The organism is Ensifer sp. (assembly GCF_035999135.1).
GTDB lineage: Bacteria > Pseudomonadota > Alphaproteobacteria > Rhizobiales > Rhizobiaceae > Ensifer.
The window spans coordinates 57,672-115,342 of record NZ_DASYGZ010000148.1 but is presented as its reverse complement, the minus strand read 5'-3'; the positions used below and the strand labels follow the sequence as shown (position 1 = coordinate 115,342).

46 protein-coding genes and 1 pseudogene (1 of these 47 only partly in view) are annotated in these 57,671 nt (G+C 63.3%); 14 read left to right on the top strand and 33 right to left on the bottom strand.

The window, feature by feature from the left end; translation table 11 throughout:
- Window positions 1-5: 5 nt before the first annotated feature.
- The 7 genes from VGO12_RS19865 to VGO12_RS19835 all read right to left on the bottom strand — a co-directional run bounded on the left by VGO12_RS19865 (window position 6) and on the right by VGO12_RS19835 (window position 8,864).
- Window positions 6-1,988 (bottom strand): amidohydrolase, encoded by a 1,983-nt coding sequence (locus tag VGO12_RS19865; protein ID WP_327514481.1) that lies wholly within the window; start codon window positions 1,986-1,988, stop codon window positions 6-8.
- A 2-nt stretch (window positions 1,989-1,990) separates the two neighbouring features.
- Complete coding sequence (locus VGO12_RS19860) at window positions 1,991-2,278, bottom strand: XapX domain-containing protein (protein WP_327514480.1); 288 nt, start codon at window positions 2,276-2,278, stop codon at window positions 1,991-1,993.
- An 84-nt stretch (window positions 2,279-2,362) separates the two neighbouring features.
- Entirely contained in the window at window positions 2,363-3,013 is a 651-nt protein-coding gene (locus VGO12_RS19855) for a hydrolase (RefSeq protein ID WP_327514479.1), read from the bottom strand.
- Window positions 3,014-3,188: 175 nt separating this feature from the next.
- Entirely contained in the window at window positions 3,189-4,100 is a 912-nt protein-coding gene (locus VGO12_RS19850) for an AraC family transcriptional regulator (RefSeq protein WP_414650751.1), read from the bottom strand.
- A 240-nt stretch (window positions 4,101-4,340) separates the two neighbouring features.
- A complete protein-coding gene (locus VGO12_RS19845) occupies window positions 4,341-5,243 on the bottom strand; it encodes an AraC family transcriptional regulator (RefSeq protein WP_327514477.1) in 903 nt (300 codons plus the stop codon).
- Window positions 5,244-5,378: 135 nt separating this feature from the next.
- Window positions 5,379-6,266 carry an AraC family transcriptional regulator gene (locus VGO12_RS19840; protein ID WP_327514476.1) on the bottom strand — a complete coding sequence of 296 codons (888 nt, stop codon included), beginning with the start codon at window positions 6,264-6,266 and terminating at the stop codon, window positions 5,379-5,381.
- 303 nt (window positions 6,267-6,569) lie between these two features.
- Window positions 6,570-8,864 carry a hypothetical protein gene (locus VGO12_RS19835; RefSeq protein WP_327514475.1) on the bottom strand — a complete coding sequence of 765 codons (2,295 nt, stop codon included), beginning with the start codon at window positions 8,862-8,864 and terminating at the stop codon, window positions 6,570-6,572.
- A gap of 433 nt (window positions 8,865-9,297) precedes the next feature.
- On the opposite strand from VGO12_RS19835, the gene katG reads away from it, so the two are divergent.
- The 3 genes from katG to VGO12_RS19820 all read left to right on the top strand — a co-directional run bounded on the left by katG (window position 9,298) and on the right by VGO12_RS19820 (window position 16,250).
- Window positions 9,298-11,505, top strand: a complete 2,208-nt coding sequence (gene katG / locus VGO12_RS19830; protein WP_327514474.1) for a catalase/peroxidase HPI — start codon at window positions 9,298-9,300, stop codon at window positions 11,503-11,505.
- 425 nt (window positions 11,506-11,930) lie between these two features.
- Window positions 11,931-13,058, top strand: coding sequence for an efflux RND transporter periplasmic adaptor subunit (locus VGO12_RS19825; protein ID WP_327514473.1), 1,128 nt, complete (start codon window positions 11,931-11,933; stop codon window positions 13,056-13,058).
- A 3-nt stretch (window positions 13,059-13,061) separates the two neighbouring features.
- A complete protein-coding gene (locus tag VGO12_RS19820; protein ID WP_327514472.1) occupies window positions 13,062-16,250 on the top strand; it encodes a multidrug efflux RND transporter permease subunit in 3,189 nt (1,062 codons plus the stop codon).
- A gap of 197 nt (window positions 16,251-16,447) precedes the next feature.
- On the opposite strand, the gene VGO12_RS19815 is transcribed toward VGO12_RS19820, so the two are convergent.
- The 7 genes from VGO12_RS19815 to VGO12_RS19785 all read right to left on the bottom strand — a co-directional run bounded on the left by VGO12_RS19815 (window position 16,448) and on the right by VGO12_RS19785 (window position 25,210).
- Window positions 16,448-17,977, bottom strand: coding sequence for an FAD-dependent monooxygenase (locus VGO12_RS19815; RefSeq protein WP_327514471.1), 1,530 nt, complete (start codon window positions 17,975-17,977; stop codon window positions 16,448-16,450).
- A 141-nt stretch (window positions 17,978-18,118) separates the two neighbouring features.
- Entirely contained in the window at window positions 18,119-18,853 is a 735-nt protein-coding gene (locus VGO12_RS19810; protein WP_327514470.1) for a FadR/GntR family transcriptional regulator, read from the bottom strand.
- A gap of 19 nt (window positions 18,854-18,872) precedes the next feature.
- A complete protein-coding gene (yjfF, locus tag VGO12_RS19805) occupies window positions 18,873-19,841 on the bottom strand; it encodes a galactofuranose ABC transporter, permease protein YjfF (RefSeq protein ID WP_327514469.1) in 969 nt (322 codons plus the stop codon).
- Window positions 19,838-20,863: an ABC transporter permease gene (locus tag VGO12_RS19800; protein WP_327514468.1), complete on the bottom strand. Its 1,026-nt coding sequence runs from the start codon at window positions 20,861-20,863 to the stop codon at window positions 19,838-19,840. The genes yjfF and VGO12_RS19800 overlap by 4 nt, the downstream gene beginning before the upstream one ends.
- Window positions 20,860-22,377 (bottom strand): galactofuranose ABC transporter, ATP-binding protein YtfR, encoded by a 1,518-nt coding sequence (ytfR, locus tag VGO12_RS19795; protein WP_327514467.1) that lies wholly within the window; start codon window positions 22,375-22,377, stop codon window positions 20,860-20,862. The genes VGO12_RS19800 and ytfR overlap by 4 nt, the downstream gene beginning before the upstream one ends.
- 183 nt (window positions 22,378-22,560) lie before the next feature.
- A complete protein-coding gene (gene ytfQ / locus VGO12_RS19790; protein ID WP_327514466.1) occupies window positions 22,561-23,523 on the bottom strand; it encodes a galactofuranose ABC transporter, galactofuranose-binding protein YtfQ in 963 nt (320 codons plus the stop codon).
- 202 nt (window positions 23,524-23,725) lie between these two features.
- Entirely contained in the window at window positions 23,726-25,210 is a 1,485-nt protein-coding gene (locus VGO12_RS19785) for a hypothetical protein (RefSeq protein WP_327514465.1), read from the bottom strand.
- Between the two features lie 368 nt (window positions 25,211-25,578).
- Here VGO12_RS19785 and VGO12_RS19780 point away from each other — a divergent pair, with 368 nt between their 5' ends.
- Entirely contained in the window at window positions 25,579-26,217 is a 639-nt protein-coding gene (locus tag VGO12_RS19780) for a hypothetical protein (RefSeq protein ID WP_327514464.1), read from the top strand.
- 182 nt (window positions 26,218-26,399) lie between these two features.
- Here VGO12_RS19780 and VGO12_RS19775 read toward each other — a convergent pair whose 3' ends face one another.
- Window positions 26,400-27,299: an EamA family transporter gene (locus tag VGO12_RS19775; protein WP_327514463.1), complete on the bottom strand. Its 900-nt coding sequence runs from the start codon at window positions 27,297-27,299 to the stop codon at window positions 26,400-26,402.
- Window positions 27,300-27,388: 89 nt separating this feature from the next.
- On the opposite strand from VGO12_RS19775, the gene VGO12_RS19770 reads away from it, so the two are divergent.
- The 7 genes from VGO12_RS19770 (at window position 27,389) to VGO12_RS19740 (ending at window position 35,958) form a co-directional block, all read left to right on the top strand.
- Entirely contained in the window at window positions 27,389-28,279 is an 891-nt protein-coding gene (locus VGO12_RS19770) for a LysR family transcriptional regulator (protein ID WP_327514462.1), read from the top strand.
- Window positions 28,280-28,420: 141 nt separating this feature from the next.
- Window positions 28,421-29,449, top strand: a complete 1,029-nt coding sequence (locus tag VGO12_RS19765) for a LacI family DNA-binding transcriptional regulator (RefSeq protein WP_327514461.1) — start codon at window positions 28,421-28,423, stop codon at window positions 29,447-29,449.
- 111 nt (window positions 29,450-29,560) lie between these two features.
- On the top strand, window positions 29,561-30,829 hold the full coding sequence (locus VGO12_RS19760) for an ABC transporter substrate-binding protein (RefSeq protein ID WP_327514460.1): 1,269 nt from the start codon (window positions 29,561-29,563) through the stop codon (window positions 30,827-30,829).
- A gap of 77 nt (window positions 30,830-30,906) precedes the next feature.
- Entirely contained in the window at window positions 30,907-31,806 is a 900-nt protein-coding gene (locus VGO12_RS19755) for a sugar ABC transporter permease (protein ID WP_327514459.1), read from the top strand.
- Window positions 31,803-32,621 carry a carbohydrate ABC transporter permease gene (locus tag VGO12_RS19750; RefSeq protein ID WP_327514458.1) on the top strand — a complete coding sequence of 273 codons (819 nt, stop codon included), beginning with the start codon at window positions 31,803-31,805 and terminating at the stop codon, window positions 32,619-32,621. The genes VGO12_RS19755 and VGO12_RS19750 overlap by 4 nt, the downstream gene beginning before the upstream one ends.
- Before the next feature lie 8 nt (window positions 32,622-32,629).
- Window positions 32,630-34,894 (top strand): glycoside hydrolase family 2 protein, encoded by a 2,265-nt coding sequence (locus tag VGO12_RS19745; RefSeq protein WP_327514457.1) that lies wholly within the window; start codon window positions 32,630-32,632, stop codon window positions 34,892-34,894.
- Window positions 34,891-35,958, top strand: a complete 1,068-nt coding sequence (locus VGO12_RS19740) for a sn-glycerol-3-phosphate ABC transporter ATP-binding protein UgpC (RefSeq protein WP_327514456.1) — start codon at window positions 34,891-34,893, stop codon at window positions 35,956-35,958. Before VGO12_RS19745 ends, VGO12_RS19740 begins: the two co-directional genes overlap by 4 nt.
- A 54-nt stretch (window positions 35,959-36,012) precedes the next feature.
- On the opposite strand, the gene VGO12_RS19735 is transcribed toward VGO12_RS19740, so the two are convergent.
- From VGO12_RS19735 to VGO12_RS19725, 3 genes are all read right to left on the bottom strand, one after another.
- Window positions 36,013-36,864, bottom strand: a complete 852-nt coding sequence (locus VGO12_RS19735) for an alpha/beta hydrolase (protein ID WP_327514455.1) — start codon at window positions 36,862-36,864, stop codon at window positions 36,013-36,015.
- A 146-nt stretch (window positions 36,865-37,010) separates the two neighbouring features.
- Complete coding sequence (locus tag VGO12_RS19730) at window positions 37,011-37,952, bottom strand: LysR family transcriptional regulator (protein WP_327514454.1); 942 nt, start codon at window positions 37,950-37,952, stop codon at window positions 37,011-37,013.
- Complete coding sequence (locus VGO12_RS19725; RefSeq protein ID WP_327514453.1) at window positions 37,912-38,727, bottom strand: SDR family NAD(P)-dependent oxidoreductase; 816 nt, start codon at window positions 38,725-38,727, stop codon at window positions 37,912-37,914. Before VGO12_RS19725 ends, VGO12_RS19730 begins: the two co-directional genes overlap by 41 nt.
- Window positions 38,728-38,924: 197 nt before the next feature.
- Between VGO12_RS19725 and VGO12_RS19720 the strand changes: the two genes are divergently transcribed.
- Window positions 38,925-40,097 (top strand): serine hydrolase domain-containing protein, encoded by a 1,173-nt coding sequence (locus VGO12_RS19720; RefSeq protein WP_327514452.1) that lies wholly within the window; start codon window positions 38,925-38,927, stop codon window positions 40,095-40,097.
- Between the two features lie 2 nt (window positions 40,098-40,099).
- A pseudogene (locus VGO12_RS32240) lies at window positions 40,100-40,947 on the top strand (arylamine N-acetyltransferase family protein).
- Window positions 40,948-40,958: 11 nt separating this feature from the next.
- Here VGO12_RS32240 and VGO12_RS19705 read toward each other — a convergent pair.
- The 5 genes from VGO12_RS19705 to VGO12_RS19685 form a co-directional block, all read right to left on the bottom strand.
- Entirely contained in the window at window positions 40,959-41,309 is a 351-nt protein-coding gene (locus VGO12_RS19705) for a DUF488 domain-containing protein (protein WP_327514449.1), read from the bottom strand.
- A 98-nt stretch (window positions 41,310-41,407) separates the two neighbouring features.
- Complete coding sequence (gene queE / locus VGO12_RS19700; protein ID WP_327514448.1) at window positions 41,408-42,145, bottom strand: 7-carboxy-7-deazaguanine synthase QueE; 738 nt, start codon at window positions 42,143-42,145, stop codon at window positions 41,408-41,410.
- The gene (gene queD / locus VGO12_RS19695) at window positions 42,142-42,498 is read right to left on the bottom strand and encodes a 6-carboxytetrahydropterin synthase QueD (protein ID WP_327514447.1); all 357 of its coding nucleotides are present in this window, start codon (window positions 42,496-42,498) and stop codon (window positions 42,142-42,144) included. The genes queE and queD overlap by 4 nt, the downstream gene beginning before the upstream one ends.
- Window positions 42,498-43,208, bottom strand: a complete 711-nt coding sequence (gene queC / locus VGO12_RS19690; protein WP_327514446.1) for a 7-cyano-7-deazaguanine synthase QueC — start codon at window positions 43,206-43,208, stop codon at window positions 42,498-42,500. Before queC ends, queD begins: the two co-directional genes overlap by 1 nt.
- Window positions 43,209-43,341: 133 nt before the next feature.
- Window positions 43,342-43,947: a TetR/AcrR family transcriptional regulator gene (locus VGO12_RS19685; protein ID WP_327514445.1), complete on the bottom strand. Its 606-nt coding sequence runs from the start codon at window positions 43,945-43,947 to the stop codon at window positions 43,342-43,344.
- 59 nt (window positions 43,948-44,006) lie between these two features.
- Here VGO12_RS19685 and VGO12_RS19680 point away from each other — a divergent pair, with 59 nt between their 5' ends.
- Complete coding sequence (locus VGO12_RS19680) at window positions 44,007-44,870, top strand: N-acyl homoserine lactonase family protein (protein WP_327514444.1); 864 nt, start codon at window positions 44,007-44,009, stop codon at window positions 44,868-44,870.
- A 120-nt stretch (window positions 44,871-44,990) separates the two neighbouring features.
- Here the strand turns inward: VGO12_RS19680 and VGO12_RS19675 are convergent, their stop codons facing one another.
- The 10 genes from VGO12_RS19675 to VGO12_RS19630 all read right to left on the bottom strand — a co-directional run.
- On the bottom strand, window positions 44,991-46,127 hold the full coding sequence (locus tag VGO12_RS19675; RefSeq protein ID WP_327514443.1) for a YdcF family protein: 1,137 nt from the start codon (window positions 46,125-46,127) through the stop codon (window positions 44,991-44,993).
- 329 nt (window positions 46,128-46,456) lie between these two features.
- The gene (locus tag VGO12_RS19670; RefSeq protein WP_327514442.1) at window positions 46,457-47,860 is read right to left on the bottom strand and encodes a HAMP domain-containing sensor histidine kinase; all 1,404 of its coding nucleotides are present in this window, start codon (window positions 47,858-47,860) and stop codon (window positions 46,457-46,459) included.
- 233 nt (window positions 47,861-48,093) lie between these two features.
- Window positions 48,094-48,450 carry an SPW repeat protein gene (locus VGO12_RS19665; RefSeq protein WP_327514441.1) on the bottom strand — a complete coding sequence of 119 codons (357 nt, stop codon included), beginning with the start codon at window positions 48,448-48,450 and terminating at the stop codon, window positions 48,094-48,096.
- Window positions 48,451-48,630: 180 nt separating this feature from the next.
- On the bottom strand, window positions 48,631-50,370 hold the full coding sequence (gene ggt / locus VGO12_RS19660; protein ID WP_327514440.1) for a gamma-glutamyltransferase: 1,740 nt from the start codon (window positions 50,368-50,370) through the stop codon (window positions 48,631-48,633).
- Window positions 50,371-50,596: 226 nt separating this feature from the next.
- Window positions 50,597-52,210 (bottom strand): GMC family oxidoreductase, encoded by a 1,614-nt coding sequence (locus VGO12_RS19655; RefSeq protein WP_327514439.1) that lies wholly within the window; start codon window positions 52,208-52,210, stop codon window positions 50,597-50,599.
- Window positions 52,211-52,231: 21 nt separating this feature from the next.
- Complete coding sequence (locus tag VGO12_RS19650; RefSeq protein ID WP_327514511.1) at window positions 52,232-53,449, bottom strand: mandelate racemase/muconate lactonizing enzyme family protein; 1,218 nt, start codon at window positions 53,447-53,449, stop codon at window positions 52,232-52,234.
- 5 nt (window positions 53,450-53,454) lie between these two features.
- Complete coding sequence (locus VGO12_RS19645; protein WP_327514438.1) at window positions 53,455-54,732, bottom strand: MFS transporter; 1,278 nt, start codon at window positions 54,730-54,732, stop codon at window positions 53,455-53,457.
- A gap of 109 nt (window positions 54,733-54,841) precedes the next feature.
- Window positions 54,842-56,266, bottom strand: a complete 1,425-nt coding sequence (gene aldA, locus VGO12_RS19640) for an aldehyde dehydrogenase (protein WP_327514437.1) — start codon at window positions 56,264-56,266, stop codon at window positions 54,842-54,844.
- Between the two features lie 195 nt (window positions 56,267-56,461).
- Entirely contained in the window at window positions 56,462-57,367 is a 906-nt protein-coding gene (locus VGO12_RS19635; RefSeq protein WP_327514436.1) for a LysR substrate-binding domain-containing protein, read from the bottom strand.
- A 229-nt stretch (window positions 57,368-57,596) separates the two neighbouring features.
- Window positions 57,597-57,671 carry the 3' portion of a beta-N-acetylhexosaminidase gene (locus tag VGO12_RS19630; RefSeq protein ID WP_327514435.1) on the bottom strand. Its footprint extends 1,950 nt past the window's final position, so only the last 75 of its 2,025 coding nucleotides appear in the window; the start codon falls outside the window, past its right edge — the gene reads right to left on this strand; its stop codon occupies window positions 57,597-57,599.

Sequence of the window (57,671 nt, the reverse complement as noted above, 5' to 3'; positions counted from 1 at the left end):
TCCCCTCACACCGCCCAGCATGAGCATCCGAGTGCGCCGAAGAAGCCCTTGAGGTCGGTGATCGGCAGTTTCGAGGTCCAGGCGCCGGCATGGTCGTGGCCGTGCACGCCGCAATTGCTGGCGCAGCCGCACGAAGTGATTGCCGTGCCCCGGAGCGAGTTCCTGCCGGCGCCATCGGGTTCGCCCCAGGCGGCATAGCCGCCGAAGGTCCTGACCGGCGACCAGTCGGGCATCGCCGGCGGCACCTGGTTCTCGTCATGTGCGGTAAAATCGCCGGCCGCATAGACCACCTTGCCGCCGACCACCGTCAGGTCCGACGTCAGGAACGAGATCTCGTCCTCGGGGCAGGCGAAGTAGTCCTTGTTCGGCACGATCAGGTCGGCAAACTGCCCCTTCTCGATCCGGCCCTTCTTGCCTTCCTCGTTGGAGAACCACTGCACCTTCTCGGTCCACATCCGAAGCGCCGTCTCGCGGTCGAGGCAATTGGCGCGCGGATAAAGCTGCAGGCCGCCGACGGTCTTGCCGGTCACCATCCACGACAACGAAACCCAAGGGTTGTAGGAGGCCACGCGCGTCGCATCGGTACCGGCCGACACGTTGACGCCCTTCTCCAGCATGCGCTTGATCGGGGGCGTCGCTTCGGCCACCCCATGGCCGTAGCGCTCGACGAAATATTCGCCCTGGTAGGCCATGCGGTGCTGGGTGGCGATGCCGCCGCCAAGCGCGGCGATCCGGTCGATCGAGCGCTCCGAGATCGTCTCGGCGTGGTCGAAGAACCAGTTGAGCCCTTCGAGCGGGATATCCTTGTTGACCTTCTCGAACACGTCGAGTGCACGGCTGATCGTCTCGTCATAGGTCGCGTGCAGCCGCCAGGGCCAGCGGTTCTCGGCCAGAACCCTGACCACCTCCTCAAGCTCGCCCTCCATCTCCGGCGCCATTTCGGGGCGCGGCTGACGGAAGTCCTCGAAGTCGGCGGCCGAAAACACCAGCATCTCGCCGGCGCCGTTGTGGCGGAAGTAGTCGTTGCCCTGCTTGTATTTGACCGACGAGGTCCAGTTGAGGAAGTCCTCTTTCTCTTCCTTCGGTTTCTGGGTGAAGAGGTTGTAGGCAAGGCGGACGGTCAGCTGATCGTCGTCCGAGAGCTTCTGGATGACGGCATAGTCGTCCGGATAGTTCTGGAAGCCGCCGCCGGCGTCGATGACGCTGGTGATCCCCAGCCGATTGAGCTCGCGCATGAAATGGCGGGTGGAGTTGACCTGGTAGTCGAAGGGCAGCTTCGGGCCCTTGGCGAGCGTCGAATAGAGGATGCCGGCATTGGGTTTGGCGAGCAGCAGCCCGGTCGGGTTGCCGTTGGCGTCGCGGGTGATCTCGCCGCCCGGCGGGTTCGGCGTGTCGCGACCATAACCGACAGCGCGCAATGCGGCGCCGTTCAGCAGCGCCCGGTCATAGAGATGCAACAGGAACACCGGCGTATCGGGGGCGATCGCATTGATCTCGTCGATGGTCGGCAGGCGCTTTTCGACGAACTGGTGTTCGGTGAAGCCGCCGACGACCCGCACCCATTGCGGCGCCGGCGTGATCGCCACCTGCCGCTTCAGCATCGCCATCGCATCGGCAAGCGAGCGCACCCCATCCCAGCGCAGTTCCATGTTGAAGTTGAGACCGCCGCGCACGACGTGGGTGTGGTTGTCGTTGAGGCCCGGCAGCACGCGCTTGCCCTTGAGGTCGATCACCTTCGTCGCCGATCCGACAAGCGCCATGATCGTCCTGTCGTCGCCGACAGCAAGGATCCGGCCGTCCTTGACGGCAATCGCCGTCGCTGCCGGATTGGCGCGGTCGAGCGTCGTCACAAGGCCGTTGTGAAGAATGAGGTCAGGCGTCATCGAGGTATCTCCGGTCGATTGGGCGCCGGCTGGACGGGCCGGCGAGAAGAGAGCGGGCAGCGCCAGCGACGAGGCCGCGCCGAGAAACGAACGTCGGGTCGGCATTGTCAGGCCCTTTCATCTTTCACAATTTCGTCCGCAAGCTTGCCCGAAGCCGTCGCTGCGCCGGGCAGATGCCCGAACACATGCGGCATGCATTGGCGGTTGAACCAGCTGACATTGATCGGCTGGCCGGAAAGCATCCGCTTGACCAGCGGCACCGACTGTTCGCCGATCAGGATCCCGAGCAGGCCGACAAGCGCGATCACCGGCGGCGCCGGCGAGCGGACGTTGAGGAGAGAATAGATGACCCCGACGAGCAGTCCGGCGCCGAGCGAGAGAAGATACATCTTCATCGCCACCTCCTTTGCGGATGACATGGTCGCCCCGGTCGCTGCGTGAGCGACCGGGGCGCTTTCGAGAGATGGCCAGGGCTCGCGTCAGTGCCCTTCGGACGCCCCGAACATCGACTTGGCGTAGATGATGCCGAGGCCGTAGGCCCCGCCGTATTTCTTGGCGATGCCGGTGGTCATCTCGTAGGTTTCGGTGCGCGCCCAGTCGCGCTGCAGCTCGAGCATGTATTGCAGCGACGTCATCGGCCGCACTCCGGCCTGCACCATGCGGTCCATGGCGCGCTCGTGCGCCTCGTCGGAGACATCGCCACAGGCATCGGCAATCACATAGACTTCGAAACCCTGGTCGAGCGCCGAAAGCGTCGGTCCGACGATGCAGACCGATGTCCAAAGTCCGCACATGACGAGACGCTTCTTGCCGATGCGATTGATCTCCTCGATCACGGCCGCGTCTTCCCAGGTGTTCATCGAGGTGCGGTCGAGCAGCTTCTGGCCCGGAAAGGCTTCGGTGATCTCGGAGAACATCGGGCCGGAGAAGGTCTTTTCGGCAACGGTCGTCAGGATCGTCGATACCCCGAAGCCGGCAGCCGCGTGGGCGACGAGTGCCGCGTTGTTGCGCAGGAGAACCGCGTCGATCGACTTGGTCGCAAACGACATCTGCGACTGGAAATCGATCATGATCAGGGTGTGATCCCTTGGCGATACAAGGAGCTTGCCGGGGGTCGCTGTCGCAGACATGGTCGTGGCCTCTTTCTGTTGAAACTGAACTCCGACTGGAGAGCTTCGACTATGCCGGCGACCGGCAACCTGTTCTTGTCGCCGAAGGCGGATTTTTGAAAATTTCGCGCGCCATGCCGGAGACGGTCAATCTGATCCGAGCCGCATGGCCGCACAACCATACTGACTGGTAGGCCTATGATTGCCGGCTGCGGCGCCACAGGCGGGGCGTTGCTCCTGCGGCCTGCACGAAGGCGCGGGTAAAATGACTCTGGTCCGAAAAGCCGCAGGTCGTGGCGATTTCACTGAGCGGCGTCTGGGTGAACTGCAACAGATCCTTGGCCTTCTCGATCCTCTGGTTCAGCAGCCAGCGATAGGGTGTGCTCCCGAGCGTTTCGCGGAACGCCCTGAGGAACGTCGCCTGCGACAGGTTGCAGGTCGCAGCCAGTTCCTCGACGGTCAGCTCGCCGTCCAGGCGATCGCGCACGAGATCGCGGATCCTAGCCTGGCAGCGCGACGACAGCCGCCGGCCCCCGGCCGCGGTTTCACCGCGACCATTGCCGTATTGCCGCACCACATGCGCGCCGATGGCGACGGAAAGCTGGTCGACGAAGAGGGCGCTGCGCTCCCTGTGTCCGTCCACGGTGGCAAACAGGGCGCCGAGCAGGCCGGCAAGAACCGGATCGTGCGCGCCGGCGAGCGACCGCAATTCGCTGACGCCTGCCGCATCTGACGCATCGGCGATGCGGTCGAGCGCGCCCTGGCCGATTTCGAGCAGGGTGAAATCGAACGTGCCGCTCAGATCCGCCTTATAGTCGTCGGCAAAATTCCTGATGTAGATGCTGTTGTCGCCGAAGTCCTGGACAGCGCAATGGTGTTCGTGAAAGACGCGGCGCCGATGGCCGCCGGCGAGAGAAAGGCCGATCAGGTAACCTCGGCCGTTGGCCGGCGTCGCCACCCTTTCCGGAGGCCCGGCTGCCGACCGCTTGCGGTGAAACACCAGATCGCGGCCCTCGATCGTCCGGTCGTCGTCAAGCCTGTCGAGCGAGCATCCAAGGCTGTCACGCGGTGGCGCAACGGCTGGGGTAGCGGAGGACCCGTCCATCACCGCTCCTCCCGCGTGCACCAGCGGCCGGCGGTTGGCAGCCACCACGACGCATCAGAAAACTGCCCCGCAGCGGCGGCCGGACGCAGATCGCGACGTGGGTGGCAAGCGTCCATTCCATCCATCTCAGGCTTGGCGTCTCGCGCCGGGGAAACGCCGATAATCGGCTCGACCGCCGGATCGTTCTTGCACGTTTGTCATGCGTTTTGAACAATCCGCATGAGGGCGCGCCCTCTTTTCGTCCTATTGTGTCCTGCGCACCACGGCGACGGGCCGGTTCTTCTTGCGGTAGCGCGCCGGGGCCTCGCCGACCTCGGCCGTGAAAACGCGGGTCATGTGGCTCTGGTCGGCGAAACCGCACTGGATCGCGATTTCGGCAAGCGGCATGTCCTTTGCGAGGAGGTCCCTGACGCGCGCGATGCGGTACTCGGTCAGCCACCTCGATGGCGTGCACCCGAAGCTTTCCTTGAATGCCTTGTTGAAATAGCTGCGCGACAGCTCGCATTGCGTCGCCAGATCACCCACCGAAAACGTCTTGTTGAAATGCGCGACGAGGAACTCCGTTGCGAGGCGCTCCTGCCATGGGGCCAGCGTGCCTTTCTTGTCGACCGGGAAATGCAGGCCGCCATAGGCCTGGCTGAGATGAGCCAGCGCTGCGAGGCTGATCTGCTCGACGAAAAGCGCATTGGCGTGACCGGGCTCGTCAAGCGATGGCAACAGCGCCTGCGCAAGGCCGAACATCACCGGATCGGCACGCCCCTGCACCGACGCGAGCGAAACATATTCGCCGCGCCCCGCCTCTTCGGCAAAGGCCCGCATGCTGGCAAAGGGGATATGGAAGCGGACGTTATCGAAGGGAGAGAGGTGGTGGCACTGCCACTGCTCGCGCAGATCGGTAATGGCAAGCGAGGCCTTGATGTGACCGCCCTCGAAGACAAGTTCGCCGCGACGCCACAGCCGGTGCGCATCGAAATCGCGCATCTGGACGATGACGTTGAAGGCGTCGGAGGTCGGCGCCGCGGGCGCCGGCTGCAGATCGAAGCGGTCGGAAAACGTGCGCGTGATGGTGATTTCGCCAGCGCAGATCGATTTGACCGTGGGCCGTGGCGCCTGATCGTCCACGTTTGCTGCCTCATTCAAGGCCATCGGTCAGCACCTCCCGATTTCCAGATCGACGGACCATTGCGACGCCGCGACGGGTCGAGCGACGGACTGGCGGGTGCACTATAGCGGCAAACTGCACGCACGCCGACACCGCTTTTCGTATGATGCCAACATCCATCAGTGCCGCCATCGGGCGCGCCAGATTGCAGGCGATACGCCCGTCACCGTGCGAAAGGCGTCGATAAAATCCGCCTCGTCGGCAAAACCGCAACGGGCAGCGATCGCGGCCAGCGGGCCGGCGTCTTCCGCCAGAGCGTGTTTCGCCCGTCCGATCCTGTAGCGCAGCAGCCATTGCTGCGGCGTCTGGCCTGTGGCCGCCAGGAAGCGAGCGACAAGGTCATCCTCCGACAGGCGCGTCGCCGCAGCGGCACCGGCGAGAGAAAAATCGTCGGACCAATGGTCGATCATGAAATCCTTGGCGGCTTTCTCCTGCCAGACCGAAAGCGCGGCGTTGCCGGACACGGCCCGCTCCGGATAGGAGTGCAGGAGATGCGCACAGATGGCGACGGCGATGTGCTGGAGAACCGGGCTCGGGTCGGCACCATCCTCGCCGAACAGCGGCTCCAGCGCCAGGGCAAGGTTCAGCATCACGTCGTCGGTCTCGCCGCGAAGGCAGCGAAGACCTGTCATGCTCGGAGCGTGCGAAAACTCGGAGACCTCGCGAAACAGCGTCCGCGGCAGGTGGAATGCCAGGGCATCCAGATCGCTGACCAGCCGCACGGTGGCGCCCTGTGCCAGATCGACAAGGCAGATCGAACCCTGCCTGTAACGCTGGATGGCGTCGTCGCTTCCATCCCGCGTGACATCGCAATGCATCGCGTCCTTGACGTAGAACATCAGAAAATAGGCGTCGTCGGCCGGCAGGCAGACGCGGCGGCTCAACTCTCCGTCCAGACGGCATCTCAGGCGTGTCACCGCAAAGCGGGCATCGCGGACGGGGCGGACCAGGAGCACCGGTGCATTCGCCTCACCGAAACAGGCTCCAACAGCGTTTGCGTCTGTCATTGTCTTATCGACCCTCGCCTCCGGGCGATGGAGTTTCGCTTGACGCGGTCAGTCACGTCGTTCGGCGCAGGCCAAGAGCTCGCGGGAAGCGATCATCGGCCATTGCGCAGGCAACATGCGCAAATCCGCCTGCGATTTCTTGTATCGATTGCTCACATTTGGCCGCAAACGGCGCAGACCTTGCGGCAGCGATCGCCAACCGCAACGTCTTGCCGACCACCGGGCATCCCTTGCCGGGCGCGTCCGGACTTCGGCGCGCTTGCCGGTGGCGGACCCGACATCCGTCAGATCCGCCGCCCGTCGTTACTGAGCCTTTGCTTCGAGGTCGACTTTGTCGAGCAGGAGCGCCGGGTTTTCGGCGGCGCCGATCAGTTCGAGCGCGCCGACGCCGGCCTCGTCCTTGGCCTTGACCGTCAACGTGAAGGTCCCGGGCTTGCTGATGAACTGGGTAAACGCCGTTGCGACGTCCTGCAGCTTCGGCTGCGTCGCGGCAAAATGCTGCACGCCGGCGCTCGTCATCAACACCAGCAGGCCGCGGACGCTGTCCTCGGTCATGTGGTTTTCCTCGGCGTAGAGCTTGATGCCCTTGGCAAGAATGCCCTTGTCTTCCAGCGTGAGTTTCGCCTCCCGCGCAGTCAAGCCGAAGAGCCCGATCTGCGCAGCGTTGAGATCGCCGGAGAAAAAGTCCTTCGAGACGCCGCCCATCAGACCCGCAAAGGAGAAGCTGCCCATGTCCTTGCCCTCAAGCGAGATCTCCTTGATCACAAGGTTCTCGTTGGGCTCATCCCATGAAAGCTCGACATTGGAGGAGAAGACCAGCTTGTCGAGACCAATCTTGCGCAGCGTCTTGAAGCCCTCTTCCTGCGTGTCCGCAGGGATCGGAACGCTGAGGTCGCGGTAGCTGACGCGGACATCCGTCGGAATGCCGTTGCGTGGCTTCGTCAGCGCGATTTCATAGGTGTCGAGCGAGAAACGAACGCGTTCCGGAACGGACGGCACTGCCGACTGATCCACGGGCGCCTCGGCCATCGGGTCTTCCGGCACTTCACCGGCGATCTCCGCGCCGCTGGCGGCGTCGCCGTCGGTTGCTCCATCCGCCGACGGCTCTGCAGGCGCCTCGGCCATCGGCTCTGCTGTCGCATCGCCGGGGACCGCCGCATCGCTGGCGGCTTCGCCGTCTGTCTTTTCATCCGGCAGCACCTGTTCGGCTTCCGGCGTCTGTTCGGCGCTGACCGACGGATCGACCTCGGTTTCGGTCGCGCTCTCGTCTTCGACGGGTTCGCTGTCCGTCACGGCTGCCGGGTCGCTGCCGGGCATGTCCACGTCGAGGCCCGCGATCCGGATCGTGCCGAATTCCGGCATCAGCGTCGTGTAGGGGAAGGTTTCGAATTCTTCCTCCTTCAGGCCCGCGAGCTTCGTCAGCGCCTCCATGGTCGGAGCCCAGGAGAAACCCTTGATGCTGGCTTCGGCAAATTTGAAGTAGTCGGTCCCCTCGCCCGCGGTGACACCGTTCATTGTGCCGTCGAAGCTGCGGGCGTCGAGCTGGAACGCCATCTTGTCGACGGCGAGCTTCACAAGCTTGCCCTCGGCGCTGTCCTGCTCCGGCACTTCCATCTTCAGGCCGAGCAGTTCCATGTCGCCCTTGCCGAGCATATCGGCGAGCGAAAGGATGCGCTTGAAGAATGCCTGGCGCTCGGCCGGTGGCAGAACCTCGGGATCGGTGACCGACTGAAGTTTTTCGAGCGTTTCAAGAAGCGGCTCGGCCGGCATGCGGACACTGAGGCCACTGCTGCGCACTTCATCATAGCCGAAGCGCGACTTGCTGTCGGAGAAGGCCAGGTTTTTCACCGAAATCGGACCGTAAAGCGGCTTTGGCTGCTTGTCGTCTGGTCCAGCCTTTTCGGTATAAATGCGGGCCATGTAGGCCACGTCGAAGCTCTCGCCGGCGACGGCGCCCATGGTGCCGTCCAGCTTTTCCCGCTTCGTCGCCCCTTCACCGTCAGGAACATCCATGGCGAACGCGAATGTGGCGCCGCTTGCCGAGTAGCGCGCGATGCGGCCGCCGGCGATATCCTCGAGCGCCACGTCCTTGTAGACCGTCTTCTGCTCGGAGTTCGCGACGTTTTGCGTCACGCTGACCTCCGGCGCGGACACCCGCCTTGCCGCGAACTTCTCGATCCGCTTCAGGAGATCCGCCTTGTCTCCGCTTGCGGGCAGGTTCCCGGCCGAAAAGAAGTCGGGGTCCTCGATCGTTGCCTCAGGCATCGAGAGCTTGGCCGCCTTCAGGTCGAGCTCCAGCCCCTTGACGTCGAGCTTGCCGCTCAGCGAAAAAATCTTCGGACGCCCATCGATCGCGGCGATGCGTGCGCTGGCACCGTCGCCGAAGGGCAAGGTCACGTCGCGCAGGTGGATGCGGCCGAGGAAATCGGCCTCGACCGAGCCCGCCTTGCCGCCACGCTCGGCGATGAAGGTGCCGACCGCCTTTTCCAGCATGAACTTGCCGCCGATGACGCCCGTCGCCGCGATCGCGATCACGGCCACGGCCGCCCAAAGAGCCTTGCGACCACCGCTGCGGGGTGCCGTTTCTGTCTGCGCCACGATTTGTGTCCTTTCACAACTCGAAAATGGAAAGAGATTCCGGCGTGTGACTATCGAGCCTTGTCGAACTTCGCAAGTTTCACGGGAGTTCTGTGCACCAATATCTGCCCTTGGCTGCAGACCGCAGCTCGGGTGACGCGTCATCAAAGCTGCATGAACGGCTGCCAGCATCCAACCAAAGGCATCGCCGACAAACATTAGCAATAGGATTACGTTATCGCCACCATCAGGAAATCCAACTTAAATTAATGAAACCACTTTGATAGACTTCGCCCCGCAACGAGGGAGATGCAGCCAGTGGCGAGACCGCATCGCGGACCGACAACCACCGACGGCACAATGAATGCCGCGCCCCGGACCAGGCAAAACGCCGGGCCGCATCGTCTGTTTTTCCTCTGACCACGCAATTCACATCATCCAAAGGGAGATAAAAATGGACGCGAAAGCCGAGAAAACGGGCAAATGTCCCGTCATGCACGGAGCCCAGACGAGTGCTCAATCGGTGGGCACCTCGAACAGCGACTGGTGGCCGAACCAGCTCAACCTGAAGATCCTGCATCAGAACTCCTCCCTCTCCGATCCGATGGGCACGGCATTCAACTATGCCGAGGAATTCAAGAAGCTCGACCTGCAGGCGCTAAAGAACGATCTGAAGGCGCTGATGACCGACACGCAGGACTGGTGGCCGGCCGACTTCGGCCATTATGGCCCTCTCTTCATCCGCATGGCCTGGCATAGCGCCGGCACCTACCGCACCGGCGACGGCCGCGGCGGCGCGGGCGCCGGGCAGCAGCGCTTCGCGCCGCTCAACAGCTGGCCGGACAACGTCAATCTCGACAAGGCGCGCCGGCTGCTGTGGCCGATCAAGCAGAAATACGGCAACAGCATTTCCTGGGCCGACCTGATGATCCTCACCGGCAACGTCGCCCTCGAATCGATGGGCTTCAAGACCTTCGGCTTTGCCGGTGGCCGTCCTGACGTCTGGGAGCCCGAGGAAGACATCTACTGGGGTACCGAAAAGACCTGGCTCGACGACAAGCGCTATTCCGGCGACCGTGACCTTGAAAACCCGCTCGCCGCCGTGCAGATGGGCCTGATCTACGTCAACCCCGAAGGTCCGAACGGCAATCCGGATCCGCTCGCAGCCGCCCGCGACATCCGCGAAACCTTCGCGCGCATGGCCATGAACGACGAGGAAACCGTGGCGCTGATCGCCGGCGGCCACACCTTCGGCAAAACCCATGGCGCTGGCGATGCCTCCAATGTCGGCCGCGAGCCGGAAGCGGCAGGCATCGAGGAACAGGGTCTCGGCTGGGCGAGCAGCTACGGCAGCGGTCGCGGTGGCGACACCATCAGCAGCGGGCTCGAAGTCACCTGGACGACGACGCCCACGAAGTGGAGCAACAACTTCTTCTGGAACCTCTTCGGCTATGAATGGGAACTGACGAAGAGCCCGGCGGGCGCCCATCAGTGGACGCCCAAGCACGGCATGGGTGCCGGCACCGTGCCGGACGCGCACGACAAGTCCAAGCGCCACGCGCCGTCGATGCTGACAACCGACCTCGCGCTGCGTGTCGACCCCGCCTATGAAAAGATCGCGCGGCATTTCTACGAGGACCCGGACGCCTTTGCCGACGCCTTTGCTCGCGCCTGGTACAAGCTGACCCACCGCGACATGGGTCCGCGCGCCCGCTATCTCGGCCCGGAAGTCCCTTCCGAAGAACTGATCTGGCAGGACCCGGTTCCGGCCGTCGATCACCCGCTGGTCGACGCCGCTGATATCGCCGGCCTCAAGGCGAAGATCCTTGCCTCGGGTCTTTCCGTCCCGCAGCTCGTCTCGACCGCCTGGGCATCCGCTTCCACCTTCCGCGGTTCCGACAAGCGCGGCGGCGCCAACGGCGCACGCATCCGCCTCGCCCCGCAGAAGGATTGGGATGTCAACCAGCCGGCCGAACTCGCCAAGGTCCTGGAAACGCTCGAAGGCATCCAGCAGGCCTTCAACGGCGCCCAGGCCGGCGGCAAGAAGGTGTCGCTTGCCGACCTGATCGTGCTCGGCGGTGCTGCCGCGATCGAAAAGGCCGCCAGGGCGGCCGGCCACGAGGTCGAGGTTCCGTTCGCCCCCGGGCGCGCGGACGCCACGCAGGAACAGACGGATGTCGAGGCCTTTGCCGTTCTCGAGCCGATCGCCGACGGCTTCCGCAACTACCAGCGCAGCCAGTATGCGGTTTCTCCGGAAGAACTGTTGATCGACAAGGCGCAGCTCCTGACGCTGACGGCACCGGAAATGACCGTTCTCGTCGGTGGCCTGCGCGTGCTCGGTGCCAATTACGGCGCGTCCAGCCACGGCGTCTTCACCGATCGTCCCGAGGTTCTCAGCAACGACTTCTTCGTCAAGCTGCTCGACATGGGAACGGCGTGGAAGGCTGCCTCCGAAGCGAAGGACGTCTTCAGTGGCACCGACCGCAAGACCGGCGAAGGCAAGGCGACAGCGACCCGCGTCGACCTCGTCTTCGGCTCGAACTCGCAGCTGCGCGCCATCGCCGAGGTTTACGCACAGTCGGATTCCAAGGCGAAATTCGTCCGCGACTTCGTCGCCGCCTGGAACAAGGTGATGAACGCCGACCGCTTCGATCTCGTCTGAGAAGCGACGCGGTCCATCGACATCCACGACAGGTCCCGGCGCAAGCCGGGACCTGCTTTCTTTGACGCACCGTTGCCAAAAACCTTTACCTGAGGTTGCGTTTTCGACAGCACAGCATCAGGGAATACCCCACACGTTAAACGATTTTCCTTTCTGAACCACACGCAGCCTTGCGGCGAAATTGCCGCGCGTTCGCGTCCGGCGTCGCCCTTCTGAGGGACTGCACAAACTATTGCTTTTGTGACAAGTTCCGCCTCGATGCACCGCTTACCGGCATATTTCATCCCGTTTACAAACAGGACTTCTTATCAATCTTTGGTTGCGTGACTTGCTGCGGAGAACGTGTTCTGATTTCATCACCATGAGGACGCCCGTCCGGGCGGACTGAAGCCATCTCAAGCTGTTTCGTTCAGGGGGAACGGTGCATGCCTCATCCGAGAATCCTCACCGCTTCACTATCATCGACGCTTCTTCTCGCAGCCAGCCTCACCGCACAGATGGCCTTCGCCCAGCAGGCTCCGGCCCAGCAGGCCCCCGCCGTTGTCGTTGCGCCAGCCACGATCATGGACCTGCGCGAAAGCGTTGACCTGACGGGCAAGGTGACCGCGATCCAGAAAGTCGATATCCGCGCTCGAGTCTCCGGCTTCCTCGAGGCGGTGAACTTCAAGGAGGGTCAGAAGGTCACCGCAGGTACGGAGCTCTACCAGGTCGAAGACGGCGCCTACCGCGCCGCGGTGCAGGAAATCCAGGGTCAGATCGAAGCCGCCGAGGCCGCCAAGCAACTTGCGGTCCTCGAGCGCGATCGTGCCGATCAACTCTTGACCACCAAGACCATTTCCCAGGCCAAGGTGGACCAGGCCAACGCCGAGGTCCAGAAGGCCGACGGCGACCTCACGCGGCTCAAGGGCAGCAAGGACAGCGCCGACCTCAATCTCTCCTACACCAAGATCGTGGCACCCTTCGACGGGATCGTCGGCCTGACCGCCGCCGATGTCGGCGCCCTTGTCGGCCCCGACAGCGGCCCGCTGGTGACGCTGACCCGGCTCGACCCGATCTATGTCCAGTTTCCAGTCGCCACAGCACTCTACCTCACCTACCGCGAGCGGGTGCTGAAGGGCGAGATCAGCGGCGGCGCCAATGTCGGGCTCAGCCTGCCGAACGGAACGGAATACAAGCAGAAGGGCACGATCAACTTCATCGCCAGCAACGTCCAGCAAGGCACCGACACGGTGATTGTGCGCGCCGAATTCCCCAACCCGGACAGCATCCTGCTTGATGGCGCGTTGGTGCGCGTCATCCTCGAGCAGTCTGACAAGCAGGACGTTCTGGCCGTGCCGCAGCAGGCGATCCAGCGAGACCAGCAGGGCGCGTTCGTCCTGGTGGTCGACGCGAGCTCCAAGGTCGAGCTTCGCCGCGTCGATGTGGCGCGCAACACCCGCGGCCAGGCGGTCATCAGCAAGGGCCTCAAGGAAGGCGAGAACGTGATTACCGAAGGCGCCGGCAAGGTGCGGCCCGGCATCACCGTCGATGCCGCAACGGCTGCAGGTGGCTGACCGATGATTTCAGAGATCTTCATCGATCGCCCGCGCTTCGCCACGGTTATTTCCATCGTGCTGACGCTGGCGGGCCTTCTGGCGCTCACCCGCCTGCCGGTCGCGCAGTTTCCCGACATCGTGCCGCCGCAGGTCAGCGTTACCGCAAGTTATCCAGGTGCCGGCGCCGACGTGGTCGAAACCACCGTCGCCCAGCCGATCGAGAGCAAGGTCGTCGGCGTCGACGACATGCTCTACATGAAATCGACCAGCGGCGCCGACGGCTCCTACTCGCTCACCGTCACCTTCGCTGTCGGCACCGACCCTGACATCGCGACCGTCAACGTGCAGAACCGCGTGTCGCTTGCCGAAGCCGGCCTGCCGTCCGAGGTCAAGCAGAGCGGCGTCAGCGTGCGCAAGAAGTCGTCTGCGCTGATGCAGGTGATCACCATCTATGGCGCTGACGAGAAGCAGAATTTCGACAACCTGTTTCTGTCGAACTACGCCACCATCAACGTGCTCGACACGGTCAAACGCGTGCCCGGCGTCGGCGACGCCCAGCTGTTCGGCGCCCAGGACTACGCCATGCGCGTCGTGCTTGACGTCGACCGCATGACCAGCCTCGACCTGACGCCGACCGATGTGATCAACGCGCTGAAGGCCCAGAACGTCCAGGCCGCCATCGGCCGCATCGGCGCCCAGCCGATGACCGACGACCCGCTGTTCCAGCTGAACCTGCAGACGCAAGGGCGCCTGACCGATCCCAAGCAGTTCGAGGACGTGGTGCTGCGCGCAAAGCCAGACGGCTCCTATGTGCGTATCCGCGACGTCGCGCGGGTCGATCTCGGCGCCTCCAGCTCGGATTCCAGCGCCCGCTTCAACGGCAAGCCGGTCGCCATGATCGGCACCTATCAGGCACCCGGCGCCAATGCGCTGGCCGCTGCCGAAGGCGTCCAGCAGGCGATGGAGAGGCTGTCGAAATCCTTCCCGCCGGGGGTCACCTACGCGATTTCCTACGACACCTCGCAATTCGTCAAGGCCAGCGTCGACAACGTCGAGGAAACGTTGCTGGAGGCCTTCGTCCTCGTCATCCTCGTCGTCTTCCTGTTCCTCGGAAACTGGCGCGCGACGCTGATCCCGCTCGTCGCCGTTCCAGTGGCACTGATCGGCACATTCGCCGTCCTGCTCGCGATGGGTTTTTCGCTCAACACCGTGTCGCTGCTCGCCATGGTTCTGGCCATCGGCATCGTCGTCGACGATGCGATCGTCGTGGTCGAGAACGTCGAGCGGGTGATGGAGGAAAATCCGGGCCTGTCGGCGGCGGAGGCTGCCCGGCGCGCCATGGGCGAAATCACCGGCGCCATCGTCGCCATCACGCTGGTGCTGCTTTCGGTCTTCGTGCCGGTCGCCTTCATCCCGGGCCTCAGCGGCCAGTTGTTCCAGCAGTTCGCCGTCGCCGTCTCGGTGTCGATGGTGATCTCGGCCATCAATGCGCTGACGCTGAGCCCTGCCCTCTGCGGCGTGCTTCTGAAGCCGCATCACGGGCCCAAGCGCGGCATCCTCGGCTATATCTCGCGCACCATCGACAAGGGGCGCGACGGTTATGCCTTTGTCGCCGGGCACATCGCGCGGCGCGCGATTATCGGCCTCGTGCTGCTGGCGCTCGCCTTTGTCGCGACCGGTTTCCTTTTCAAGGTCGTCCCGACCGGCTTCCTGCCGGCGGAAGACCAGGGCGCCTTCTTTACCGAAATTCGCCTGCCGGAAGGTGCATCCTACAACCGGACCGATGAGGTCGTGAAACAGGTCGAGACGATGCTTGGCGGCATCGAAGGCGTTGCCAACGTCATCACCGTCACCGGCTACTCGTTCCTCGACGGTCTTTCCAAGTCCAACTCGGCCTTCGCGATCGTCACGATGAAGCCATTCGCAGAACGTCTGAGCCCGTCTGCAGGCGTCGAAGCGGCGATCCGCACGACCATGGGCAAGGCGCAGGCGATCAGAGGCGCGCAGATCTTCGCATTCAACCTGCCGCCGATCATGGGCTTGGGCACAGGCTCGGGCTTCGAGTACCAGTTGCTCGACCTGCAGGGCCGCTCGGTCGCAGATCTCGCGGCGACCGCCGGCGGTCTGATCATCGCCGCCAACCAGAACCCGGCGCTCGGGCCGACCTTCACCACCTATTCGGCAAGCTCGCCGCAGCTCTATCTCGACATCGATCGCGACCGGCTGCAATCGCTTGGCGTCTCGGTGAGCGATCTCTTCACCACGCTGCAGGGCACGCTCGGAAGCTACTACGTCAACGACTTCAACCTCTTCGGCCGCACCTGGAAGGTGACGATGCAGGCGGCACAGGCGGACCGGAACGCCGTTGACGACATCCAGCGCCTGCACGTGCGCAACGTCAACGGCGACATGGTGCCGGTCGCCTCAGTCGCCAAGGTCGACTACATCGTCGGGCCGCAGTCGATCGTGCGCTACAACAACTATCGCTCGATCACGCTGAACGGCCAGCCTTCCGCCGGGCATTCCTCCGGCGAGGCGCTCGCGGCGATGGAGGCGCTTTCGGCTTCCACCCTGCCGCCCGGCTACAGCTACGAATGGACCGGAACGGCGCTGCAGGAACTGGAGGCGGCCGGCAAGACGACGGCGATCCTGGCGATGGCGGTGCTCTTTGCCTACCTCTTCCTGGTGGCGCTCTACGAAAGCTGGACCATCCCCGTGCCGGTGCTGCTTTCGGTCGCCTTCGGCGTCTCGGGCGCGCTTCTGTCGGTGCTCATCGCCGGGCTTTCCTTCGATATCTACGCCCAGATCGGTCTCGTCGTGCTGATCGCGCTCGCGTCGAAGAACGCCATCCTGATCGTCGAGTTCGCCAAGGCACACCGGGAGGCCGGGGCCAGCATCGTCGATGCGGCGATCGAGGGCGCTCGCGCCCGATTCCGCGCCGTCATGATGACGAGCTTCGCCTTCATCCTCGGCCTCGTGCCGCTGGTGATTGCCAACGGGGCGGGAGAACTCAGCCGGCGCGCGGTCGGCACCGGCGTCGCCGGCGGCATGCTTGCCGCCGCGGTCGTCGGCATCTTCGTCATCCCGGCGCTCTACGTCGCCTTCCAGTGGCTGCGCGAGCGCGGCCACAAGGTCCTCGGCATCTCCCGGCACCCAGCGGTGGAAGGCGACCAGCCGGAAGGCAAGACCGAGACGCCGGCCGGTCACTGACGGCGACCTGTCCTTGATCGGCCGCGACTAAAGGACGAAAACATGCACTGGATCAGGCGCGCCCACACGGGCGCGTTTGATCTTCGGTCTGCATTGCAGACTTTCCGTTCATCCGTTGGTGACGATCAAGGAAAGCCAGGTTTCGCTCTCGTTTCGTTGCGCAAACACCGGCGCCGCGGACGGCCGCTCTTGGAAGGTCAGACCCGAGTAGCAGAGAGACGGATGCCGCGCTCTGCAAAGTAGCTCTCCAGCGCCTCCGGCATCGCAGGATCCGCAATGAGTGCCACATAGGTATCCGGGCGCAGCAAATAGACGGCGTCGCGCACGAGGCCGGCCTCGGCGTGCTGTGAACTCCATGGGAAGAGGTGAAGCGGCACGTGTTTGGCCGCACACCACGCTGCGATGCCGTTGCGCGCCTCGCCGTAGACATGCACCTGCCAGGCGATGGCGGAGAGCGATGCGTGATTGTCGAGGCCGTTTGTGCATACCCATGGCAGGCGGTCGCCGCCCTGCACCCGACCGCGCGCAACACGGCTCAAGGGGCCGCCGCGATAGTTGAGCTGCGTTTGCGACAGGATGCGGAACAGGAACTCCCTGATCCCACCGACGCGGTAGGCGATGCCGGCCAGGGCCGGGGCGATGTGGACGCGCAGGAAATCGGCGACGTTGCCCTCAGCCGTGACAAAGGTGAACAGGCGGTCGGTGGTCTCCACGAGCTGACGGGCAAACCCGATCCGTTCGCTTTCGTAACTGTCGAGCAACGTATCCGGCGCTTCTCGCTTCAGCACTGACGCAAGCTTCCAGGCAAGATTGATGGCGTCGCCGATTCCGGTGTTCATGCCCTGGCCGCCGACAGGGCTGTGCACATGGGCGGCGTCACCGACGAGAAAGACTTTTCCTTGGCGGAAGCTGTCGGCGACGCGATGGTGGACGCGGTAGGTGGAAAACCAGTTCACCTTGTCGACGGTCAGTCGCAGGCCGTCGATGGCCCGATGGCTCACATCGTCAAAGGTGAGCCCACCTGCACCCTCCCGCTCGTCGCGGACGAGCCCTATCAGACGGCCACGCCCTTCGGCATAGGCAAGCAACGCGACGAAATCGCCGTTTTCAAGTGAAATATGGGCTTCACCATTGGCGGTGGCACCACTTACGTCAACGTCGGCGACGTAGAAGGTCTGATTGTAGGTGCCGCCGGTAAAACCGATCGCCAGCTTGTGCCGAACGGCCGAGCGCGCGCCGTCGCATCCGGCCAGATACCGCGTCGCGCAAATCTCCTCACGGCCGTCCGGCAACAGGAGACGGGCGCGCACGCCATTTTCGTCTTGCTCAAAGTCGACAAGTTCGGTCTGCCGTTCGACCCGCACGCCCAAGGCCTCAAGGCGCGCCGCAAGCAGCCGTTCGTGGTGATCCTGCGGATAGACGAGAACGAATGGATAGGGCGTCAGTTTCGTGCCGGTCGGGCTGAAGGATATCCGTGCCCTCGCTCTGCCCTTCGCCCAAAGATTGACCGAGGGGTTGCGGTAACCGGCGTCGATCACGGCCTCGGCCAGATCGAGCTGGCGGTAAAGCTCGAGCGTCCTCGCATGCACGACCATCGCCCGCGACGTCGGGCCGGGGCCGGTGTTCTGGTCGACGACGCGAACCTTCACGCCCTGGACCGTGAGCCAGAGGGCAAGCACCAGCCCGGTCGGTCCCGCGCCGACAATAAGGACATCCTCTCCCGCCACGCCCGCTCTCCGGTGCCTTCGAGCCAGCGGGTTTCACTCTCCATCGCTGGCAACCGCAGCCTACGCGCATGCGACAGCCAAAGCCAATGCCGACGAGGACTGTCGCGCAAAAGAGGCTGATGCGAGACCCATGGCTCCGTCTCAGGACCTGCCGCGCGTCCTCAGTCTGGTGAGCAATCGTTCCTGCCCCACCCGGATCACATGTTCCATCGCGCGCCGTGCGCCCTCCTCGTTTCGCAGCCGGATCTGCTCGACGATGCGGATATGGGCGACGGCAACGCGGTCGATCTCGGCGCCGTCGGCCGCCGCGTTGCTGAGGCGGAAGACACCCATCAACGCTGCCTCGATCAGGCTGCCCACGGTCTGCATGAACGGATTGAGCGACGCCTTGAGCAGGCCGAGATGGAACTCGAGATCGGCAAGCGCGAGCGATTGGGCGCTGTGGCCGGCGTCGCCCATGGCGACTGCAAGCCGCATCATGTGGGCGATATCGGCGTCGCTTGCGCGTCGTGCCGCAAGGCCGGCTGCATAGGGTTCAAGCGCCAGCCGCACCTCGCTCACATGGCGCAGGAAGTTCTCGTCGACCCCTGCCCGGAAATGCCAGGCGAGCACGTCGCCATCGAAAAGGTTCCAGTTTGCCTGCGGCAGCACGCGGGTGCCGATGCGGGCGCGGGCTACGACGAGCCCCTTGGCGGCGAGCGTCTTCATCGCTTCGCGCAGAACCGTGCGGGAGACGTTGAAGCGCGCCGCAAGCTCGGCGTCGCCCGGAAGCGTATCGCCGACCGCAAACTCGCCCGCAACGACCGCCTGCCCCAGTTCCTCGACCACGAGCCTGTGGCTCGTTCGCTTGCGCGGCTGCTGGAGGGATGGCCACATCGCCCGCTCCGCCGATCCGTCACGCGCGCTGCTGGCGATGGCGCGAGACGGAAATGATGCCTTTCTGCAGGAGGATGAAGGCGAAAAGCAAAAGGCCGATCAGGATCTTCGTCCACCAGCTCGACAGTGAACCGTCGAAGGTGATGTAGGTCTGGATCAGGCCCTGGATGAAGATGCCGAAGAGCGTTCCGGCGACGAAGCCGGCGCCGCCGGTCAAAAGCGTGCCGCCGATCACCACCGCCGTGATCGCATCGAGTTCGACACCGACGGCAGCGAGCGAATAGCCGGCCGAGGTATAGAGCGAGAAGACGATGCCCGAGAGGCCGGCGAGCAGCCCTGAAAGGGCGTAGATCCTGATCGTCGTTGCGGCGACGGGAACGCCCATCAGCCGCGCCGTCGCGGTCCCGCCGCCGAGCGCATAGACATTGGTTCCGAAACGCGTTCGGTGGGCGACCAGGATACCGAGCGCAAAGATGAAGAGCATCAGGCCGCCGATCAGCGTGATGCGCCCGCCACCCGGCAGCTTGAAATAGAGCCCCTTGAGCGTGGCGTAAAACGGATGCCGGATCGGGATGCTGTCGACCGACAGCACGAAAGCCATTCCGCGCGCGAGAAACATGCCGGCAAGCGTGACGATGAAGGCCGGCATTTCCAGGTAGTGAATGATTGCCCCCATCGCCGCCCCGAACAGCGTCGCGATGGCGAGAGCCATCGCAAAGGCGACGAGCGGATGCAGCCCGGTGTGCTCCAGCACGACCGCGAGGAAAACGCCGGTAAAGGCGATGACCGAACCGATCGAGAGGTCGATGCCGCCCGACAGGATGACAAAGGTCATGCCGACGGCGGCAATGCCGAGAAAGGCGTTGTCGGTCAGAAGGTTGCCGATCACCCGGGTGGAGAGCATGTTGGGATACTGGGCGATGCAGAGCGCGTAGCCGAAAAGGAAGATCACAATGGTCGCGGTCAGCGGAAGGTATTTCTGCTTCATTTCACCGCTCGCTCTGACGGTTTGTTGGCGCCGCGCACGGCGGCCAGAAAGGCGAAGGCCGAGCGAAACCGCGGCGATTGCAGCACCAGGATGATGACGATGATCGCCGCCTTGATGATCAGGTTGAATTCGGGCGGGAAGCCCGAAAGAAGAATGCCGGTGTTGATCGCCTGGATGATGAGCGCGCCGAGCACCGAGCCGGCAATGCTGAAGCGGCCGCCGAGAAGCGAGGTGCCACCGACCACCACGGCCAGAATGGCATCGAGTTCCAGCCAGAGGCCGGCATTGTTGGCATCCGCACCGCGGATGTCGGCCGCCGCAATGATGCCAGCAATCGCGGCGCAGAGGCCGGAAAGAACATAGGCGGCGACCAAAAGAACCGGGGTCAGCACGCCGGAAAGCGTGGCGGCCTGGCGATTGACCCCAACCGCTTCGATCAGCATGCCGAGGGCGGTGCGCCGCACGAGCACGGCGACCAGCACGCCGAAGACCAGCCAGATCACCACCGGCATCGGCAGGCCGGCGAAGGAACCGCTGCCGATGAAGATCAGGCCCGGATCATTGAAGGTCAGGATCGCGCCTTCGGTGACCAGTTGGGCGATGCCGCGGCCGGCGACCATCAGCACCAGTGTCGCGATGATCGGCTGGATATCCAGCACCGCGACCAGCACTCCGTTCCAGAGACCGCAGAGCATGCCGACGGCGAGCGTGATCAGGAGGGTGGCGGCCAGCGAATGCCCCGACGTGATCAGTGCCGCGGCCGTCGCGCCACAGATCGCCATGACGGCGCCGACCGAGAGGTCGATCCCCCTTGTGGCGATGACGACCGTCATGCCGATCGCCAGTAGCACGACCGGTGCGCCGCGGTTGAGAATGTCGATCAGGCTGCCGTAAAGGCGGCCATTCTGGATCTCCAGGTTGAGGAAACCCGGAAACACCAAGGTCACCGCGACAATGATGATACCGAGCGCGATCAGTTGCGGCAGCAGGCGGCTGAGATGGAGCCGGATGAACGACGTCACGCTCCCCTCCTTTCGTCATGGGTGGCGGCGATCGCTTCGACGATCTGATGGGCGGTGATGCGGTCTCCGTCGAGTGCTGCGACATGGGCGCGGTCGCGAAGCACGACGACCCGGGTGCTATAGGCGACGAGCTCCTCGATTTCCGAGGAGACGACGATCAGCGACATCCCCTGCCCGCGCAGCGCTTCGATCAGTTTGACGATCTCGGCATGCGCACCGACATCGATGCCGCGCGTCGGCTCGTCGAGGATCAGGAATTCCGGTGCGGTGGCAAGCCAGCGGGCAAGGATGACCTTCTGCTGGTTGCCGCCCGACAGCAGCCTCACGGGCTTTTCGCGATCGGCGGTGCGGATGTCGAGCGCGCGGATATAGTGGTCGGCCAGACGGTTCTGCTCGGTCCTTGAGAGCGGCCGCGTCCAGCCGCGGCGCGCCTGCAGGGCAAGCACGATGTTTTCGCGCACGGACAGGTCGCCGACGATGCCTGAGACCTTGCGATCCTCCGGGCAGAAGCCGAACTTGTGATGAACGGCCGCGCGCGGCGACGAAAGGGCGGCCGGATGGCCGTCGACTTCGGCCGTACCGCTATCGGCGCGGTAGGCGCCGAAGAGAAGTTCGGCGGTTTCCGTGCGGCCGGAGCCGAGCAGACCGGCCATGCCGATCACCTCGCCGGCGCGCACATCAAGATCGAAAGGCGCGATGCGGCCCTTGCGCCCGTAGTTGCGGAACCGGTAGCGCAAGGGCCCTTGCGCGGTCTCGGTCCGTGGGGCGTGGATCTCCGCCGCCAGCTCCCGGCCGATCATCATCGCGATCAATGTGCGTCGGTCGAGGTCGGCGGTCTCGCGTGTTCCAACGAGCTGCCCGTTCCTGAGCACGGTGATCCGGTCGGAAATTTCAAAAACCTGTTCGAGGAAATGGGTGACGAAGACGATGCCGAGACCCCGCGCCTTGAGGCGCCTGACAATACGAAAAAGCATTGCCACCTCGTGCGCGTCGAGGCTTGCGGTCGGCTCGTCGAGGATGAGCACCTTGCCTGAGAGGTCGACGGCGCGGGCGATGGCGACGACCTGCTGGATTGCCACCGAGTAGCTTGCCAGTTCGCGCGTGACATCGAGGTCGAGCTCGTACTCTTCCAGCAGCGCGCGCGCCCGTCGGTTCATCGCCTGCATATCGATGAGGCCGAAGCGACGCGGCTGGCGTCCGAGAAACAGGTTCTCGGCCACACTCAGGTTCGGCAGGAGATTGACCTCCTGATAGACCGTGCCGATGCCGAGACGTTGAGCGTCAAACGTATCGCGCGGATCAACCGGCGCACCGTCGAGCATGATGGCGCCGCCGTCGCGGCGATAGGCCCCGGTCAGGCACTTGATCAGCGTCGACTTGCCGGCGCCGTTTTCGCCGAGCAGGGCATGCACCTCGCCGCGCCGCAGATGGAAGTCGACCTTGTCGAGCGCCTTCGTTCCCGGGAATGCCTTCTCGATCCGTACTGCCGAAAGAATGTCGTCACTGGTCTGCATCGATGCCGTTCCCGCCAAGGTGCGATCGAGAGCGTGATGAGCAAGAGGCGGCTGCCTTCAGGCCGGCGTGCGCTCCAAACCCACCGTCGTCAGCCGGCCGAAGCCAAGCCCCGTCTCGCCTGGCGAGAAGGCTTGCCTCCGGCCGGGTTGCCGCCCACGCGCCGCGACGCGGGCGGCAAACACTCAGTAGCCGAGGCCTTTTTTCGCCTCGTAGACCTTCATCGGGTCGTCGGCCTGAGTGTAGAGCTTGGATTCCGTCTGGATCCATTTCGGCGGTGCCGTGCCGTCCTTCTGGAAGGCGGCGAGCGCATCGAAGGCGGGGCCGGCCATGTTCGGCGTCAGCTCGACGGTGGCATTGGCTTCGCCGGCTGCCATCGCCTGGAAAATATCCGGAACCGCGTCGATCGAGACGACGAGGATATCCTTGCCCGGCTTCAGGCCGGCCTCCTTGATCGCCTGGATAGCGCCCACGGCCATGTCGTCGTTATGGGCGTAGAGCGCGCAGATGTTCTTGCCGCCATCCTCGGCCTTCAGGAAGCTCTCCATCACTTCCTTGCCCTTGGTGCGGGTGAAATCGCCGGTCTGGCTGCGCACGATCTTCAGGTTGTCGTGACCGGAAAGCGCCTGTTCGAAGCCCTTCTTGCGGTCGATCGCCGGCGACGAACCGGTTGTGCCCTGCAGCTCGACGACATTGCAGGGCTTGCCCGCGGTCGCATCGACCAGCCACTTGCCGGCAACATTGCCTTCATGCACCAGATCCGACGTGACGGCCGTCATGTAGAGATCCTTGGATGAATCGACCGTACGGTCGAGCAGGATCACCGGGATCTCCGCATCCTTGGCTTCCTGCAGCACCTCGTCCCAGCCGGTGGCGACGACAGGAGCAAGCAGAATGGCATTCACGCCCTGCGCAATGAAGGAGCGGACCGCCTTGATCTGGTTTTCCTGCTTCTGCTGCGCGTCGGCGAATTTCAGATCGATGCCGCGTTCTTCAGCCTGCTGTTTGGTCAGCGTCGTCTCGGCGGCGCGCCAGCCGGACTCCGAGCCGATCTGCGAAAAGCCGACAACGAGTTCCGCAGCCGAAGCGCTACCGAACGCGCAGGCAGCAAGGATCGTTGCACTCGCAAGTGCCTTGGCGATTTTCATGATTTCCTCCCAAAGAAAGCTGCCTCCACGCAGCCGATGAGAAAAAATCATATAATATTACTTTTGTAAACGGGCAGTTTTAGCCTTTGCTCGCTCGTTTCAGATTTCCCGCAGCCTCCCAGGATTGCCGATCCGTGAACGTGGCAAGACGTGCCGTTGGCAACTCTGAACCAAGTCGGATCATCGTCGCACGATTTTGCCCTTACTTCTCGATCGGAATGAACCCTTTCTGCTCGTCCTGTCTGTACCAGTAAATGTGCCACCGATCCGCCACGGCACGTTCCTTCAGGAAAGCGATTGCGAGATCTTTGCCGTCGGTGCGAATGTTGATCGCCCCGTACACCTGCACGTTTCGTCTTGCCATTTCCTCCAGCGCGGCGGCCCGTTTGGCCTTGGCCGCCTTGATCACCGTGTCATTGGTTCCCGGCTTTTCGATCAGAGCGTTCTGCTGGTTGATCGTCTTGAAAAGACTTGTCGCCTCTCGCTCTCTGGTCGACCGCAGTATCTCGGTGCAGAGGATTAATGGTTGGTCGCCACGGCCAAAACGACCAAGCCTGCCCAGCAGTTCGGGGCGAGGATGGACATAGCTCTCATCGTCTCCGGACGACACAGCGAACGCGGAAGGATTGACCGCCTCCAAGAACTCGTCGGTGACATCCGCCGCGCCATGATGGCAGCACTTCAACAGGTCTGATCTCCAGCGAGATTGTGCATGCGCGACCGCATCGCGCAAAGGCTGGCCGTCGCCTATTCCGCTGTAGGCACGCAGAAGGAAGTCCTCCGCGGGCTTGTTCAGATCTCCGCCAAGCACCAGCGTGAAGCCCTGGTATGCGACGCGCAGGATGACTGAATGGCCGTTCTTCGTCTTTCCTTCGTCACGGTCCGTCGAGCCGATTTTCTTCCCGAACCATCGCAGTCGGGGACTTCCATCGTCACCGGCCTCGATCAGCGGCCCGAGGATTTCGATCGTGAAATCCGGGTTCTCTGCCGGAGAGAAGCCGGGCATCCAATGCCGATTGGCCATGCCATGGCTCACCTCCGATGCCAGCATCTCGACACGATCGACCTTTCCGCTGGTGAGTGCCGTATGCATCAGCCTTGGATATGTCTTTCTGCCCCTGACAACGGGGTCGGAGTAAAGCGCCTGGATGTCGGCGTGGGTGACCATGATCGAAGTCAGGTATCGTCCCGATGGATCGCTCGGCCCAAGAAGGTCGTCCCCCTCCCGCTCGGCGATGCCGTTGTGATAGAACCTCTCGAAGTGCTGCTTCGGTTCGTCGAGCAGACGCTGGAATCCAAGATAGTGGTCCAGGTCGCTGTGGGTAGCGACTGCCGCATGGAAGCGCACGTCTTTCGCGTACTTGCCATATCTCCACTTGATGAAACGGTAGACGTTGTCCCCCTTACCGGCATCCACCACGATGACTCTCCGCTCATCGGGTCTTCCCGGCGTGGTCACGATGGATCCATCGCCTTGCCCGACATCAAGTATGATGACGTCGAGTGGGGCTTCCTCAATGCAGTCCTTTTTGGGAATCCAGTAAGAGACTTTCCCCCAACGGACTTTGTGCCAATCACCATCCGACTCGATGACATCCAACCAGTCCCCCCAGAGGACCTGCTTCGCCTTCTTCCGAGTAGCGACGTCATGCAGATAGACTTCGCCCTTCCCCACGAACACTCTCATCCCTATCCCTCCAGAAACGCAAAAGTTGAAAAGCTCTCGTTGAGCTCTCCACCATCAAGGGGGCGCAGGTGACGGCGTTTCCGATGCGAAGAACCGCAGCACCATCGTGTCCCACCGCCTTTCCACTTGAACGCCGAGGGTCGGCCACGCGCCTCTCCCTTGCCTCGCGATCAAGCGTCGATCAGAGGTTGCTTTAATATCTCTAGGTTGTCTAGGCTGACCTTACGCGCAGTGGTGGCGATTTCTTGCCGTATGGCCCAACGAAACAAGTGAAATCGTTCGAGCCGTACTACTATCGGGCGAATGTTTCTCAGACACTCGCTGCCTTACGATGGTTGATCCTTCGATAGGGAGTTGGGGGCGCTTCCATGCAAGTACGCAAGACAACAACGCGCGAAGATCTTGCCGAGATCATCGAGATTGAAGGCGAAGGCGAGTATATCTACGAGAACGAACTGGAGGTGACGGAGCACGACGGATATGTCGTCGTTCTGCTCGAAAAGTTGCGGGGCGTAGTCGAGTCGCTCGACAACCCGGGGAACCTCGTTGGTGATGGCCTGAAGGGGCGCGTCGAGCTCTACGTGCTCCATGCGAAAAGTGAATTCCGTAGCCTTAAGCTCCGGGTGGCGTCAAAGGCCGGCGCTGCGTTTCGACTGACCATCGGATATTTCAGGAAGACCGCCGCGGATCTGCAGAAGGAATTGCCCTGCAAGTTATGCAAGGCCGCTTGCAAGCTCACCCTGGCGGTCATCCTGGCTCATCTGGGGATTCCGTATTTGAGGCCCGATGGGGCCGACGCCGGCATGGATCTCACAACGTTTCAAGACGTGATACGACCCATCCTGGAAGATCCCCATGCAGCGGCACAGCGCGCAATCGCCGAGTTGCTTACCCAGACTGGGGTTCTTAGTTCTATCCGCGTTGCGTTGGAGCTGATCGGCTGGATTTGGGATGTCGAAGAGAGGTTCTACACCTTCGCCTGCACAATGGCGGGTTGCTGCCCGTAGGCGAGCGGTGAGTCATTCAACACGACCGCTGTGAAGGAAAAGACTCCGCGCGATGGCGGGGGCAGTCGCGCATCCCCAGCTTGAAAGGATGCAAGGGAACTCTGCCGTCGCGCAGAGCAACTCCCGTGACAACGCTGAGATTGACGCCATCGAAGCAACATCTATTGCATGGACACAATGCGCTAGGCCTTCGCCAGCAACGTGCCGGCAGCGCTGGCGATCATGACAAGGACCACGCCGACAATCTGGTTGGGGCTCAGGGTCTGGCCGAGGATGACGAGGCCGGCGACGGCGCCCATGGCAGGTTCCAGGCTCATCAGCAGACCGAACATGGACGGTTGAAGGCGGCGAAGCGCCATGTATTCGAGCGCATAGGGCAGGAGCGGAACGAGAACCGCGAGCCCCGCCGTTACCGCCAGGATGTGGAAGGAAAAGCCGGACTGGACCTGATGGAACCCGAACGGCGTGGCGATGAGGGCTGCAAACGTGAGCGACACGGCGAGGCCTTCCAACCCCTTGAACCGCGCGCCGGCGTTCTTCATCAGCACGATGTAGCCGCCCCAGCCGATGGCCGCGCCGAAAGCGAAGAGCAGACCGCTGCCGTCTGCGATCCAGGCCGTGCCATCCCAGGAGAGGCAAAGCACACCGAGTGCGGCGATCGCCGGGAAAAGCAGGCGCCAGCCGCGTCCGCCGAGGACGGCCGCAACCGTCAGCGGCCCCAGGAACTCGATCGCGACGGCAAGACTGAGCGGAATGCGCTCGATCGCCGCAAAGAAGCAGAGCGTCATCATCGCCATGGTGGCGCCAAGGGAAATGGCCGCCAACCATTGCGACCGCGTGTATCTGAGGAAAGGCGGCCGCACCAGGAGAAGCAGGAATGCCGCAGCCCAGGAGAGCCGCAGCCACGTGGCGCCGAAAGCCCCGACTTCGACCATCGCCGGCTTGGAGAGCGCTGCGCCGAACTGCACGCTGGTCATGGAGAGCAGGCAGAACCCGATGGCAAGAGAGACGCGGCCGGACGATCCTTCCGCCGCCACCGGCTCGCGCCACCCGCCGTCCGCTGTTGTTTCCTGCTCCGCCATGTGTTTCTCCCCGTGACTTGAACAGACATAACAATCCCGGCACAATAAGAAACGCTAATAATTGTGATGCCGTCATAAAGGATCGTTATATGCATGACCTCGACATCGGCCTGCTGCGCGCCTTCGTCGTGACCGCTGAATGCGGCAGCGTCAGCGCAGCCGCCCAGCGGCTCGCACGCACCCAGGCAGCCGTCAGCATGCAACTGCGCCGGCTTGAGGACGATCTCGGCGCACGGCTATTGAACCGCAGCACCAGGGGCATGGACCTGACGGAGGCCGGGCATGTGCTGCTTCCCTATGCCCAGAAGATGCTGGGCCTGAGCACCGGGGCACGGCGGGCCGTGGCGGGGCACACGGTCGAGGGTCCGATCCGCTTCGGCATGATCGAGGACATTGCCGTCGGCTCGTTGCCAAGGGCGTTGCAGCGCTTCGCCGAGTGCCATCCGGGAGTGGCGCTCGAACTCACCGTCACCGAAAGCACCGTGCTGTCGGAAAAACTGTCGCTCGGTGAGCTCGATGTCGCCATCGGCGACCCGGCGCTGATCAATGGGCGACCGGTTCTGACCTGGCGCCTGCCGTTGCGCTGGGTCGCCGCGCGCGGTTTCGTCGTGCCCGAGGACGGCCCCTTGCCGCTCGTTACCTTCGACGGCGTCTGCACCTGGCGCCAGAAGATGATCGAGGTGCTTGCCACCGGCAACCGCCCCTGGCGGACGGTGCTGACGAGCGCCAGCCTCGCCTCGATCCAGTCGATGATCGAAGCCGGTCTCGGCATTGCCGTTCTGCTGGATCTCAACATCCGTCCGGGCACGATGCGCACGCTCGGCGTCCAGGACGGGCTACCGCCCGCGCCGGTCATCGAACTCGGCCTTTTTGCCGCCGACAATGGCGGCCTGTCGTCCAGGCCGATTTCGGCGCTCTGGGAATATCTGGCCGACGAACTCCAGGGTGAGGCCCTCGACACCGACCGATCCGCGGCCTGATCCCCGGAGCTCACCGCACAGTCGGCGCACCCGCAAGCGAAATTGCACGTCCAGCGATTGAAAAATCCCAGGCAAAATTTTACTAAATAATGATTGCGCCGCGCCCGGATCGGGCCGCCGGCGGCAGGCAGGACGTCGAATATGGTCACAATCAAGGAAATCGCCTCGGCAGTCGGGGTCTCGTCGGCAACGGTATCGCGGGTGCTGAATTACGATCCGACGCTGTCGATCTCCACCAGGAAACGCCAGGCGATCATCGAGACGGCCGAAGCGCTGAACTATGCAACGCCACGCAATCGCGGTCGCGGCGCCGGGCCGCTGCAGGGCCTGAAGTTCGCGCTGGTGCATTTCCTCCAGCCCGCCCAGGAACTGATCGACCCCTATTATGTCGGCGTCCGCCTCGGCATCGAGAACCGCTGCCAGGCGCTGAAGATCGAGGTGGTGAAAGTCTTCCACAACGGCAACCTGCCGGAAGCGGCGATCCTGCAGGGCGCCAATGGCGTCGTTGCCGTCGGCCATCACTATGGCGAAGAGGTTCACTGGCTGCGGCGGCACAGCCGCCATCTGGTCTTTGCCGATTTCGCGCCCGACGACGATATCGACGACAGCGTGATGAGCGACGTCTCCGTGGCGATGAACCGTTTGCTGCAAGGCATTTGCGCCAGGGGATACCGGCGCATCGGCTTCCTCGGCTGGATCGACGCCTTCCGCGACAAGGACGACATCCATTCCGAACGTCGCTGCCGGGCCTTCATCCAATGGACGACAAAAGAAGGACTTTACGACCCGGAACTCTGCATGGTCGAAAAGCTGACGCCGGACAGCGGCTACACGCTGGCAAAGGCGATGCTGTCGAAACCCAACCCTCCGGAAATCCTGATTACCTGCAACGACAACATGGCGATCGGCGCCTACAGGGCCATTCACGAAATGGGCTTGCGGATTCCGGAGGATGTCGCCGTCGCAAGCTTCAACGACATCCCGGTCGCCCAGTTCCTCGGGCCGCCGCTGTCCACGGTCAAGATCCCGGCCGAGGTGATCGGCGAGACGGCCGTCGACCTGCTCATCGAGCGGCTGATGGGACGGGACGTTGCCAAGAAGGTGCTGCTCGGAACCGAGATCATCTGGCGCGGCAGCACGGCCGTCGAAGCGGTGGGAGTTGCGCGATAAAAATCGCGAGGTAAAAATTTACTGAAATATTGCCTTCTTCAGAATTTTGCGAAATACTCCCGGCCGAGACGAAGAGGAACGTCTCGGGGAACGCGTTCGAGGGAGGAAACTATGAACGTGCGTAACTATCTGCGGCGCTTCGCCGGCATCGCGCTTGCGGGCGCAAGCCTCTTGGCGGTCACCGCCGCCGAGGCCAAGGAAATCACCATCTGGTGCTGGGATCCGAACTTCAACGTGGCGATCATGAAGGAGGCCGGCGCGCGCTACACGAAGACGCACCCGGACGTCACCTTCAACGTCGTCGATTTCGCCAAGGCTGACGTCGAGCAGAAGCTGCAGACGGGTCTTTCGTCCGGCACGGCCGATGCCCTGCCCGACATCGTGCTGATCGAGGATTACGGCGCGCAGAAATACCTTCAATCCTTCCCCGGCGCCTTCGCACCGCTTTCCGGCACCGTCGACTATTCCGGCTTCGCTCCCTACAAGGTCGAGCTGATGACGCTGGAAGGCCAGGTCTACGGCATGCCGTTCGATTCCGGCGTCACCGGCCTCTACTACCGCAAGGACTACCTGGAGCAGGCCGGCTTCAAGCCTGAGGACATGCAGGGCATTACCTGGGACCGCTTCATCGAGATCGGCAAGCAGGTCGAAGCCAAGACCGGCAAGAAGATGATGGGCCTCGACCCGACCGATGCCGGGCTCGTGCGCATCATCATGCAGTCGGCCGGGCAATGGTATTTCGACAAGGACGGCAAGGCCAACATCACCGGCAACGCCGCGCTGAAGGCGTCGCTGGAGACGATCAACAAGATCATGGCGGCCAACATCTACAAGCCGGCTGCCGGCTGGTCGGACTGGGTCGGCACGTTCACCTCGGGCGATGTGGCAAGCGTGATCACCGGTGTGTGGATCACCGGCACGGTCAAGGCGCAGCCGGACCAATCGGGCAAGTGGGGCGTGGCGCCGATCCCGGCGCTTTCGATCGACGGCGCGACGCATGCATCGAACCTCGGTGGTTCGAGCTGGTACGTGCTTGAAAGCTCTGCCGAAAAGGCCGAGGCGATCGATTTCCTCAACGAGATCTACGCCAAGGATGCCGATTTCTACCAGACGATCCTGCAGGACCGCGGCGCCGTCGGCTCGCTGCTCGCCGCCCGCGGCGGTGCGGTCTACGGCCAGGCTGACCCCTTCTTCGGCGGCGAGAAGGTCTGGCAGAACTTCTCCGACTGGCTGGCGAAGGTGCCCTCGGTCAACTACGGCGTGTTCACCAACGAGGCGGACACGGCGGTGACCGCCCAGCTACCGGCCCTGAACCAGGGAACCCCGGTCGACGAGGTGCTGAAGGCGATCGACGCCGAAGTCAGCGCCCAGATCCAGTAATCGCTCCCGCGACTGACTGCACCCGGCCGTGGCGACAAAGCCACGGCCGACGGCTCCTGCTTTCCACGAGGATGATGATGGCTCTCGCACGCCGCGGCGGCATCGGCCGATACTACAACGTCAATGGCTGGCTCTTCGTCGCGCCGGCGCTCGGGCTGATCGCGCTGTTCATGATCTACCCGATCCTCTGGTCGCTCTGGATGTCGTTCCAGTCCGGCCGCGGCATGATGCTCAAATTCGCCGGTTTTTCCAACATCATCCGGCTGTGGAACGATCCGGTCTTCATCAAGGCACTGACCAACACGCTGACCTATTTCGTCGTGCAGGTGCCGATCATGATCCTGCTGGCGCTGGTCCTGGCGTCGCTGCTCAACAACCCGAAGCTCGTCGGACGCGGCTTCTTCCGCACCGCGATCTTCCTGCCCTGCGTCACCTCGCTGGTCGCCTATTCGGTCCTGTTCAAGGGCATGTTTGCCCATGACGGCATCGTCAACGCGACGCTTGAAGCAATCGGGGTCATCGGCGAGCCGATCCCGTGGCTGACGCACCCGTTCTGGGCGAAGGTCCTCGTCATCCTCGCCATCACCTGGCGATGGACCGGCTACAACATGATCTTCTACCTCGCGGCGATGCAGAACATCGACAAGTCGATCTACGAGGTCGCCCGCATCGACGGCGTTCCCGCCTGGGCGCGTTTCACCCACATCACCATCCCGCTGTTGAAGCCGGTGATCCTGTTCACGACGGTCATTTCGACCATCGGCACCATCCAGCTTTTCGACGAGGTCTATAACCTGACAGAGGGCAAGGGCGGACCGTCAAACGCGACGCTGACGCTGTCGCTCTACATCTACAACCTGACCTTCCGCTTCATGCCGAACTTCGGCTACGCGGCGACAGTCTCCTATGTGATCGTCGTGCTGGTCGCGCTGCTTGCCTGCCTGCAATTCTTCGCGGCCCGGGAGCGCGACCGATGAAAAGCCCCGCACAAATCGCAACCGCCGTCGTCACCTACGGCTTCGTCGGCCTGATGGCGTTTCTGTCGATCTTTCCCTTCATCTGGATGCTGCTCGGCGCCACCAATTCGTCGATCGACACCATCAAGGGCAAGATGATGCCGGGCAGCGCGCTCGCCACCAATATCGGCGCCTTCTTCACCCAGGTGAATGCGCCGCTGGTCTTCTGGAATTCGGCGAAGATCGCGATCCTGGCGACGGTGCTCACGCTCGCCGTATCCTCGCTTGCCGGTTACGGCTTCGAGATGTTCCGTTCGCGCCACCGCGACCGGATCTACAGTGCGCTGCTGTTGACCATGATGATCCCGTTTGCGGCGTTGATGATCCCTCTGTTCATCATGATGGGCAAGGCCGGGCTCATCAACACCCACTTCGCCGTGGTGCTCCCGACCATCGGTTCGGCCTTCATCGTCTTTTACTTTCGCCAGACCACCAAGGCCTTCCCGTCGGAACTGCGCGACGCCGCCAAGGTCGACGGGCTGAAGGAGTGGCAGATCTTCCTCTACATCTACGTGCCGGTGATGCGCTCGACCTATGCGGCGGCCTTCATCATCGTCTTCATGACCGCCTGGAACAACTACCTCTGGCCGCTAATCGTGCTGCAGTCGAACGAGCAGAAGACGATCACGCTCGTCATCTCCTCGCTCGCCTCGGCCTATTACCCCGACTACGGCGTCGTCATGGTCGGCACCATTCTCGCGACACTTCCGACACTCGCGGTCTTCTTCTTCATGCAACGCCAGTTCGTCCAGGGAATGCTGGGCTCAGTCAAATAGGAATGATCATGCGTTCTGTTACCGCTTTCAACGACACCTGGATCTTCTCGGAGGGCTTCGATGCCGCTACTGCGGGGCGTTTGCTGCCAGGCAAGGCCATCAGCCTGCCGCACAACGCCGTCGAGCTGCCCTTCAACTATTTCGACGAGACATCCTATCAGCGCGCCTACACCTACCAGAAGGTGCTCGCCTGGCGTCGGGAGTTCCACGGGCGCGAAGTCTCGCTCGTCTTTGACGCGGCCATGGCCGATGCGGTCGTCTATCTCAATGGCGAAGAGATCATCGCCCACAGGGACGGCTACACGCCGTTCGAGGCGCGGCTCACCGACAGGCTGCGCGAGGGCGACAACCTGATCACCGTCAAGATCGACGGCAGCGAAAACCCAGAGATCCCGCCGTTTGGCGGCCGCATCGACTACCTCACCTATGCCGGCATCTATCGTGATGTCTGGCTGAAGATCACCGACGCGGTTTCGATCGCCAATCTCAAGATCGAGACCCGCGACACGCTGAGCGATGCCAAGTCCGTTTCGATCCGCTGCGACATCGCCAATCCCCAAGCGCTCGCATTCACGGGGAAGCTGACCGCACTCCTGAAGGACGCCAACGGCAAGGTGCTGGCGGAAGCGACCGGCGAGACCCGTGGCGAAAGCGTCACTCTGCAGTTGACCGGCCTCACCGGGCTTTCGCTCTGGGACATCGACAGCCCGGTCCTTTACGAGATCGAAGCGCAACTGCGCAGCGATCGCGGCAGTGACCGCCTGGCATCGCGTTTCGGCTTCCGCACGGCCGAATTCACGACCGAAGGCTTCAAGCTCAACGGCCGGCCGCTGAAGCTCCGCGGTCTCAACCGCCACCAGGCCTTCCCCTATGTCGGCTATGCCATGGGCCAGACGGCGCAGGAGCGCGACGCCGAAATCCTCAAGCATACGCTGCACTGCAATCTGGTGCGCACCTCCCACTATCCGCAGTCCAAGTGGTTCATCGAGCATTGCGATCGAATCGGTCTGCTGGTCTTTGAGGAAATCCCCGGCTGGCAGCACATCGGCGGCGAGGCCTGGAAACAGGAGGCGATCGAGAATGTGCGCCGCATGATCGAGCGCGACTGGAACCATCCGTCGATCATCATCTGGGGCGTGCGGATCAACGAGTCGCAGGATTCGCATGATTTCTACGTCGAAACCAACCGGCTGGCGCGGGAACTCGACCCGACGCGACAGACCGGCGGCGTGCGCTACATCACCGACAGCGAGTTGCTTGAAGACGTCTACACGATGAACGACTTCATCCTCGGCAACGAGGAACTGCCGGGGGCCAACCGCCCAAGGACCGCGCTGAGGCCCCAGCAGGAGTGCACCGGGCTCAAGCGTAAGGTGCCCTACATGATCACCGAATTCGGCGGCCACATGTATCCGACGAAGATCTACGACCAGGAACAGCGGCAGGCCGAGCATGTGCGCCGGCACCTCGAAGTGTTGAACGCCGCTTATGGCGACCCGAGGATTTCGGGGGCCGTCGGCTGGTGCATGTTCGACTACAACACCCACAAGGACTTCGGCTCGGGCGACAGGATCTGCTATCACGGCGTGATGGACATGTTCCGCCAGCCGAAATTTGCAGCCTATGTCTATGCCAGCCAATGCGCGCCAGCAGACGAAGTGGTGATGAAGCCGGTGACCTTCTGGGCGCGCGGCGAGCGCAACATCGGCGGCGTGCTGCCTTTGATCGTGCTCACCAACTGCGACGAGGTCGAGTTGAAATATGGCTCGCTGGTCAAGCGCATCGGCCCGGACCGCGAGAACTTCCCGCACCTGCCGCACCCGCCCGTCGTCATCGACCACAGGCATTTCACCAAGGACGAACTCGGTGTCTGGGGCATGAAGTGGGAGGATGCCGACTTTACCGGCTTCATCGACGGCGAGGCTGTCGCCCACCTGCGCATGGTCGCCGACCCGGTGCCGACGACGCTTGATGTGATCGCCGACAGCACGACGCTTCGTGCCGAGGGCCGCGACAGCGTGCGGGTGATCGTGCGCGCGCTCGACCAGGCAGGCAACGTGCTGCCTTTCCTCAACGATGCGGTCGATGTGACGGTCACGGGACCTGCGCGCCTTCTCGGACCAGAGCGCCTCGTCTTCCAGGGCGGATCGACCGGTTTCTGGCTGGAATCAACGGGTGCAGCCGGCGGCATCGCCGTCGCGGTGACCTCGACGCGGCTTGGTACCGTCAGGCTTGAGCTTGCGGCCAAGGTGCAGGAGGCAGCGGCTGCATGAGCGAACTGCAACTCAGTGAGGTCAGAAAATCCTATGGAAACTTCGAGGTCATCAAGGGCGTCGACCTCGACATCAAGTCCGGCGAGTTCGTCGTCTTCGTCGGGCCGTCAGGCTGCGGCAAGTCGACCCTGCTCCGGATGATCGCCGGCCTCGAAGAGATCACGTCAGGTGATCTCACGATCGACGGCGCGCGGATGAACGATGTCGATCCGTCGAAGCGCGGCATCGCCATGGTGTTCCAGTCCTATGCGCTCTACCCGCATATGACCGTCCGGGAAAACATGGGTTTTGCCCTGCGTTTTGCCGGCGTGCCGAGGGCGGAGATCGAGCAACGGGTCGGCGAAGCGGCAAACATCCTCGAGCTTGGGCCGTTGCTCGACCGCAAGCCGAAGCAGCTCTCCGGCGGCCAGCGCCAGCGCGTGGCGATCGGCCGCGCGATCGTCCGCCACCCGAAGATTTTCCTCTTCGACGAGCCGCTTTCCAACCTCGACGCGGAACTGCGCGTGCACATGCGCATCGAGATCGCCAGGCTGCACCGCAAGCTTGCGACCACCATCGTCTATGTCACCCACGATCAGGTCGAGGCGATGACTCTTGCCGACAAGATCGTCGTGATGCGCGGCGGCGTGGTCGAACAGGTCGGCTCGCCGCTCGACCTTTACGACGATCCCGCCAATCTCTTCGTCGCAGGCTTCATCGGTTCGCCGAAGATGAATTTTCTGAAAGGGATCGTCGAGGCTGGCGGAGCCGGCGTCCGTTTGCCGGACCTCGGCAATGCGGTCATTCCAATCAGCGTCAAGGCGGCAGTGCCGGGGAGCGCGGTGACAGTCGGCATTCGTCCGGAGCATTTCGGCGAGACCGGCTCGGCATCCCTCGAACTGACGATCGACATGCTGGAGCATCTCGGCGGCGAGACCTTCGCCTATGCGCGGCACGGGGATGGCGAGCTGATCGTGATCGAAACGAAGAACGGCCGCGGGCTGAAGTCCGGCGACAGCATCGCCGCCCGCTTCGATCCGGCAGCCGTGCTTCTCTTTGACACCGACGGCCGGCGGCTTCGCTAGAAGCTTCCGATAGAAAGACGGCGCCACCCGAGAAGTGGCGCCGTCAGGCTTTTGTTACGGGAACATGCCCTTCGGCGTTTCGCCCTTCAGGAAGGGCTCGACGAAGGCCATCAGCAGGTCCGGCTGGTTGATGACGGCGGTGTGCGACGTTGCCGGCAGGATGGCGAGGCGTGACGCCGACAGCGGCTTGCCCATGTCGCCCATGGCGCCGCCGCCGAGCAGGCGGAAGAGCGCGACATTGTGTTCGAGCGTCGCCACGTCGGCATCGCCGGCGATGATCAGCACCGGAGCCTTCAGCGTCTTGACGTCCGCCTCCCAGGCCATCGGCTCCTTTTCGAGCGCGATCAGCTTGCGCGCCAGTTCCGGAAAGCCGTTCGGATCGACGGCAAGTTTGCGATAGTCCTCGGCAAAGGGCAGGCTGACGAGCATCTCGACCGTCATCTGCGGGATCACCGCCTTGAATTCGGGCTGCCAGCCCTCAGCGTCGTAGGCAACCGACGCGGCGGCGAGCTTGTTCACCTTTTCCGGATGGCGGATCGCCAGTTGCAGTCCGGCGGCAGCGCCCATCGAGTAGCCGAAGACATCGGCCTTCTCGAGCTTGACCGCATCCATGAAGGCGGCAACGTCATCAGCAAGGTTTGGATAGGTGATCGGCCGGTCGATATCGTTGGTGCGGCCATGGCCCTGGAACTCGACCGCATAGACCGTGTGGGTTTCGGCAAGCTTCGGAATGATCGCGCCCATCGACGGAATGTTCATGTAGGCGCCGTGCAGCACGACCAGTGGCTCGCCCTTGCCCGAGACCTCGTAGTACATCTTCATGCCGTTGACCTCGACGGTCTCGGCCGTTGCAAAAGCGGTGCCGGACATCAGCAGGGCGCCAGCGATCAATGCGGTACGAAACATTCTCAAATCTCCTTTTTCGGTGCGGTTGAACACCGCCTTCGAGATTAAGACGTGCCGCGGTTCGCCATCCCGACATCGGCGACGAAGAAATTTTCGCGTTTCCGTTGCAGCGAACCAAAAACGCTTCGCGCCTGGCCGCGGACGGATCAGCCGGAGGGATTGAGTTTCGGCTTGAGGGCGGCGAATTCCTGCACGGCGAAGTCTATGAGTTTTCGCACGCGCGGCAGGTCCCGCATCTCCTGGTGGACGCCGAGCTTCAAGGGAAGGATAGGCGCGGCGACGCCAAGGTCGACGGGCACAACACCACTGCGGCCAGCGGCAAGGAAACACGGAAGTGTCGCGAGCGCCTGACCGGTTTCGATCGCGCTCAGCTGCGATCGGATCGTGTTCGCCCGCAGCATCACCCGCGCCTCGGGCCAAAGATGCTTGAGCCAAGTCGAAAGCGACACCTGCACGGCTGCCTCGGCCAGTTCGACGATGGCATGGTTCCTGCCGCCCCCTTCGGCATCCGGGTGACCGAAGCGATCGAGATAGGCCTGCGTTGCAAACAGGCCGTAACGGATATCGGCTACCTTGCGCTCAACGGTATCGCCCTGGTCGAAGCTGCCGAAGCGGAAGGCGATATCGGCATCCCGCCGGGACAGGTTGAAGCGCCGGCCATCGTTCAACAGATGGATGGTGACGCCGGGATGAACAGCGGCAAATTTTGTGAGCATCGGCGCGAGCAGATAATCTCCGAGCCAGTCGAGGCTCGTCACGGTAATCGTGCCCGCCAGCGCATCGTCCTTCGCCGCCAGGCGTCGCTCGACTGCAAGTGCATTCGCCTCCATCTCATCAAGCGCCGACAGGATGGACAGGCATGCCGACGTCGGCACGAGGCCGCTTGGTTGCCGCTCGAACAGTTTCTGCTGCGTCTTCTGTTCGAATGTGTCGAGCCGGCGGCTGAGTGTCGGCTGGGTTGCACCCAGGGCCCGCGCCGCCGCGCTCAGCGAGCCGTGGCGTGCCAAGAGCTGAACGAGATGGAGTTCTTCCCAGTCCACAAGCACCTCAGGGTTCAGGCGGTCGAGACGTCGCGCCGCGACGGACATTCATAGGCACTTTCGTGCCCGCCGTCATGCCTCCATCGATCGGAAGAACGACGCCGGTGATGTAGCTTGCCTCATCGCAACAGAGCCAGAGCACACTCGCGGCCACCTCTTCCACACGCCCAAGCCGGCGCATCGGCGTCGAAAGTGCTGCGTGCCGCTGAATGTCCGCGCCTGCCGCTTCGAGATGGTGGGTGAGAATAGGCCCGGGCGCGACGACATTGATCCGGATCCCCTGGTCGGCATAGTCCAGTGCCGCAGCCTTGCTCATCCCGATGATCCCGGCCTTTGCGCTGACATAGGCGGAAAGCCCTGAGGTGCCGTTGATGCCGGCGACGGAGGCCATGTTGACGATCGCGCCGCCACCACCCTTCGCCATCGCCTCGATCTGATAACGCATACCGAGAAAGGTGCCGCGAATGTTGGTGCGGATACCGCGGTCGAAGCCATCGATGTCGAGATCGGCAAGCGGGGCCGGCAAGGTTCCATCCGTCGCATTGTTGAAGGCCGCGTCGAGCCGGCCATAGTGCTGCATCACGCTTGCCAGCGCCTGCCTCATGGCTATCTCGTCGCCGACATCGGCTGCGATTGCCAGCGCGTCGCCGCCCGCTTCTCGGATCGAACCAGCCACCTCGTCGACGGCCGCCTGCGACCGGGAAAGAAGGGCAACGGATGCCCCGGCACGCGCGAAGGCGCGGGCGGTGGCCGCGCCGATCCCCTTGCTGGCGCCCGCGACCAAAGCGACCTTTCCCGCAAACCCAAGATTGTTCGTGTTCATCAACCTCACTCCATCTGATGCTGTCGCACCGCTTCTAGCGCCGGACGGCGACGGCTGCCTCGTGCAGGCGCGTATGCCTCCCATACGTGAACGGACAATCGACTTTCGCTGCGAACGGGATTGCCTTTGTCCGGCAGCCCGTCTTTCGCCCCAAGCGTCGATAGGGCCGCAGTCTCGAAAAGCACTGGGAGGCGATCATGGATAAAGCTGCGACAGGACGGGGACGATCGGAGCGCTGGAAGCGGCTGAAGGCGGAACTCGACCGGGTGATTGCACAAGCCCTCGATGAGCAGCGCATCGTCGGCACGGTCGTCGAGATCCTTGTCGACGGCGAGCCCGCCTACCGGGATGCCGCCGGGCTGGCGGACCGCGAAAGCGGACGGCCGATGACCGAGGACAGCATCTTCCTGCTTTCCTCGGTCGCAAAACCGATCGTCACGGTTGCCGCTCTCAACCTCGTGCAAAGCGGCACCATCGGTCTCGACGATCCGGTGTCGCAATGGCTGCCCGCGTTCAGGCCGCGGCTGGCGGACGGCAGCGAGCCTCGAATCACCATCCGCCAGCTCCTGACACACAGTGCCGGATTGACCTACGTGTTCATGGAGCAAGGCGACGGCCCCTACCGCCGACACGCCATCAGCAGCGGCCTCGATGACACCGACGATGACCTCCCTGCCCTCATCGGCAAGCTCACCGACATTCCACTGTCCTATCCGCCCGGACATGGCTGGGGCTATTCGATGAGCCTCGACGTGCTCGGCGCCGTTATCGAGCAGGCGACGGGATCGAAGCTGCCGGAAGCGATCGCAGCACTCGTCACAGGCCCGATGGGAATGGGCGACACCGGCTTTTCCGTGACCGATCCACGTCGACTCGTCGTCCACTATGGCGACGCGTCGCCACGGCCGCGGCGGCTCGCGGCCGACGATGCGGTCCCCTTCTTCGGCAATCCCGTGCGCCTCTCACCCGGGCGGATCTTCAATCCCCGAGCCTTTCCCTCCGGCGGCGCCGGCATGGCAGGCACGGCCGGCGACGTGATCCGCCTTCTCGAAAGCCTCAGGACCGGACATTCGCTGCTACTTGACACCTCCGCCACCGGCTCGATGTTCGACATTCAGGCAAGGACGGGCGGATTGGCCGCCGGCGCCGGGTGGGAGTTCGGCTTCGGCGGCGCCGTCCTTGTCGAACCGGAACTGGCAGGAACGCCGCAGTCGCGCGGCACGCTGCAATGGGACGGCGCCTACGGACACAAATGGTTCATCGATCCGGCCCGCGGCCTGACCGTCGTCGCGCTTACCAACACTGCCTTCGAGGGCATGAACGGACGCTTCCCGGCCGATCTTCGTGATGCCATCTATCGGAGCCTCTAGCCATGCGGAACGTCGCATTTCCCGTTGACCTCGACCGCTACTTCGCCCGCATCGGACATGCCGGGACGCCATCGCCCGATCTCACGACCCTTGGCAGCATCATCGCCCGCCACGCGGCGTCGATCCCCTTCGAGGCCATCGACGTGCTTCTCAGCCGTCGGATCGACCTGTCGCCGGCGGCGGTCGACGCCAAGCTCATCGAGCGCCGGCGTGGCGGCTATTGCTTCGAACAGAACGGCCTGTTGCAGCGCGTGCTCGCGTCGCTCGGTTACCGGGTAGAACCCTTGATGGCCCGCGTCCTGTGGATGCGCCACCCCGGCGCAGCGCCGCCGGCCTGGTCGCACATGGCGCTCCGCGTCTTCGTGGAGGATGTCGGCCATCTTGTCGATGTCGGATTTGGCAGTTGCGTGCCAACCGCGCCGTTGCGCTTCGACCGTTCCACGCCGCAGCCGACACCGCACGGGCCATTCCGTCTGAGCAGACGCTCGAAGGCTTCCTGCTTGAAGCAAGACTTGGTCCCGGCTGGGTGCCGGTCTACGAGGTATCGCCGCGGATTTGTGGCGGGGACGCCTGTTGTAGCGCGAACATCGCGACATCCACGGATCCGCATTCGCTTTTCCGGCAGACCCTTCTGGTGACGTTGACCACCGAGGAGGCACGCAACATCCTGTTTGGAAACCGGCTGACGATCCGTGACAAAAGTGGCACCGTCACGCGCCATGAACTCGACGCCCCGGCAATCGAACATGCCCTCACCGACCTCTTCGGGTTGCCCTTCCAGGACGATTGGCGACGGATCATCGCGCGCATCGGCAGCATACGCGACGACTTATCCGCCCCAACGACATGACGTGAACCCGTCTATCGGTGCGTCAGGATGTATCCTTTCAGGATCTCCGCATGATTGCGGACTTCATCCTTCACGCTGTAAAGGAGGATCGCTGGCCCTTCGGCAACGCGCTGCCGCAACACGTCAACGCCCGCAGGATTGGCATCGAGTTCGGCCAGATAGCGCGCGCGAAATTCCTCCCAGCTGCCCTCGCCTGCATGAAACCAGCGGCGCAGTTCCGTCGTCGGCGCGATTTCCTTCAGCCAGAGATCGACGGCGGCGTCTGCCTTGGTGAGACCACGCGGCCACAGACGATCGACGAGAATGCGCATCCCCTCGCCATCGGCCTTCGGCTCATAGACGCGTTTGGTCGTCAGTTGCATGAAGTCCCCCACCTGCTCAGATCGCCTTGGACCATAGCCCTCCCCGCCAGTCCGACCAAGGGCCGAAACGGCAGGCCGGAGAGCGCCAGCGCCAGCGATTAAACCCCGCGCCGGTTGCCCCAGAGCAGCACGTGCAGCTGCGGCAGGACACGCGCCTCGAACCAGCGGTCCTCCGTCACCTTGCCGACCAGCCAGAGCATGCGGTCGATGATGCCGTCGATGTCGACCGTGGGATCGTCATCGTCGGGCGGCGGCGGCGTATGGTTGCCGGGCTGCAGGTAGAGCGGCAGATGCGGGTAGCGCAATGCGGCATCACGGGCATAGGCATAGTCGCGCTCATCGAAGACGACGATTTTCAGCGCGACCTCAGGTCCGCCCTCAGCCAAGCGCAGACAGTCGTCGAAGTCCTGCCAGTTCGTCTCCATGCCGCTCGACGGCGGCTTCGGGCTCAGAACCAGAACATCGAGATCAGCAAACCAGGCCTTGGCGAGGCTGCCTTGGGTCTCGAGCGCGAAGCGATAGCCATCGGCCTTTCCGCAGGCGATCAGGGGGCCCAGCGGCTGGATCGCCGGATTGCCGCCCGAAAGCGAAACCGTCAGCGGCTTGCCGCCGGAAAGCCTGACGACCTCCTGCCAGATGTCCTCGGCGCTCATCGGGAGCCATTGGTCGCGGTAGTCGCTGTCGACCGCATGCAGCGTATCGCACCACGAGCAGCGATAGTCGCAGCCGCCGGTGCGCACGAACACGGTCGGAAGCCCGATCAGGATGCCCTCGCCCTGGATCGTCGGCCCGAAGATTTCGCTGACCCGGATGCGCGTTTCAGCCGGCCCGGTCATGGCCGGTATTCCGCCCAGGTCTTCGGCGTCTCGCTGACCCGAACGGCCGACGTTTCCGGCAGCCTTGCCTTGCACCAGTCGTAAAAATGCTTCGCCAGACACTCGGCGGTCACCCGGTCATGGCCGAGCACGTCGTTCAGGTGACGGTGGTCGAAACTGTCGTCGATGTAGCGCTTCAGCGGCGAAAGCTCGTGATAGTCGCGCACAAAGCCGTGTTCGTTGAGTTCCGCACCTGTCAGTTCGACCTCGACGACGTAGTTGTGCCCGTGCAGGCGGGCGCATTGGTGATCCGAAGGCAGGCTCTTCAACTGGTGAGAGGCAGAGAAGTGGAATTCCTTGGTGATCCGGAACATCACTTTACCTCCTCGGCCGCAAATGCCGATGTCGCCGCCACCCAGAAATCCGGATCCGCGTAGTCGGTCGGGTCAGGAACACCCGCCAGATGGAAGGCTTCGCGTCGCTCGACGCAGGTGCCGCAGCGGCCGCAGTGACGTGCGCCACCCTTGTAGCAGGACCACGTTTCTTCGAACGGCGTCCGATGGCTAGCACCGTCGGTGACGATATCCGCCTTCGAGATCGTCACATAGGGCGCGTAGAGCGAAACGCTGGCGTAGCCATCGAGCGCGTGGTTCTGCATCGTCTGGAAAGCGTGGATGAAACCGGGGCGACAATCGGGATAGATGAAATGGTCGCCGCCGTGCACGGCGACGGCCACCGCATCCGCTTTCTGTGCGGCAGCGAGCCCGAAGGCAATCGCGAGCATGATGGCATTGCGGTTCGGAACCACCGTCGCCTTCATGGTTTCCTCGGCATAGTGGCCGTCGGGCACGTCGACATCATCCGTCAGCGCCGATCCAGTCAGATGGGTCCCGATCGGGCGGATGTCGATGATCTGGTGCGGTACGTTGAGCCGCTTGGCGGCCGCGGCGGCAAAGTCCAGTTCCTTGCGATGCCGTTGGCCGTAGTCGAAGGAGAGGAGGCCGACAAGCTCGTGCTCGGCTGCCACCTTGTGGGCAAGCGATACCGAGTCCAATCCGCCGGAGCAGATGACAATCGTCTTCATGATAGGTGTCCTTGTTTTGACCGGGTAGGCTGCGACCGGATTACGGCGCGCCTTCTAGGCCAAACGGCGGACGATGGGAAGGGTTAAATTGCAGACCGCAGCCATTGGACAGTTGCTGTCAAAGCGTGGAGATCTACTCAACCGCAGCCCGTTCCAGCTGTGCAAGTCCGTCGACCATGCCCTGAGGCGACACGTCGCCAATGACCGCCGATTGCACGACATAGCCGAGCACAAGCGACAGCAATGCAGCGGCCATGTCCGCCTCCACGTCATACTCGACACCGGTTCGGTCGTCACGCCAACGCTTCAGCGCGCCGGCGAGATCGCAGCGAAAATCGATGTAGAAGCTCTTCATCGTCGCGCGAAGCTGCTCGTTCCTTTGCGCCTCGCTCCAGCCGAGCAGCGCGATTCGCTTCAGGTCGAAGCCGTCGCGGCTCGCAAAGCGGTCGATCGCTTCCGTGATCTCGCCGACGAGCTGGCTGGGACTCATCGGCGGCTCGGCATGCAGCAATGGCGCGACGATCGCCGACAGCCCCGACAACGATGTGGCAACCGCGGCGAGGATCAGGTCGTCCTTGCTCGGATAGTAGGAATAGACGGCGCCGGCCGAAAGGCCGGACGCACGGATGATGTGGTCCATCGTCGTGGCGTGCAACCCGTCCTTCTGAAAACAGGTCCAGGCTGCTTCCAGGATCTGAGCCCTGCGGGCGGCGCGCTTCTCGTCTGATATCTTCGGCATTCGCTCAAAATAAAACGAACGCTCCCTCTTTAAAAGAGGCGTGGAAAATATTAAAACGAATGACCGTTCTTTTTATGAAGGCAACCATGATCAGGGTGACGGCAATCGAGACGGGCAAGGCCCGCATGAAGTCGGCCCAGCGCACCGGACGCGAAGGCCGCGGCGCCATCGGCCGCAAGATCGACATCTTCCGGGATCCGAACTGGATCGACCCCTTGCCCATCCTGTGCTTCCTGATCGAGCATCCGGAGGGCCGCTTTCTCGTCGATACCGGCGATACCTGGCGCAATTCGGTGCCCGGTTACCTTCCGGGCTGGAACCCGTTCTACAAACAGGTGCAGATCCGCGTCGCGCCCCACGAAGAGGTGGGTGCACGACTGCTCGCGATGGGGCTCGATCCGGCCGAAGACATCGGCACCGTCATTCTCACGCACTTCCATCACGACCATACCGGAGGGCTCGATCACTTTCCGCGCAGCCGGATTATTGGCCCGCGCGCGAACTACGCCGTCTCGATCGGTGTCAGGGGAATGATGACAGGCTGCCTGCCACAGCGCTGGCCGATCTGGCTGCGGCCGGAGCTCGTGGACATGGATGGCCCGCCGGTCGGACCTTTCGCCGCCTCCCACCCGATCACCCGCGATGGGCGAATCCTCCTCGTGCCGACCCCCGGGCATGTCGCCGGCCACGTTTCCGTCATCGTGCGCGGTGATACGTTTACCTATTTCCTGGCCGGGGACGCGACCTACTCGCAGGCAAATCTCCTGGCCGAACAGACGGATGGCGTGACGAATGATCCGGCAACGGCACTTGCGACCTTGCGGTCGATCCGCCGGTTTGCTGCGAGCGAGCCGACGATCCTGCTGCCGGCTCACGACCCGGAGAGCGCCGCGCGGCTCGCAGCCGGATCGGCCTTGGTCTGAAACGACAAGATGGCCGACCTTTCGCTGTGACGTGAAGTTGCGCAAGATCGCCGACAATTCGCGCGCGCCATAATGGGTTGGGGCGCGCGGGCTTCGAGGAGTTTTGTGGCGCTGCTGTCGCTACTGCTGGAGGCCCGGATAGGCCCATACGCCTGAAACGCGCATCAGATCACGGTAGATAACCAACCGCTCGTCTGGTCCGACCTTCGCAGCTTCGTCCTGGGTTGGCGCGTCCAGCGCGTTCATCGGTACGACTGAGGTTGGGAGATCGCGCTGCATCAATGCGTCTTCCATCACAGTGCGGGCACGGCGCATGTGGCTGGAACTGGTTACCAGGATTACGGTATCGGCCTGATGCCGCACCAACAGATTGGCGGCGTTGATCACGTTGCCGATCGTGTCTTTCGACTTGTCTTCGATGATGATGCGATCGCGGCTGACGCCCTTGTCGACCAGCCATTTCGACATCACGTCGCCTTCGGTTACGCCGTTCTTCGGCACGCCGCCACTCACCATAACCAGTGCCGTCGGATTGGCCTCAGCAGCCTTCAATGTCACGTCGAGACGGTCGAGCAGGGTCTGCTGCGCGGTGCCGTCATCCGCCAGTGCGTATCCCAAGGCGACCACCACGACCTTGCCGGACAACGTCGGGACATCGAAGCTCGGCTTTTCGGCCATAATCTGCTCTGCGCGAACGAAGCGCTTCCGATATTCCTCCGCGCGCTCGCGATCGAGACCCGCGAGCGCTTGATGTGCGAGTGCCGCGCCAGTTTCGTCGCCGCGGATGCGGGCAATTGCCTCCAGCCAGCTTTGCGCGTCGAAAGCCGTCGGCTCCTTTTCAAGGATACCCTGGAACGTGGTCTGTGCCTCGTCGAGCTTCTTCTGGATGATCTGCGTTGAGGCCACGGCATACTGAAAATCCAGGCGCTCGGGCGCTAAAGTCGACGCCTCCTTGAACGCCGCCTCCACGACATCATACTTGCCGTGAAGGGTGATGCCCTTGAAGACCTCGGCTTCAGCCTTCTTGACGTCGCCCCCCGACCAGTAATACTGCATGCCTGTGTCGACCAACTGCTTGATACGTGCAGCATTGGTCTGATCGAAGGCCGCGACTGGAGCGGCCGAGACAAGGCATGCCGTTGCTACCAATACTGCAAGGAGTCGGTGTCTCGCGCCACTCGCCTTCGTCGGACGCGGAACGTCCGATGTAAACACGGTCGAGCCCGTCAGATGGGCAAAAATAGAATTCGGCTTCATTGATATCTCCCAGTTTTCCGGTTGCCCGCAGGCTTGCTCACCCTCGGGCAGATAGGCGTTCCGTAATCACTTCCGATCTGGCCCAATCGATATGCGGCCAACATCAGCAATACCAAAACATTACCACCTGTCCACCGCGTTGCGGCTGAACCGTGCGCTTCCGCGCCCGAATTCCGGATAAATTATATTACATTTCTTACAGATAGCGCATGCAAGTTGCGTCCAAACTTCTAGACAGTTAGTGATTGGCGCTATATTGGTATTATCCAATCATGCCGCGGCAGCCTCCCCTCCTGATGAGGCGCAGCCGTTCGATGGTCACGATGCCATCAACAGCCAGCTTTTGTCGCCGGAGATTTCCGCGGTTCGTCAGATGGCAACACCCGGTTCTGGGCCCCGCCGCCAAATGCCAAACGGAAACACGCGCCGCCGCTTGGTGCGCTCAGAACGGCCATCTCGGCGCCATGTCGGCGGGCGATCTGCAGCACGAGGTTGAGACCGAGGCCCGCGCCGCGATCCCTGGGCTTCAGGCGGTAGAACGGCTCGAAGATGCGCTCGCGCTCCGCCTCGGGAACGCCGGGGCCGTCGTCGGAAATCTCGATCACGCCGCCCGCCTCCACGCTGGCGACGATCGTGCCGCGGTTCCCGGCATGTTCAATGGCGTTTTGAACCAGGTTGGTAATGGCGCGTGAAAGGGACGTTGCATCTGCCTGAACAAGCGAGCGCTCGACCCTTGGCTCGAAGGAAAACTCATAGCCTTCGTCGATCGCCAGCGGCGCGAGGTCGGCGGCGACGTTGCGGCACAGTTCCACAAGGTCCACCGTGGCAAACGGCGTCGCGTTGGCGTCCAGGCGCTGCAGGTCGAGCAGCTGTTCGGCGAGGGCCGAGATCTTCTCGCAATCGGCAATCAACCGGTCACGATCCGGGCCCGCCGCCAGCGAGTCCAGCCGCGCCTGCAGGATCGCAACGGGCGTGCGGAGTTCATGCGCCGCATCGAGGATGAAGCGCTGGTGGCGGCCGTAGGCCTGGTCGAGCCTGTGGAGCGCATCGTTCATGCCGCGCACGAGCGGCCGAACCTCATTGGGGATGGTGGTTTCGGGGAGGCGATAGTTGCGCCTGTCCATGCTGATCTCTTCGGTTTCGCGGGCGAGCTCGGAAATCCCCCGGCTTGCCCGGTTGACGATCCACGGCACGGCGGCGACCGTGACGATGGCGAGAAGCACCAGCATCGGCGCAATGGAAAAGCGCGAGAACTGCAGGATCAGCGCCGACTGGCTCATCAACTCGCCCTGCCCGAAAATCGTGAAGGCGCCCTCGGCATTTTCCCGGCGCCTGAGTACGGCAAGATAAGGCGATGGATCCCCGGCGTCGCGGATATCGGAATAGGTCATCTTGCCGAGATTTTCGGCCATCCCCTTGTAGATCGCGGGAATGTCACCCGCCTGGACGACCTCGCCATGGTCGTTGCGGGCGATGAACCAGAAATCCGGGCGCCGCGCATAGACGTCACCCATCTCCTCCGTTCTTGCGAGCATCAACTTGCCGTCCGGGCCTCTTCGGATCGCGTCGAACGCGACCTCGACCGGCGCCGGGCTGATGAGAACACCGCCCTCGTCGGCAAGCACCAGCAGGCTGACGAACGAGAGACCGAAGGCGAGCAGGATCGCCAGCTGCAGGACCAGAAGCTGAGCGATGAGCCGCTGCTTGAGGGAGCGGGGCCAGAACGTCCTCACAGGGCGCACCCGAGGGCTGAAGGGATTGTGCAAGGCATCGGCTGGCTCCGCTCGGACGCGTTGGAAATGAGCCGGCTTTTTGAAATTGCGCAAGGTCGGACGAACAGGCGCTTCGCATTTCTCGCGGATCGGCTTTGCGGGAAGCTGCAAAGTCTAGATTACCCCGACATTACGCCTGTCGTTCGCGGCCCGGAACTGCGGCACCGGGCCGCGATCTTCTTTCCTCATCATCATCATGCATGTGCATGCGGATGCTGCCGTTCATCCCAGACCGCCCAGATCGCGAGCGCAGTCACCAACGCCCCGAGGACGACATGCGTCCACATCGGGTTGGGACTCGTCGAGAAACCGAGCAGCCAGGGCGAAGCGATCAGCCACAGACCGACGATGAGGCTTGCCCATTCTTCCCATTCCGCAAACATGGCCAGTGTTGCGATCGCCAGAACGCCGAGCACGGCGGCAGCGATCCAGGCGTTCCAGGCCGGAACGTTTTCGACAACGAAACCCATGATCCAGGGGGAGACGAACAGGCAGGCGGCAAGAACCAGATTGATCCAGTCCTGTGCTTTCTTTCCTTCCATCAGTGCCATGACAACCTCCACGAATGAAGCTTGGCCAAAGCGTACGATCGCGTGCGGTCGCACGCTCTGAAAACTATAATAAAATCAAACGAAAGCGCTTTCAAATCTTTTTCGCGCGAGCAGCCGTGATCAGGCGTGCAAAGCGCGCCTTAGAGCCGCTCTCTTCGCGCCGCTTTGGCCGTCCCGGCCTCAGTAACCGCGCGCAGCGCCCGCGCCGATGCGGCTATCGACGGCGCCGTTGTAGCGAGCGCCGCCACCGCGCTCGATGTCGGAAAGGCTCTCACCGCCGACGAGAATGCCGGCCGCCTGCCCCCAGATCGACCAGCTTTCATCGATCTGAACGTCGTGTCCCATCGCTGCCAGCAGCTTGCGGGTGTCGGGCGACAGCGCATAGGGCTCCATGAACACCTTGTCCGGTAGCCACTGGTGGTGGATGCGCGGCGCGTCGACCGCCTCCTGGATGTTCATGCCGTGGTCGATGACGTTGAGGATCGCTTCAAGCGTGATGGTGATGATGCGCGCGCCGCCCGGGCTACCGATCACCATGAAGGGTTTGCCGTCCTTAGAGATGATCGTCGGGCTCATCGACGACAGCGGCGTCTTGCCGGGCGCAATCGCATTGGCCTCGCCCTGGATCAGCCCGTAAAGGTTTGGCACGCCCGGCTTGGAGGTGAAGTCGTCCATCTCGTTGTTGAGCAGGATGCCGGTGCCCGGCGCGACCACGCCGGCGCCGAAGGAACCGTTCAGCGTATAGGTGACGGCGACCGCGTTGCCCTCGTCGTCGATGATCGAGTAATGCGTCGTCTCCTTGCTTTCGCCGAAGCCCTTGGGGATCAGCGCCTGCGAGACGCCGGCGCGGAACGGATCGATCTTGCCGCGGATTTCCGCCGCATAGGCCTTGTCGGTGAGCTTTGCGACCGGATTCTCGACGAAATCCGGATCGCCGAGCGAGGTGTTCCGGTCGACATAGGCATGGCGCATCGCCTCGACCATCACATGCACCGTGTCGGCGGAACCGTATCCCATGTAGGCGATCGGATAACCCTCGAGCACGTTGAGGATCTCGCAGATGATTACGCCGCCCGACGACGGCGGCGGAGAGGAGACGATGTCATAGCCGCGGTAGTTGCACTTGACCGGCTCCAGCTCGCGCACGGCATAACGCTCGAAATCGGCTTTCGCCAGGATGCCACCCTTCTCGGCGCTCGCCTTGACGATCTGGTCGGCGATTGCGCCCTTGTAGAAGGCGTCCGTGCCTTTTTCGGCTATGCTTGAAAGCGACTTCGCAAGATCGGCCTGGACGAGCTTTTCGCCGACGGCGAAGGGCTTGCCGTCTTTCAGAAAGATCGCGGCCGCGGCCGGATCCTTGGCGAGCCGGTCGGTCTCGCCGTCGAACGAGTCGATGTCGCCCTGCTCCAGCACGAAGCCGTCCCTGGCAAGCGCGATCGCCGGGGCGATCAGTTCGGCGAGCGGCTTGGTGCCGTAGCGGCTGCGTGCTGTTTCAAAACCCATCACCGGACCGGGCACGCCGACCGCCCGATAACCTTCGGTGCTCAGGCCGTCGACGACGTTGCCCTTGTCGTCGAGATACATGGTCTTGGTCGCACCTTGAGGCGCCCTTTCCCGGAAGTCGAGGAAGGTGGTCTTGCCGTCCTTGAAGCGGATGGTCATGAAGCCGCCGCCGCCGATATTGCCGGCGGTCGGATAGGTGACGGCGAGCGCGTAGCCGACGGCGACCGCGGCATCCACGGCGTTCCCGCCGTTTTTCAGGACGGCAACCCCGATATCGGACGCCAGGTGCTGGGCCGTCACCACCATGCCGTGCTCGGCCTTCACCGGCTCCGGCGAGGCGGCATAGGCCGACCAGGAGGCCAGGCTCGAAGCGACGAGCAGCGTCATCGACAGGGTCTTCAAGCGGGAACTCGGCATGCGTCTCTCCCTCGCAGGCTCGCGATGCCTTGGCAAACTCGCGAACGCCGCAGCTTTGCCGCGTCGAGCACGGCGGCAACGATCGTTCGGGAGGGCGGGCACCAGAAGTGGGCGGCTATGAAGTGAAGGGAGTATAGCCACGCCCGACCGGCAATGGCAATTCACGTGTGCTCTTCAATCACCGGGGGAAGCGCCCCACTGCGGACGATCCGCATTGGGCGGTTCCTCAGGCGGCGTCCGCAAGGATCAGATCGGCCCCCTTCTCGGCCACCATCATCGTGGGCGCATTGATGTTGCCGGCGGTGATGTTGGGGAAGATCGAGGCGTCGATGACGCGCAGGCCGGGAACGCCATGCACGCGCAGGCGACTGTCGACAACGGAAACCGTCTCGTCCGGTCCCATCGCGCAGGTACCGCAGAGATGGTAGATCGACCCGGAATTTTCACGGAAATAGTCCATCAGCGCTTCGTCGCTTTGAACCAGAGGCGCCGGTGAAATCTCTTCGGCCGTCAGCGACGACAGCGCCGTGCCCGACGCGATCCGCCGCACCAGCCGGCTTCCCTGCAGGACTTCGTCGATATCGCGGTCGGTCGTCAGATAGTTCGGCCGGATCAGCGGTTTTTGCGCCGCGTCAGGCGATGCGATCGAAACGCTGCCGCGGCTCGTCGGCCGGCAGGAATTGAAGCAGATCAGATAGCCAGGATAGGGCTCGGGCTTCAACCCGGCCTTCGGATCCTTGGGGATGCGATAGGAGAGCGGGTTGAAATAGAGCTGGATGTTCGGCCGCTCCTCGTCAGGCCGTCCGCGGAAGAACCCGCCCGCCTGGTTGACGCTCATCGAAAACGGACCCTTGCCGGTCAGGAGATATTGCAGACCGAGCCGCATCTGGCCGAAGAGGCTGCCGAACTCGTCGTTGAGGGTCGGGATGGTGGCGCGGTAGTAGAAGCTCGCGCAGAGATGATCCTGCAGGTTCTGGCCGACCGCTGGCAGATGCCGGCGCGTCTCGACACCGAGCCCTGACAGCGCCTTGCCGTCGCCGATGCCCGAGACCTGCAGCAGCTGCGGACTGCCAACGGCACCGGCAGCAAGGATGACTTCGCGTCCCGCCGTGAAACGTCGCCGCACGCCGTTCTGGACGACATCGACACCGGTCACGCGCCCGTCATCGGCAAACACCAGCTTCTCGGCCTGGGCGTAGCGCTCGATCGTCAGGTTGGGCCGCCTGAGCGCGGGCCGAAGATACTCGGCGCTCGAATGGGAGCGACGGCCGTTGTTGGTGTTGACGTCGTAGACGCCGGCGCCCTCGATCGACGCGCCGTTGAAATCCTCGTTCAAAGGCAGCTGCAGCGAACCGCAGCTCTCAAGAAACGCATCCGTGATCGGGTGCGTCATGCCGCGCATCGGCGTGATATGGATCGGTCCATCGCCACCGTGCCATTCGGACGTGCCGCGCGCGTGGGTTTCCAGCCGGCGGAAGTAGGGCAGAACGTCGTCATAACCCCAGCCGGAATTGCCGGCTGCTTTCCAGTCCTCGAAATCGTCGCGCGCACCGCGCACATAGATCATCGCATTGATCGAGCCCGAGCCGCCCTGCACCTTGCCGCGCGGCACGTAGATGCTGCGATCCTGAAGTGCTGCCTCCGGCTCGCTCGAATACATCCAGTTGACCTCAGGATTGTAATAGCTGCGGGCATAGCCGACCGGGATCTTGAACCAGAAGGAATTGTCGTTGCCGCCCGCCTCGAGCAACAGCACGCGGTGGCGGCCGCTTTCGCTGAGCCGGCTCGCCAGGATGCAGCCGGCCGAGCCGGCGCCGACGATGATGTAATCGTAGGTCATCTCGTGTCCCATTGTCGGAAACTACCCGCGTGCCGGCGCAAAGGCCTTCACGTCGGCCGGCCGGCTGTCCATCTGCAGGTGAAGACGTTCGCCGGTGTAGGGCGTGTGCTTCTCGACGACGTCCATATTGAGCTCGATGCCAAGGCCGGGCTCACGCGACGGAATGATGTAGCCGTCCTCGACCACGAGCTTGGTCTTCAGCACATCCGCATGGAAACCGGAGAAGTCGAGGATCGCTTCGTGGATGAGGAAGTTCGGCGTGGCTGCCGAAAGCTGGATGCTGGCAGCAGCGCCCACAGGACCGTTGTAGAGATGCGGCGCGATCTGGGCGTAGTAGGCCTCGGCCATGCCGGCGATCTTCTTCGCCTCGAGCAGCCCGCCGACGCGGGCCACGTTCATCTGCAGGATCGACGCGGCCTTCAGTTCGAGGATGCGCTGGAACTCGTATTTGGTCGTCAGCCGCTCGCCGGTCGAAACCGGAATGGAGGTTGCGCGCGCCACCTCGGCCATGGCCGCCTCCTGTCCCGGGGGAACCGGCTCCTCGAACCAGAGCGGGTCGTATTTTTCCAGGCGACGTGCGAGCCGGATCGCCGAGGACGGAACCATCTGACCGTGGGTGCCGAAGAGCAGGTCGGCGCTGCTCCCGACCGCATCGCGGATCTTGCGGCAGAATTCCTCGCAGCGATCCATGACGCCGAGTGAAAGCTGATGGCCGGAATAGTTGGTGTACGGACCGGCAGGGTCGAACTTGACCGCAGAAAAGCCCATCTCGACCATTTCGACCGCGCATTCGGCGGCGAGATCCGGGTCGTTGAAATCGAATTCGCCGACGGCATTCTTCGGGTAGAGATAGGTATAGGCCCGCAGCCTCTCGTGCACGGTCCCGCCGAGAAGGTCGGCGACCGGCCGGCCGGCCGCCTTGCCGATGATGTCCCAGCAGGCGATCTCCAGGCCCGAGACGATGCCCATCATCGTCGGGTCCGGACGCTGGGTGAAGCCGCTCGAATAGGCCGAGCGCCAGAAGCGCTCGATCTGGTGCGGGTCATGCCCGAGCAGGTGCCGCTCGAACACGTCCTCGATCAGCGAGGTCATGGCGCTCGGATGGAACGAGGTCGCATAGATCTCGCCGATGCCCTCGATGCCGCAGGCTGTCGTGAGGCGGACGAAGATCCAGTACATGCCGCCCACATGCGGCGGCGGGACGGCGACGGCGTAGGTGTTGAGAGACGCGATCTTCATTCGTGTCATGCCTTTTTCTTGAGGCGGGCCATCAGCACCAGGGTGGCGATGGCGCCGAGGACGCAGACGATGGCGATGTAGCCGAAATAGAACTGATAGCCGGTGATGCCCGGATAGGTGTCCGAGAGGTACCCGTTGACCAGCGGCAGGTAGGTGTCGGGCGCGTATCCGACCAGCGAGATGATGCCGATGGCAAGGCCGGTGATGTTGGCCGGCACATGGCAATCATCAAGGATCGCCCAGTAGAGACCGCGGATCGTGTAGGTGATGAGGCCGACGACGAGCACCAGCCCGACGAAGAGGATCGTGGAGCCCATCCCCGGCAGGGCGATCATCGCGACAAGGCTGGCAGCCGCCACGATGAAGCTCGCGAGCAGGATGCCGGTCTTGCCGTAGCGATCGCCGAGCAGGCCACCACCGATACCGCCGACCGGGCGCAGCCAGAGCTTGATCGTGACGATCAGGCCGGCCATGGCCGCGGAGATCCCGAAACCGCCTTCCTGCAGATAGGCCGAGAAGCTGTAGGTCGCGAGAAAGACGTGGTAGCCGCAGAAGATGATGGCAGCGACGAGCCAAAGTTCCGGAATGCGAAGCAGCGTCCTGATATTGGCGAGCAGATTGCCCTCTCGCTTGCGGGCAGTCCTGTCCACCGCGACCGGCTGCGACACGGCGAAGTAGGCGACGCCGACGACGATGCAGAAGATGGCGTAGAGCAGCACGACGTCGCGGAAGCCGGTGGCAAGCCCTGCCCCGCGCGTTTCCGTCGTGAAGACGAAGAGCGCGATGGCGACGCTTGCAAGCAGAGCTTCGACGAGGCCCCGGCCGCCGTCGAGAATACCGAAGAAGCGTCCCTGTTCGTTGGCGCCGGCAATCAGGTTGACCTGCTTCAGCGTTGCCGCCCAGAACGTCAGCCCTGTCGTGACCCCGAAACCGCAATAGATGACGAGAAGGGCGGAGTAACCGGGCAACGTCGCGTACCAGAGGCCGAGCAGACCCGTGCCGACCATCGATATCAGGATCAGGAAACGCGGCTGGACGCGGTCGGCAAGCCATCCGCTCGGCAGGTAGCCGACGAGGAAACTGGTGCCGAGGATGGAGTAGAGAACCCCGAGCTCGGTGTTCGAAAGCTTCAGCACCTCCAGCATCGTCGTCTGGTAGGACTGGCGCAGATAGAGGATCGGATAGATCGCGCCGGCCGCGATCACGATCAGCGCCAGCTGCAGATAGCGGCTGCGCGCAGGCACGGCTGGCGCTGCCGTTTCGGATTCCATCGTCAGGCTCATGGGCAGTCTCCTCCCCGGCCGACGGCGAGAGCGATGCCACCGGCCCGGTATTGATGTGTTGGTGTCAGAGCAATTCCTGCCTTCGCTCGAGATTGCTCAATTCAAAGATCTAGTGTTTCAGGACGACAAGGCGTGTCTGGGTGAATTCGAGCATGCCATGCTTGCCGTCGTCGCCGCCGAGGCCCGAACGTTTCCAGCCGGCATGGAAGCCCTGGTAGGGATCGGCCGGGAAGCGGTTGACGTAAAGTTCGCCCGCCTCGATCGCGTCGCTGGCGCGCATGACGGTGCGGTAGTTCTCGGTAAAGAGCACCGAGCTCAGACCGAACTGATGGTCGCTCGCCTTTGCCAGGGCCTCTTCGAAGGTTGCGTAGGAAAGGACCGCGAGCACCGGGCCGAAGACCTCCTCGCGAACGATCTCCATGTCCTGACGACAGCCGGAGATCAGCGTCGGCGGATAGAAGTAGCCGGGACCGTCAGGCAGATAGCCACCGGCTTCGACGACGCCGCCTTCGGCTTTCGCCTGCTCGACCATGTCGTGCACGCGCTTTTGTGCCGCGGCGTTGGCAAGCGGGCCCATGCGGTCAGCGTCTTCAGCGCGGTTGCCGAAGGTGCGGGCGGCAAAGCCTTCGCGCAGCTTGGCAAGCAGCCGGTCGTGCACGCTCTCGTGAACATACAGCCGTTCGGCGCTGGTGCAGACCTGGCCGCAATGGGTGGTCTTGGCCGCGAGGATCATTCGGGCGACGGCGTCGAGATCGGCATCCGGCTCGACGATGACAGGCGTCTTGCCGCCAAGCTCAAGCGAGGGCTTGGCGATATTTTCCTTGCAATAGTCGAGCACGATCCGGCCGGCCGAAACGCTGCCCGTCAGCGTGATCATGCCGACACCAGGATGGGTGCAGAGCGTCCTTGCAACGTCGTGCGACATGGTCAGGATGTTGACGAGGCCCTCGGGCAGGCCGGCTTCGACGATCGTTTCGGCAACGGCGAAGGCCGAAGTCGGCGTGTTGTTGCTCGGGCGGACGACGACGGCATTTCCTGCGATCAGCGCCGGGGCGATTTTCCGGAACAGCGTGTAGATCGGGTAGTTGAACGGGATCAGGCAGGCGGCAACGCCGATCGGCGCGCGCTTCAGCAGCAGCGTCTCGCCGGGATTGTCGCTCTCGATCACTTCGCCTTCGATCCGGCGCGCCCATTCGGCGTGGTAACGCATTACTTCGGCGCCGTAGATCGTTTCTGCCGTTGCGTCGGCAAGGCTCTTGCCCGATTCCAGCGCCAGGACCGCACCGATGCGCTCGGCCCTGTTTTCCAGCACCGCCGCCAGCCGGCGCAGGGCATCGCCGCGCTGAATGGCGGGCAACGCCGCCCAGGCGCGCTGCGCCTTCACCGCGGCCTCGACCGCCGCCTTGGCCTCGTCGCCGGTTGCCGCCGGAACGGACGTGAACACCGCACCGGTCGCCGGATTGCGAACGTCGATCACGGCCGCAGACGTGGCTTCGATAAAGCGGCCGCCGGAGAAATTGCGATAGGGGCTCATGGCATCTCGGATGTTCTTGCCGCAATCCATGCACCGATGGTGGCGCGGGAGGCGGACTAGCCGGGAGAGAGCATCACGAGCGACGACCGGGCCTCTCTCCCACGACCGGTATCGTCATGAAAGTGATGCGACGATGCGCAAAAGCGCACAAGCGAGTAATTTTCAGTGAGAGCATTCGCAAAAGGAATGCTCGGCTCAGCCGACGTGGTCGGCCGCGACTTCCGAAAGCAGCCAGGCGCGAAACGAATCCACTTTTCCATCGCCCGCAGCCTGCGGTCGGGTGACGAACCAATAGGATTCGTGCCCCTCGACCTCGACGTCGAAGAGCTGGAGCAATTGGCCCGACTGCAGCTGGTTGCGCACCATCGAGCGGTCGGCGACGGTGACGCCCAGTCCCGCGCAGGCCGCCTCGATCGCCAGATCGAGCAGGTCGAATTCCAACCCGCCGCGGGTATCGACATCCTGAAATCCGGCCGCGTCCAACCAGTGGCGCCAGGTCAGATATCGCCGGTCGGGTGAAGCGAGGACATGCAGGAAGGTGAAGCGCTGGAGGTCGGACGGGCCCTCGACCCTTGTCCCCTCCAGCAACGAGGGTGCGCAGACGGCGACGTGCCGCTCGGTCATCAGGATGCTGGCGTCCAGCATCGGCCACTCGCCATCGCCAAACCGGATCGCGCAGTCGAGAAGCCCGCGTTCGGCCAGCGTATCGGAGGCTTCAGTGCTGAGGCTGATGTCGACATCGGGCAATGCCTCGCGCAACCGGGCAAGGCGCGGCAGCAGCCAGCGCTTGGCAAAGGTCGGGGGCACGTTGATCCGCAGGCGGTTCTGGTTGCTTTTCTCGGTGATGCTGCGCAGCGACACCTCGATGTTGTGAAACGCTTCCTGGATGGTCGCCAGCAGTTCGGCGCCCGCCGGCGTCAGTTCGAGATGATGGTGGCGGCGAATGAGCAGGTCCTCGCCAAGCTCGTCCTCGAGGTTGCGCACCTGCCGGCTGACGGCGCTTTGCGTGAGGTTCAAGCGCTCGGCCGCGCGTGTAAAACTGCGGGTCTGGCCGACCACCTCGAAGACCTTCATCGCCGACAATCCAGGAAGTCTTCGCATCGATATCTTGGCCTCGGGAAGCACTACGCACAGGTCCGCGGCCGTGGTCGCGGGATCGATGCGCACTCTTGCGTGCCGCGCGCAAACGTACAAGCGCGAAAATCCACATCGCATGCGGCTGACCACAGGTCGGCGATCTGCAAACGACAAACGGCGGCTTGCGCCGCCGTTCACCGATCCAGGCCATCGCCCGGCCAAGTCCGGGCGAAAACTGGAAACTCTCTCGCACTCACTCGGCGGCATAAAAGCCGTAGAGCACCGGCATCAGCCCGACCAGCGCCGCGAACCTCTCGAACGACTTGCG

Bases quoted from the DNA above. Each gene is read 5' to 3' on its own strand.
- VGO12_RS19865 (WP_327514481.1), bottom strand. From the start codon at position 1,988: ATGCCGACCCGACGTTCGTTTCTCGGCGCGGCCTCGTCGCTGGCGCTG.
- VGO12_RS19860 (WP_327514480.1), bottom strand. From the start codon at position 2,278: ATGAAGATGTATCTTCTCTCGCTCGGCGCCGGACTGCTCGTCGGGGTC.
- VGO12_RS19855 (WP_327514479.1), bottom strand. From the start codon at position 3,013: ATGTCTGCGACAGCGACCCCCGGCAAGCTCCTTGTATCGCCAAGGGAT.
- VGO12_RS19845 (WP_327514477.1), bottom strand. From the start codon at position 5,243: ATGGCCTTGAATGAGGCAGCAAACGTGGACGATCAGGCGCCACGGCCC.
- VGO12_RS19840 (WP_327514476.1), bottom strand. From the start codon at position 6,266: ATGACAGACGCAAACGCTGTTGGAGCCTGTTTCGGTGAGGCGAATGCA.
- katG (WP_327514474.1), top strand. From the start codon at position 9,298: ATGGACGCGAAAGCCGAGAAAACGGGCAAATGTCCCGTCATGCACGGA.
- VGO12_RS19825 (WP_327514473.1), top strand. From the start codon at position 11,931: ATGCCTCATCCGAGAATCCTCACCGCTTCACTATCATCGACGCTTCTT.
- VGO12_RS19820 (WP_327514472.1), top strand. From the start codon at position 13,062: ATGATTTCAGAGATCTTCATCGATCGCCCGCGCTTCGCCACGGTTATT.
- VGO12_RS19810 (WP_327514470.1), bottom strand. From the start codon at position 18,853: ATGTGGCCATCCCTCCAGCAGCCGCGCAAGCGAACGAGCCACAGGCTC.
- yjfF (WP_327514469.1), bottom strand. From the start codon at position 19,841: ATGAAGCAGAAATACCTTCCGCTGACCGCGACCATTGTGATCTTCCTT.
- ytfR (WP_327514467.1), bottom strand. From the start codon at position 22,377: ATGCAGACCAGTGACGACATTCTTTCGGCAGTACGGATCGAGAAGGCA.
- ytfQ (WP_327514466.1), bottom strand. From the start codon at position 23,523: ATGAAAATCGCCAAGGCACTTGCGAGTGCAACGATCCTTGCTGCCTGC.
- VGO12_RS19785 (WP_327514465.1), bottom strand. From the start codon at position 25,210: ATGAGAGTGTTCGTGGGGAAGGGCGAAGTCTATCTGCATGACGTCGCT.
- VGO12_RS19780 (WP_327514464.1), top strand. From the start codon at position 25,579: ATGCAAGTACGCAAGACAACAACGCGCGAAGATCTTGCCGAGATCATC.
- VGO12_RS19775 (WP_327514463.1), bottom strand. From the start codon at position 27,299: ATGGCGGAGCAGGAAACAACAGCGGACGGCGGGTGGCGCGAGCCGGTG.
- VGO12_RS19770 (WP_327514462.1), top strand. From the start codon at position 27,389: ATGCATGACCTCGACATCGGCCTGCTGCGCGCCTTCGTCGTGACCGCT.
- VGO12_RS19765 (WP_327514461.1), top strand. From the start codon at position 28,421: ATGGTCACAATCAAGGAAATCGCCTCGGCAGTCGGGGTCTCGTCGGCA.
- VGO12_RS19760 (WP_327514460.1), top strand. From the start codon at position 29,561: ATGAACGTGCGTAACTATCTGCGGCGCTTCGCCGGCATCGCGCTTGCG.
- VGO12_RS19755 (WP_327514459.1), top strand. From the start codon at position 30,907: ATGGCTCTCGCACGCCGCGGCGGCATCGGCCGATACTACAACGTCAAT.
- VGO12_RS19750 (WP_327514458.1), top strand. From the start codon at position 31,803: ATGAAAAGCCCCGCACAAATCGCAACCGCCGTCGTCACCTACGGCTTC.
- VGO12_RS19745 (WP_327514457.1), top strand. From the start codon at position 32,630: ATGCGTTCTGTTACCGCTTTCAACGACACCTGGATCTTCTCGGAGGGC.
- VGO12_RS19740 (WP_327514456.1), top strand. From the start codon at position 34,891: ATGAGCGAACTGCAACTCAGTGAGGTCAGAAAATCCTATGGAAACTTC.
- VGO12_RS19735 (WP_327514455.1), bottom strand. From the start codon at position 36,864: ATGTTTCGTACCGCATTGATCGCTGGCGCCCTGCTGATGTCCGGCACC.
- VGO12_RS19730 (WP_327514454.1), bottom strand. From the start codon at position 37,952: ATGTCCGTCGCGGCGCGACGTCTCGACCGCCTGAACCCTGAGGTGCTT.
- VGO12_RS19725 (WP_327514453.1), bottom strand. From the start codon at position 38,727: ATGAACACGAACAATCTTGGGTTTGCGGGAAAGGTCGCTTTGGTCGCG.
- VGO12_RS19720 (WP_327514452.1), top strand. From the start codon at position 38,925: ATGGATAAAGCTGCGACAGGACGGGGACGATCGGAGCGCTGGAAGCGG.
- VGO12_RS19705 (WP_327514449.1), bottom strand. From the start codon at position 41,309: ATGCAACTGACGACCAAACGCGTCTATGAGCCGAAGGCCGATGGCGAG.
- queE (WP_327514448.1), bottom strand. From the start codon at position 42,145: ATGACCGGGCCGGCTGAAACGCGCATCCGGGTCAGCGAAATCTTCGGG.
- queD (WP_327514447.1), bottom strand. From the start codon at position 42,498: ATGTTCCGGATCACCAAGGAATTCCACTTCTCTGCCTCTCACCAGTTG.
- queC (WP_327514446.1), bottom strand. From the start codon at position 43,208: ATGAAGACGATTGTCATCTGCTCCGGCGGATTGGACTCGGTATCGCTT.
- VGO12_RS19685 (WP_327514445.1), bottom strand. From the start codon at position 43,947: ATGCCGAAGATATCAGACGAGAAGCGCGCCGCCCGCAGGGCTCAGATC.
- VGO12_RS19680 (WP_327514444.1), top strand. From the start codon at position 44,007: ATGACCGTTCTTTTTATGAAGGCAACCATGATCAGGGTGACGGCAATC.
- VGO12_RS19675 (WP_327514443.1), bottom strand. From the start codon at position 46,127: ATGAAGCCGAATTCTATTTTTGCCCATCTGACGGGCTCGACCGTGTTT.
- VGO12_RS19665 (WP_327514441.1), bottom strand. From the start codon at position 48,450: ATGGCACTGATGGAAGGAAAGAAAGCACAGGACTGGATCAATCTGGTT.
- ggt (WP_327514440.1), bottom strand. From the start codon at position 50,370: ATGCCGAGTTCCCGCTTGAAGACCCTGTCGATGACGCTGCTCGTCGCT.
- VGO12_RS19655 (WP_327514439.1), bottom strand. From the start codon at position 52,210: ATGACCTACGATTACATCATCGTCGGCGCCGGCTCGGCCGGCTGCATC.
- VGO12_RS19650 (WP_327514511.1), bottom strand. From the start codon at position 53,449: ATGAAGATCGCGTCTCTCAACACCTACGCCGTCGCCGTCCCGCCGCCG.
- VGO12_RS19645 (WP_327514438.1), bottom strand. From the start codon at position 54,732: ATGAGCCTGACGATGGAATCCGAAACGGCAGCGCCAGCCGTGCCTGCG.
- aldA (WP_327514437.1), bottom strand. From the start codon at position 56,266: ATGAGCCCCTATCGCAATTTCTCCGGCGGCCGCTTTATCGAAGCCACG.
- VGO12_RS19635 (WP_327514436.1), bottom strand. From the start codon at position 57,367: ATGCGAAGACTTCCTGGATTGTCGGCGATGAAGGTCTTCGAGGTGGTC.